The organism is Desulfohalobium retbaense DSM 5692, assembly GCF_000024325.1.
Classification (GTDB): domain Bacteria; phylum Desulfobacterota; class Desulfovibrionia; order Desulfovibrionales; family Desulfohalobiaceae; genus Desulfohalobium; species Desulfohalobium retbaense.
Genome location: NC_013223.1, coordinates 921,643 through 978,963, shown reverse-complemented (window position 1 = coordinate 978,963; position 57,321 = coordinate 921,643). Strand labels below are relative to the sequence as shown.

The 57,321-nt window shown below is 56.2% G+C and carries 53 protein-coding genes, 1 tRNA gene and 1 other RNA gene (1 of these 55 only partly in view); 28 read left to right on the top strand and 27 right to left on the bottom strand.

Annotation, left to right across the window (positions count from 1 at the left end):
- Together cutA and DRET_RS04175 are read right to left on the bottom strand one after the other, a co-directional pair.
- Window positions 1–107, bottom strand: the 5' end (the start) of a protein-coding gene (gene cutA / locus DRET_RS04180) for a divalent-cation tolerance protein CutA (protein ID WP_015751277.1). 244 nt of this gene lie to the left of the window's left edge; only the first 107 of its 351 coding nucleotides appear in the window; it begins with the start codon at window positions 105–107; the stop codon falls past the left edge of the window.
- An 80-nt stretch (window positions 108–187) separates the two neighbouring features.
- Window positions 188–457 carry a hypothetical protein gene (locus DRET_RS04175; protein ID WP_015751276.1) on the bottom strand — a complete coding sequence of 90 codons (270 nt, stop codon included), beginning with the start codon at window positions 455–457 and terminating at the stop codon, window positions 188–190.
- Between the two features lie 126 nt (window positions 458–583).
- Between DRET_RS04175 and nth the strand changes: the two genes are divergently transcribed.
- Window positions 584–1,222, top strand: a complete 639-nt coding sequence (gene nth / locus DRET_RS04170) for an endonuclease III (protein ID WP_015751275.1) — start codon at window positions 584–586, stop codon at window positions 1,220–1,222.
- 30 nt (window positions 1,223–1,252) lie between these two features.
- On the opposite strand, the gene DRET_RS04165 is transcribed toward nth, so the two are convergent.
- The 4 genes from DRET_RS04165 to DRET_RS04150 form a co-directional block, all read right to left on the bottom strand.
- On the bottom strand, window positions 1,253–2,833 hold the full coding sequence (locus tag DRET_RS04165) for a fused response regulator/phosphatase (protein WP_015751274.1): 1,581 nt from the start codon (window positions 2,831–2,833) through the stop codon (window positions 1,253–1,255).
- Window positions 2,834–3,014: 181 nt separating this feature from the next.
- Window positions 3,015–3,881, bottom strand: a complete 867-nt coding sequence (locus DRET_RS12900) for a universal stress protein (RefSeq protein WP_015751273.1) — start codon at window positions 3,879–3,881, stop codon at window positions 3,015–3,017.
- Entirely contained in the window at window positions 3,871–6,312 is a 2,442-nt protein-coding gene (locus DRET_RS04155) for a Lon protease family protein (protein ID WP_015751272.1), read from the bottom strand. Before DRET_RS04155 ends, DRET_RS12900 begins: the two co-directional genes overlap by 11 nt.
- A 240-nt stretch (window positions 6,313–6,552) precedes the next feature.
- Window positions 6,553–7,224 carry a response regulator gene (locus DRET_RS04150; protein WP_015751271.1) on the bottom strand — a complete coding sequence of 224 codons (672 nt, stop codon included), beginning with the start codon at window positions 7,222–7,224 and terminating at the stop codon, window positions 6,553–6,555.
- An 852-nt stretch (window positions 7,225–8,076) separates the two neighbouring features.
- Between DRET_RS04150 and DRET_RS04145 the strand changes: the two genes are divergently transcribed.
- Both DRET_RS04145 and DRET_RS04140 read left to right on the top strand, forming a co-directional pair.
- A complete protein-coding gene (locus DRET_RS04145) occupies window positions 8,077–8,949 on the top strand; it encodes a DUF3553 domain-containing protein (RefSeq protein ID WP_015751270.1) in 873 nt (290 codons plus the stop codon).
- Between the two features lie 373 nt (window positions 8,950–9,322).
- Window positions 9,323–9,739 carry a hypothetical protein gene (locus DRET_RS04140; RefSeq protein WP_015751269.1) on the top strand — a complete coding sequence of 139 codons (417 nt, stop codon included), beginning with the start codon at window positions 9,323–9,325 and terminating at the stop codon, window positions 9,737–9,739.
- A gap of 93 nt (window positions 9,740–9,832) precedes the next feature.
- On the opposite strand, the gene DRET_RS04135 is transcribed toward DRET_RS04140, so the two are convergent.
- From DRET_RS04135 to DRET_RS04100, 8 genes are all read right to left on the bottom strand, one after another.
- Window positions 9,833–10,594, bottom strand: a complete 762-nt coding sequence (locus tag DRET_RS04135; protein ID WP_015751268.1) for an alpha/beta hydrolase — start codon at window positions 10,592–10,594, stop codon at window positions 9,833–9,835.
- A gap of 605 nt (window positions 10,595–11,199) precedes the next feature.
- Window positions 11,200–12,849 carry an AMP-binding protein gene (locus DRET_RS04130; RefSeq protein WP_015751267.1) on the bottom strand — a complete coding sequence of 550 codons (1,650 nt, stop codon included), beginning with the start codon at window positions 12,847–12,849 and terminating at the stop codon, window positions 11,200–11,202.
- Between the two features lie 111 nt (window positions 12,850–12,960).
- Window positions 12,961–13,515, bottom strand: coding sequence for a helix-turn-helix domain-containing protein (locus DRET_RS04125; protein ID WP_015751266.1), 555 nt, complete (start codon window positions 13,513–13,515; stop codon window positions 12,961–12,963).
- A gap of 113 nt (window positions 13,516–13,628) precedes the next feature.
- Window positions 13,629–14,645: a 4-hydroxythreonine-4-phosphate dehydrogenase PdxA gene (pdxA, locus tag DRET_RS04120; protein WP_015751265.1), complete on the bottom strand. Its 1,017-nt coding sequence runs from the start codon at window positions 14,643–14,645 to the stop codon at window positions 13,629–13,631.
- Complete coding sequence (locus DRET_RS04115; protein ID WP_015751264.1) at window positions 14,645–14,950, bottom strand: isoamylase early set domain-containing protein; 306 nt, start codon at window positions 14,948–14,950, stop codon at window positions 14,645–14,647. Before DRET_RS04115 ends, pdxA begins: the two co-directional genes overlap by 1 nt.
- Before the next feature lie 501 nt (window positions 14,951–15,451).
- Window positions 15,452–16,918, bottom strand: coding sequence for a glycogen synthase GlgA (glgA, locus tag DRET_RS04110; RefSeq protein ID WP_015751263.1), 1,467 nt, complete (start codon window positions 16,916–16,918; stop codon window positions 15,452–15,454).
- A gap of 90 nt (window positions 16,919–17,008) precedes the next feature.
- Complete coding sequence (locus DRET_RS12895) at window positions 17,009–17,908, bottom strand: ROK family protein (protein WP_015751262.1); 900 nt, start codon at window positions 17,906–17,908, stop codon at window positions 17,009–17,011.
- A complete protein-coding gene (locus tag DRET_RS04100; RefSeq protein WP_015751261.1) occupies window positions 17,896–18,396 on the bottom strand; it encodes an NUDIX domain-containing protein in 501 nt (166 codons plus the stop codon). Before DRET_RS04100 ends, DRET_RS12895 begins: the two co-directional genes overlap by 13 nt.
- A gap of 207 nt (window positions 18,397–18,603) precedes the next feature.
- Here DRET_RS04100 and DRET_RS04095 point away from each other — a divergent pair, with 207 nt between their 5' ends.
- Window positions 18,604–19,515 carry a glycosyltransferase family 9 protein gene (locus DRET_RS04095; RefSeq protein ID WP_148214013.1) on the top strand — a complete coding sequence of 304 codons (912 nt, stop codon included), beginning with the start codon at window positions 18,604–18,606 and terminating at the stop codon, window positions 19,513–19,515.
- Window positions 19,516–20,027: 512 nt separating this feature from the next.
- On the opposite strand, the gene DRET_RS04085 is transcribed toward DRET_RS04095, so the two are convergent.
- From DRET_RS04085 to DRET_RS04075, 3 genes are read right to left on the bottom strand one after another with little or no spacing between them, the layout of a single operon-like run.
- The gene (locus DRET_RS04085; protein WP_015751259.1) at window positions 20,028–20,687 is read right to left on the bottom strand and encodes an L-threonylcarbamoyladenylate synthase; all 660 of its coding nucleotides are present in this window, start codon (window positions 20,685–20,687) and stop codon (window positions 20,028–20,030) included.
- Window positions 20,684–21,568, bottom strand: coding sequence for a lysophospholipid acyltransferase family protein (locus tag DRET_RS04080; RefSeq protein ID WP_015751258.1), 885 nt, complete (start codon window positions 21,566–21,568; stop codon window positions 20,684–20,686). Before DRET_RS04080 ends, DRET_RS04085 begins: the two co-directional genes overlap by 4 nt.
- The gene (locus DRET_RS04075; RefSeq protein WP_015751257.1) at window positions 21,561–22,211 is read right to left on the bottom strand and encodes a lysophospholipid acyltransferase family protein; all 651 of its coding nucleotides are present in this window, start codon (window positions 22,209–22,211) and stop codon (window positions 21,561–21,563) included. Before DRET_RS04075 ends, DRET_RS04080 begins: the two co-directional genes overlap by 8 nt.
- Before the next feature lie 174 nt (window positions 22,212–22,385).
- Here DRET_RS04075 and yedF point away from each other — a divergent pair, with 174 nt between their 5' ends.
- Both yedF and DRET_RS04065 read left to right on the top strand, forming a co-directional pair.
- Window positions 22,386–23,021 carry a sulfurtransferase-like selenium metabolism protein YedF gene (gene yedF / locus DRET_RS04070; RefSeq protein ID WP_015751256.1) on the top strand — a complete coding sequence of 212 codons (636 nt, stop codon included), beginning with the start codon at window positions 22,386–22,388 and terminating at the stop codon, window positions 23,019–23,021.
- 373 nt (window positions 23,022–23,394) lie between these two features.
- A complete protein-coding gene (locus tag DRET_RS04065) occupies window positions 23,395–24,168 on the top strand; it encodes a pseudouridine synthase (protein ID WP_052293325.1) in 774 nt (257 codons plus the stop codon).
- 146 nt (window positions 24,169–24,314) lie between these two features.
- Here the strand turns inward: DRET_RS04065 and lolA are convergent, their stop codons facing one another.
- The 3 genes from lolA to dapB all read right to left on the bottom strand — a co-directional run bounded on the left by lolA (window position 24,315) and on the right by dapB (window position 26,795).
- Complete coding sequence (gene lolA / locus DRET_RS04060) at window positions 24,315–25,019, bottom strand: outer membrane lipoprotein periplasmic chaperone LolA (protein ID WP_015751254.1); 705 nt, start codon at window positions 25,017–25,019, stop codon at window positions 24,315–24,317.
- 9 nt (window positions 25,020–25,028) lie between these two features.
- On the bottom strand, window positions 25,029–25,937 hold the full coding sequence (locus DRET_RS04055) for a phosphodiester glycosidase family protein (RefSeq protein WP_015751253.1): 909 nt from the start codon (window positions 25,935–25,937) through the stop codon (window positions 25,029–25,031).
- 66 nt (window positions 25,938–26,003) lie between these two features.
- Window positions 26,004–26,795, bottom strand: a complete 792-nt coding sequence (gene dapB, locus DRET_RS04050) for a 4-hydroxy-tetrahydrodipicolinate reductase (RefSeq protein ID WP_015751252.1) — start codon at window positions 26,793–26,795, stop codon at window positions 26,004–26,006.
- A 129-nt stretch (window positions 26,796–26,924) separates the two neighbouring features.
- Between dapB and DRET_RS04045 the strand changes: the two genes are divergently transcribed.
- Window positions 26,925–27,707 carry a DUF362 domain-containing protein gene (locus tag DRET_RS04045; RefSeq protein WP_015751251.1) on the top strand — a complete coding sequence of 261 codons (783 nt, stop codon included), beginning with the start codon at window positions 26,925–26,927 and terminating at the stop codon, window positions 27,705–27,707.
- A 120-nt stretch (window positions 27,708–27,827) separates the two neighbouring features.
- On the opposite strand, the gene ligA is transcribed toward DRET_RS04045, so the two are convergent.
- The 3 genes from ligA to uvrB form a co-directional block, all read right to left on the bottom strand.
- A complete protein-coding gene (gene ligA / locus DRET_RS04040) occupies window positions 27,828–29,864 on the bottom strand; it encodes an NAD-dependent DNA ligase LigA (protein ID WP_015751250.1) in 2,037 nt (678 codons plus the stop codon).
- 209 nt (window positions 29,865–30,073) lie between these two features.
- Complete coding sequence (locus tag DRET_RS04035; protein WP_167317787.1) at window positions 30,074–31,174, bottom strand: potassium channel family protein; 1,101 nt, start codon at window positions 31,172–31,174, stop codon at window positions 30,074–30,076.
- Window positions 31,175–31,177: 3 nt separating this feature from the next.
- Window positions 31,178–33,175: an excinuclease ABC subunit UvrB gene (uvrB, locus tag DRET_RS04030; RefSeq protein ID WP_015751248.1), complete on the bottom strand. Its 1,998-nt coding sequence runs from the start codon at window positions 33,173–33,175 to the stop codon at window positions 31,178–31,180.
- A gap of 284 nt (window positions 33,176–33,459) precedes the next feature.
- Here uvrB and trpB point away from each other — a divergent pair, with 284 nt between their 5' ends.
- From trpB to DRET_RS03945, 17 genes are all read left to right on the top strand, one after another.
- Window positions 33,460–34,662, top strand: a complete 1,203-nt coding sequence (gene trpB / locus DRET_RS04025; RefSeq protein WP_015751247.1) for a tryptophan synthase subunit beta — start codon at window positions 33,460–33,462, stop codon at window positions 34,660–34,662.
- A 248-nt stretch (window positions 34,663–34,910) separates the two neighbouring features.
- A complete protein-coding gene (locus DRET_RS04020) occupies window positions 34,911–35,384 on the top strand; it encodes a hypothetical protein (RefSeq protein ID WP_015751246.1) in 474 nt (157 codons plus the stop codon).
- A gap of 291 nt (window positions 35,385–35,675) precedes the next feature.
- Window positions 35,676–36,263, top strand: coding sequence for a Na+/H+ antiporter subunit E (locus DRET_RS04015; protein ID WP_015751245.1), 588 nt, complete (start codon window positions 35,676–35,678; stop codon window positions 36,261–36,263).
- A 1-nt stretch (window position 36,264) separates the two neighbouring features.
- Window positions 36,265–36,558, top strand: a complete 294-nt coding sequence (locus DRET_RS04010; protein WP_015751244.1) for an MrpF/PhaF family protein — start codon at window positions 36,265–36,267, stop codon at window positions 36,556–36,558.
- Window positions 36,559–36,615: 57 nt separating this feature from the next.
- Entirely contained in the window at window positions 36,616–36,957 is a 342-nt protein-coding gene (gene mnhG / locus DRET_RS04005; RefSeq protein WP_015751243.1) for a monovalent cation/H(+) antiporter subunit G, read from the top strand.
- Window positions 36,954–37,199: a Na(+)/H(+) antiporter subunit B gene (locus DRET_RS04000; protein WP_041281892.1), complete on the top strand. Its 246-nt coding sequence runs from the start codon at window positions 36,954–36,956 to the stop codon at window positions 37,197–37,199. Before mnhG ends, DRET_RS04000 begins: the two co-directional genes overlap by 4 nt.
- Window positions 37,196–38,023, top strand: coding sequence for a Na(+)/H(+) antiporter subunit B (locus DRET_RS03995; protein ID WP_041281890.1), 828 nt, complete (start codon window positions 37,196–37,198; stop codon window positions 38,021–38,023). Before DRET_RS04000 ends, DRET_RS03995 begins: the two co-directional genes overlap by 4 nt.
- Window position 38,024: 1 nt before the next feature.
- The gene (locus DRET_RS03990) at window positions 38,025–38,426 is read left to right on the top strand and encodes a cation:proton antiporter subunit C (protein ID WP_015751242.1); all 402 of its coding nucleotides are present in this window, start codon (window positions 38,025–38,027) and stop codon (window positions 38,424–38,426) included.
- Entirely contained in the window at window positions 38,423–39,913 is a 1,491-nt protein-coding gene (locus tag DRET_RS03985) for a complex I subunit 5 family protein (protein ID WP_015751241.1), read from the top strand. Before DRET_RS03990 ends, DRET_RS03985 begins: the two co-directional genes overlap by 4 nt.
- Window positions 39,914–40,037: 124 nt before the next feature.
- On the top strand, window positions 40,038–41,540 hold the full coding sequence (locus tag DRET_RS03980; protein ID WP_015751240.1) for a monovalent cation/H+ antiporter subunit D family protein: 1,503 nt from the start codon (window positions 40,038–40,040) through the stop codon (window positions 41,538–41,540).
- 6 nt (window positions 41,541–41,546) lie between these two features.
- Complete coding sequence (locus DRET_RS12890) at window positions 41,547–42,035, top strand: lipoyl domain-containing protein (protein ID WP_015751239.1); 489 nt, start codon at window positions 41,547–41,549, stop codon at window positions 42,033–42,035.
- A complete protein-coding gene (locus DRET_RS03970) occupies window positions 42,028–43,794 on the top strand; it encodes a Na(+)/H(+) antiporter subunit D (protein WP_015751238.1) in 1,767 nt (588 codons plus the stop codon). Before DRET_RS12890 ends, DRET_RS03970 begins: the two co-directional genes overlap by 8 nt.
- A gap of 15 nt (window positions 43,795–43,809) precedes the next feature.
- The gene (locus tag DRET_RS03965; RefSeq protein ID WP_015751237.1) at window positions 43,810–44,322 is read left to right on the top strand and encodes a Crp/Fnr family transcriptional regulator; all 513 of its coding nucleotides are present in this window, start codon (window positions 43,810–43,812) and stop codon (window positions 44,320–44,322) included.
- A gap of 88 nt (window positions 44,323–44,410) precedes the next feature.
- Window positions 44,411–44,602: a hypothetical protein gene (locus DRET_RS03960; protein WP_015751236.1), complete on the top strand. Its 192-nt coding sequence runs from the start codon at window positions 44,411–44,413 to the stop codon at window positions 44,600–44,602.
- 332 nt (window positions 44,603–44,934) lie between these two features.
- Complete coding sequence (gene dnaA, locus DRET_RS03955; RefSeq protein WP_015751235.1) at window positions 44,935–46,317, top strand: chromosomal replication initiator protein DnaA; 1,383 nt, start codon at window positions 44,935–44,937, stop codon at window positions 46,315–46,317.
- A gap of 133 nt (window positions 46,318–46,450) precedes the next feature.
- A complete protein-coding gene (locus tag DRET_RS03950; RefSeq protein ID WP_015751234.1) occupies window positions 46,451–46,711 on the top strand; it encodes a hypothetical protein in 261 nt (86 codons plus the stop codon).
- Window positions 46,712–46,854: 143 nt separating this feature from the next.
- Window positions 46,855–47,727 carry a zinc dependent phospholipase C family protein gene (locus DRET_RS03945; RefSeq protein WP_015751233.1) on the top strand — a complete coding sequence of 291 codons (873 nt, stop codon included), beginning with the start codon at window positions 46,855–46,857 and terminating at the stop codon, window positions 47,725–47,727.
- Between the two features lie 162 nt (window positions 47,728–47,889).
- On the opposite strand, the gene nadD is transcribed toward DRET_RS03945, so the two are convergent.
- On the bottom strand, window positions 47,890–48,519 hold the full coding sequence (gene nadD / locus DRET_RS03940; RefSeq protein ID WP_015751232.1) for a nicotinate (nicotinamide) nucleotide adenylyltransferase: 630 nt from the start codon (window positions 48,517–48,519) through the stop codon (window positions 47,890–47,892).
- 2 nt (window positions 48,520–48,521) lie between these two features.
- Window positions 48,522–49,778 (bottom strand): glutamate-5-semialdehyde dehydrogenase, encoded by a 1,257-nt coding sequence (locus DRET_RS03935; protein WP_041281888.1) that lies wholly within the window; start codon window positions 49,776–49,778, stop codon window positions 48,522–48,524.
- A gap of 598 nt (window positions 49,779–50,376) precedes the next feature.
- Between DRET_RS03935 and ssrA the strand changes: the two genes are divergently transcribed.
- Window positions 50,377–50,732: a transfer-messenger RNA gene (gene ssrA, locus DRET_RS13300) on the top strand.
- A gap of 75 nt (window positions 50,733–50,807) precedes the next feature.
- Here ssrA and DRET_RS03930 read toward each other — a convergent pair.
- The gene (locus DRET_RS03930) at window positions 50,808–51,542 is read right to left on the bottom strand and encodes a SagB/ThcOx family dehydrogenase (protein WP_015751230.1); all 735 of its coding nucleotides are present in this window, start codon (window positions 51,540–51,542) and stop codon (window positions 50,808–50,810) included.
- A 193-nt stretch (window positions 51,543–51,735) separates the two neighbouring features.
- Window positions 51,736–51,812: transfer RNA gene (locus tag DRET_RS03925), tRNA-Arg, on the bottom strand.
- Between the two features lie 132 nt (window positions 51,813–51,944).
- Here DRET_RS03925 and DRET_RS03920 point away from each other — a divergent pair.
- The 3 genes from DRET_RS03920 to DRET_RS03910 all read left to right on the top strand — a co-directional run bounded on the left by DRET_RS03920 (window position 51,945) and on the right by DRET_RS03910 (window position 57,240).
- Window positions 51,945–52,517, top strand: coding sequence for a UbiX family flavin prenyltransferase (locus tag DRET_RS03920; protein WP_015751229.1), 573 nt, complete (start codon window positions 51,945–51,947; stop codon window positions 52,515–52,517).
- A gap of 231 nt (window positions 52,518–52,748) precedes the next feature.
- Window positions 52,749–54,068 carry a malic enzyme-like NAD(P)-binding protein gene (locus DRET_RS03915; RefSeq protein WP_015751228.1) on the top strand — a complete coding sequence of 440 codons (1,320 nt, stop codon included), beginning with the start codon at window positions 52,749–52,751 and terminating at the stop codon, window positions 54,066–54,068.
- A 112-nt stretch (window positions 54,069–54,180) separates the two neighbouring features.
- Complete coding sequence (locus DRET_RS03910) at window positions 54,181–57,240, top strand: ABC transporter substrate binding protein (RefSeq protein ID WP_015751227.1); 3,060 nt, start codon at window positions 54,181–54,183, stop codon at window positions 57,238–57,240.
- The last annotated feature ends 81 nt before the right edge of the window (window positions 57,241–57,321 follow it).

The window sequence follows — 57,321 nt, the reverse complement described above, 5'->3', positions numbered from 1 at the left end:
CCGAGGACGTTGACGCAGGCTACAAGACGTTCCTGCAGCAAAACTCGGGCAATGCGAGCCGCCTCTTCCCTGTCCCGGGTTGTGATATAAACGAAAGCCATGCTCATAGGGAAATCTCCTCACGCCGCAGGTCCCACAATCAGCAGGTCTCCACCACCGGCAAGAAGCAAGTGCAGGCCCTGTGTGACTAAAACGAATCGGAATTGGCCAAAAAGTCTAAAACGGCCTGTTTTTCAGGGGTGCTCAGTTCCGCTCCGTGGCTGATCATCCTGTTGACTGTCTGGCGCCATTGTTCAGGGGATTTGCTGCGCAGGCCACGCTCAATCCGCGCTTGGCTGTGGCACACCGTGCAGCGTGACTGGATCAGCTGCTTGCCGTCCGGCTCGGTGGCCCATCCATAGGCGCCCAAGACCGCCAACGAAACAAGAAAAGTGATTCCTATTGCCAGTTTCTGCATGCAACCTGCCTCATTCGCGCTTAAAGATGAAGATACAACCGGAGCCTGCGCAATGGTTGATTCCCAGCCCGGGGCGGGCTATAGCCATGACCCGCTGTCCCATCACGATCAACCGGAGTTGTCGCAATGCAACGAATGCACCGTGCCGGAATTGTTCTCGAACGTCTCGCGCAACGGTATCCCCGACCGGCCTCGGCCCTCCAATGGCAATCGCCGTGGGAATTGCTGGTGGCCACCGTCCTCTCGGCCCAGTGCACTGACCAGCGAGTCAATGCCGTCACCCCGGGCTTTTTCCACCGCTGGCCAGATCCTGAAAGCCTGGCGCAGGCCGAACAAGAGGAGGTGGAACAGGCGATTCGCAGTACCGGTTTTTTCCGCAATAAATCGAAAAACCTTCTTGCAACAGCGCAGAGGATTGTCAAGGAGCACGAGGGGCAGGTTCCGGACACGATGTCCCAATTGTTGGCCCTGCCGGGAGTCGCGAGGAAAACCGCCAATATCGTTCTCTCCAATGCCTTTGGGCACAATGAGGGCATTGCTGTCGACACCCATGTCAAACGGTTGGCCAACCGTCTCGGCTTGACGGACGCGAAAGACCCCAACCACATCGAACAGGATTTGATGCCGCTTTTCCCCCAAAACCAATGGGGAGCGCTCAATCACTATCTCGTTCTTTTCGGCCGGGAGGTGTGCAAAGCACGTTCCCCCTTGTGCAGCCAGTGCCCCCTGTACGACATCTGCCCCCGTTACGGCGTGCCATCCTGAAGCTCTGAGGCCCGCTTTCCAGGCACCGCGCTACCGCAAAGAACCGCTTGCCTTTGAAGAGGCCCCCAGGACCGCCCGGCCAACACAAAGCAGCGATATATCATCGCGTGGAACGCGCCGCCGTCCGAATTCGTCAAGAGAGCGCCGTACTGTTTCAATACACTCATCTACGGAGTCCCTGCCGTGGGTTTCCAGCATTTGCTTCAAACGTTGCAAGCCGTATTCTTCCCCGTTTTCATTAACCATTTCTGTCACGCCGTCGGAATAGAAAACCACCTTGTCCCCGGGCTGGAGGCATACAGTGCGCGACTCAAAGGGAATCGCCCCGCCCAGGCCGACAAAAGATCCCCCGGTATCCAAGACCTCGGTATATCCGTCCCGATGGACGAGAAAAGGAGGAGGATGTCCGGCCACACTGTACTGAAGACATCCGCTATTTGTATTGAGCACCCCATAAACAATAGTCAAAAATTTATCGAAACGCTCCAGGGGGAATTCTCTATCCAACAACTCCATGACTTGTTGTGGAGTATGAAGTATGGAATTACAGCTTCCTGATGAACTTTCTGGAGATGTGGCATGCAATTGCAGCGTCTGTACTGCAGATACGGCCAGCAAAGCCGCAGGGACACCATGGCCGCTGACGTCGAGCACATACAATCCGAGGTGCTCCGCATCGATTTTGAATACCCCTAATGCGTCCCCAGCTAATTGCTCACAAGGTTGGAAATACCAATTAGTTTTTATTCCAGGTATCTCCGGAAGACTATAGGGCAATAAACGTTGTTGAACTTCAGCAGCAGCCTCGAGATCTCGCTGCATACGTTGATTCATTTTCTGGATCGTCCGCAAAAGTTGCTCTTTTTTGGCGATGACCTCCAAGGTATCAAGATTTTGGAGCAATCGTGCGTAAAGTTCTTCACGCTGAAAAGGTTTGGTCAAAAAATCATTGGCGCCCTTTTTCAAAAAACGCGCCGAAAGGGACCCTTCCTGGGCCGCGGAGACCCCTATGATCGCAAGCTCGTTGCGTGCCTTACGCTTCCGCAATCTGGAGCACAGGGCCATTCCATCCATATCCGGCAAATCAGCCTCGACAATCACTACCTTGACGTCTGTGCGGGCATCGAAAAGTTGTAACGCCTGCGTCCCGGTCGTGGCCCCCTGAACTGCGAACAAGTACCGCTGCAGACAAAGGGTAATGCTGGCCAGGGATTCCGGGTTGGCGTCCACAACCAGAATGGCGGTCTCCCTGTTTTTATCAGTGCGCTCAATGGCCTGAATGACGTCGCTGATGACCTGAGGTTCGTCTTTGAAAATGTAGTCGACAATCCCTTTGTCCAGCAATTCCTGACGGCCCTCGCTGGAAAGATCAGAGGTCAGCACGATGATCGGAACGCCTGTCTGTAAAAGAGCATCGATGCACTCACCATGGGGCGCGTCTGGAAGTCGGAGATCGGTCAAGACCAGAGAATACGAACACCACTGCAAGGCGGTCCTGGCTGTTTGCAATGACTCTGCCACATGGACCTCGCCCCCGAAATGGTCCTGCAGCGCCTCTTGCAAAGTCGTCGCCAGGCCGTTCTCTGCGATAACAAGCAAAATATGTTTCATGGGCTCTTTCCTCTTTGTCTCCTTCGAGACACTTCGCTACCGACCAAAGTCCTCTCCTGCTTTTGGCCACCGCCCTTGTGATACGGGCGTATATCCTCACCACCATACCTCGCGGCCCGCTCAGAAAACACAGAAAGCGTCATAAAAAAATACCTTCCTGCGCCGCCCTTTTTTCGAAAGATCACCTGATCTCAGGAGCTGGATCCGCTTGTCGGACCAAAAGAATCGGGTTGGGCAGACGGGAAACCAGGCCCTCCAATTGAGGGCCAAGCCAGTATTCATCACACGGCAACACCAAGGGCCCTCGTCCTTCTTCCTGCAAAAGATGGACAAAGGCTTCGATACTGCGCACGGGAAACGATTGCAGCTGGATCCGGTCCGTTACATCCGCCATAAGGCCGTGGATTTCCTGGCGGCGAGGCTCCATTGTCGCATTTTGCTCTGCAGGAACGAGCACTTTCAGGCGCCGTTTTTGATCATGCATCAGCCAGCGCGCCATATGCAGAGCCTGTTTGGACAGCGGAGATCCCGTATAGATCACCAGAACCGGATCCAATGGTTTGCCGACATACTCGAGTATCAGCGTGGCGCAGGTCCCCTGAGCTATGACCTTTCGCACAGTTGAGCCAAGACGCCCCTGTGGGGACATTACAGTGCGCCCTTTGCCCAGGACCGTCAAATCGGCACGCAAACTGGCTCCGAGCACCTCCTGCGCCACACTCCCCCGGACCACCTCAAAATGCCAGGGAACGTTCGCCTCCTGCGCCATTTGGCCCATGATCCGGCGCAAATATCCCGCCTGGGCCCGCAACTGTCGCTCCAATGACGTTCGCTCAACGGTACGCACAGAAAGAGAATAGGCGTCAACCTCTGCGGCACAGGGCAATTCGGCCCAAAGCAGCAAATCCATATCTTCCACAAAGAGACCGAACACCTCCGCACCCGTTTGCTGGGCCAGGAGTATGGCTGTTTTGAGAGCATGGCGGCTAAGAGGGGATGTATCCAGGGGCACGAGAATGCGTCGAATTGAGGCCGTCTTATTCGCCATGGCCATCCCCCCTGTCGTCCGGTGCTGAAGCAACGAACGCCTGTCGGCGGGCGGCGAGCGTTTTCAAACGATCCATGACCAGGGCGTTGAAACTGCCCGAAGGGCTGTTTCCCTGGGAATCCAGACTTCCGGCCTCCATGCCGGTCAAAAGTTCTATGCCCTCATCAACGGTCCGGATCGGGTAGATGGAAAAGCCTCCCTGGCGTACCGCCTCAACGACATCGCCGCGTAAAACCAAGTGCTTGCGGTTGGAGGCGGGAATCAAAACTCCTTGCTGGCCTGTTAATCCGCGTTGTTGGCAAATATCATAAAATCCTTCGATTTTCTCGTTGACTCCGCCGATCGCCTGAATCTGGCCGTGCTGATCGACCGCCCCGGTCACAGCGAGGTCCTGTCGCAAGGGGACACCGGCAATTGCCGACAGCAGGGCATAGAGTTCAGCCGACGAGGCGGAATCGCCATCCACACCGCCGTAGGATTGTTCAAAGACGAGACTCGCGCTCAAGGAGAGAGGCTGATGAACACCGAAGCGGCCGCTCAAAAAACCGGTCAGGATGAGGACTCCTTTGGAATGCAGGGGCCCACTGAGTTTCGATTCGCGCTCGATATCGACCACCTCCCCGCGCCCCAACCGGATACGGGCCGTAATGCGGCTAGGACGGCCAAAGGACAATCCCCCGACCTGGTAGACAGACAACCCGTTAATCTGACCGGCCTGGGATCCTTGTGTGGCAATGAGCAAAGTCTCGCGAAAGATTTCCTCTTGCAGGCGCTCCCGGATACGGTCGGAGCGGAATTGGCGTTCATCAATGGCCCGCTGGACTTCCTCGGACCGGACCAATGCCTCTCCCTTTTGGCCAGCAAAATAATCGGCCTCCACGGCCATATCCTCGAGTTGCCGGACATTGGCAGACAGTTTTTCACGGTCCCCGGCAAGCCGCAGACTGTATTCAAACAGGCGGGCCACGCCGCTGGCCGTGAAATGGTGGAGACTGTGTTTATGCACAAAGCCAGACACCAGGCGGGCAAATCCTTCTTGATTCGCGGTGCGGTCCATATCCGGGGCAAAATCAGCAGCGACCTTGAAAAGCGTATCAAATTCAGGATCATAGTACTGCAAGAGCGCGTGAACAAACGGACTGCCGACCAGCACAACTTTGACATCCAGTGGAACAGGCTGTGGCTCGAGTGAAACCGTGCTGATGAGGCTGTACATCTGGGCCAGGCTTTCCAATTTGATTTCTGAGGATTGCAAGGCCCGTTTCAACGCTTCCCAGGCACCCGGATGGGTCAGAAGCTTCTCAGCGTCCAGAATGAGGTACCCCCCGTTGGCCCGGTGCAGGGCGCCGGCCCTGATAAGATTGAAATCCGTCACCAGGGTGCCCATCTGCGATTGGTGCTCCACGCGCCCTAAAAGGTTACTCAAGGAGGGATTGTCCTCATAGACGACCGGGGCGTTGGCATGGTCGCTACGATCGACCAGAACATTAATGCGGTAGCGCCGGACTGCCGGTGAGGTCATGGACTCCTGGCGCTCGCTCCAAAACTGGTCGCCCTGCTGGTCATCGCCCTCGGGATTGAGGATGCGCGGGACACTATCGACAATATCCTTTTGCACCGCATTGATATGCTCAAGTACATCGTCGAGATGACCATACTTCTCGCGCATTTCCTCCAACAATGTCCCGATGGCGTAATCTGCCATTTCACGGCTTAACGATCGCATTTTTTCCCGGACTCGACGCTCATATCCCGGCAATTTCTGGAATTGCCGATGGGATTCTTGCTGCAATTCCTGGATATCCTGCTCGATCTTTTTCCGTTCTTCTTCTGAAAGCTTCTGGAACTCCTCCCGGGGCAGGACTTCCCCATCGCGGACAGCAGCAAAAGCCAAACCCGAGGGAGTTCGGATGAGACGCAACCCTTTTTCCTGGGCCTTTTCCTGCAATTCCTGGATAATGGTGTTCTGCTTGTCTTTGAGCTCCTGCTCCAGGGACTGCATCCGATTTTGGTATTCTTCACTTTCAAAAGCGGACTTGAGGGCATTGCGTACTTCGTCAATGAGACGATCCATATCCTCCGCCAGAGAACGGCCAAGGCCCGGTGGCAGACACAGGGCTGCCGGGCTGGTCTGGTCGTCGAAATTATTGACGTAACACCAGTCGTGCCCCACTTCCTCGGTGGCCGCCTGCTGTCTGAGCATCTGCCGGACCAGACTATGCCGGCCGCTTCCAGGGGCGCCATGGGCAAAAATATTGTACCCGTGGCGCCGGATGTGAGTCCCGAACTCCAAAGCAGCCTGGGCCCTCGGCTGTCCCAGGGCATGCCCCTTTTCATTCAGGGGCAGAACCTCTTCGGTGCTGGCGAACGCAAAATGGGCTTTTGTACATGGACAGGACACTTCATCTGCCTGCAGGGGTTTGATTTGCATACCTCCAACCTCCAATGGTGCTGCATCGTGGAATTCTCCACAGACTCTGAAACCACTGTGCCAAACGAACGCGTTGCAAGGCAAGACGAACCTGAAGAGGAACGGAGGCAAAGGTGTCCAGCCCCAAAAACTGGGGCCATGTGTGAATGGGGGCACGATACGGCAGGTTGGGGCGTTTGGATTTTCAGAAGGGGCGGATAGAAAGAAAGGCAAAAGGCGTGGTCAAGACATGCGACAGGATCAGACGGGCAGTCCCCAGAATCCACGAGCCGTGGCCAGGGAAAAGAGTTCTTCGCGGCTCGTACATCCCAGTTTTCGCAGACAATTCCGCCAGTGCTTTTCCACGGTCCGCGAACTCAATCCCATGTTGGCCCCGATTTGACGGGAACTGTACCGGCGTAAAATATACACTAAAACCTCCCGTTCACGCTTGGTCAATTCCATAAGTTCCTGGCTGACCTGCTTGAGCGGGGCGTATTTCTCCTTATAGACCTGGATGAAACATTCCAGAATCCCGGGGGAAAAGACAGGGAAACCCCGCGCAGCGAGCTTGATCTGCCAGCGCAGGGCATGGTGGTCAATTTCTTTGGACAAAAACCCGCAGGCACCGAAATCCAGCGCCACCCAGACCTGTCCCAAGTCCTCATCGCCAGTGAGGATGATAATCCGCGACTGGGCATCAAGGGATTTGATCTGTTTAATGGCCTCCAGACCATCAATCTCCGGCATGGCCAGATCAAGCAGAGCGATATCCGGCCGAAAGGCTTCATACAAGGCAACGGCCTCTTCACCGTTATTGGCCTCGCAAACAATACGCAGTTGCGGATCCTGTTCCAAGAGAACCCGAAATCCCTCCCGTGAGACCACATGATCTTCTGCGAGGAGAATACGGATCGGTTCTTGCGTACTCATATGCAAATCCTCTTTGCTAGCATGCAGCGAGTGTGCCCATTGAGACCGGCTACAATTGAGGCGCCAGGTATTGTCCTTCACGGCTCAGAGGAGTATAGCGGATCCAAGATTTTGGATCCAGTCTCGGCTAGCGTGCTGTAAAGCTCAAAATGCCTGTATCCAGGCCCACTTTGCAGTGAAGATGAAGGACACTTTGCATCCTAGCTCTGATCTTCCCTTTCAATTCTCCCCGTGCGTACGCGCTTTATAGCCGGTTGCCAAGCCGTTTTCTTGTCTTCTTTGCTTCCATCCAGAACCATTTTCTACAGCCCCCCGCTACGGACACCCCGCCTTGGCCTCAGCGTAGCAACAGCAAAGTGCTGACCTGCATCGCTCGCACGCTAATTCGCCTTTGAGTTTGCATTCAAAGGTCCGCTGGTCACCGGCATCATCGTCTGGTCCGAGATTTCCCTTCGTCCTGCCGCCGCACACTAGCGCCAAAAACCACGGAAAATCGGTACACCATCCGATTTCACGTCGTGGTCCCTGAAGGGCACACCGGGATCCACAACAGGGCGCCTGGCCTTGAACTCCGCCGGACGCCTGCTCACACGCTTTTTCCTGGCTGAAAACCCACTGAGTCCAGCGTCTGCAGACGATGATATGCGCCTGTTTTTCCTTTTTATATGTCAATCAGGCATATAAAAATCGTATTTTGGCACAAAACAAATACCCAGTTCCATACCCACTGGGTACGAAACTAGGTATCTAACTCATTTTCCTGAAAATATTGCCACAACCCTGTAAGGGTGGTAGGGGGAAGTTCAACGTTTTGCAGCATTCCATCGCTTTATCCAGGCAAGGAGTCATGTCATGCAGCTTCAGAAAAACGACCATGTCCGCCACACCAAGGTTCCAGGTTGGGGGCTGGGGAAAGTTTTACAGACTTCGCCCAACGGGTATGTCGACATCCAGTTCTCCCAAGCTGGCCATAAACGGCTGAAAATGGAATCCGCTCCGTTGCAAAAAGTCAGCACCGAGCAGGCTGAAGAGCATATTACCAGCTTTCTGCTTGAATCCAACCAGAAGCCGCCGACGATTCCTCCCCGATTGCAAATGTGCCTGCAAACGTTTCGGCGAATTTTTCCCAAAGGGTTTCGCGACCAGCGCTATCAGGAAACGCAGCGCAATCCCCGTCTTCAGGACCAGCACCGCTTTTTGGGTGTCCTGTCCAAACCCCAACTCATGCGCCTGCTCCATGATGAAGCCGTAGGCGAACTGCGCACCCGGTTCGATACCTTTCTCGCCCAAACTCCGCTGTTGTTTCCTAAGGAAAAAGCCAGTGCCAGACAGGCCATCCAATCCCAGGAAGGATGTTTGCGATTCGCCTGCGGTGTGTTCGACGTCGCCTTCAGTGACCGAGATGAGAACACGGCTTTCAGCGATTTCTGCACCACACTCGAAAGCCTTGAGGCCGACAAATGGGCGGTGGCAACGATTTTTCCTTTTCTTGCCGACCCCAGGACGAATATTCTGATTCGGCCCGCTGCCTGCCAGAAAACAGCAATCTGCAGCCAGACCCGATTGCGCTACCATGTTGAACTCAACAACCAGACCTACACGGATGCCCAGGCGATGGCCCGGACCCTGTTCCGCCAACTGATCGATCTCCAGCCCAGAGATCTTTTGGATATCCAGGCATTTATCAGTATGGTCCCCCATCTTTTGCGCAGGGCCACGACATGACGCAGATCCGCTGCGGGAGATATCCCTGAGCACTTTACTTTTCAATGTGGCCCCAGGTGTGGGCAGAATCCGCCCATTCCAGCCGACACCATTGGTCTCAAAACTGCACGCCGCCTTGGAATAGCAGCACTATCCTGAAAAGCCCGACACGCCAGTTTCTGGCTTGCTTCGGGCTTTTTTTATCCTGCCTGACCGCTTTCGCTTCAAAGCGGTAAATTGAATTTTCCTAAAAAGCCTTATATACAAGCCGGTACGGCGAGGCCCTGATCAACTCCTGCGCCCCTTTTGCCCGCAGGGACTCCGCCAGAACCCCATAAACGGTCAGGGACAGGAAACCGTTTTCTTTTCCCGGCCCCCAGTAACAGGACCCGATATGCTGGCTTTTGTCATTATTCGCGATATCCTTATCGCTGTGATCGGCATTTGGTATTTCGAGTTTCATCTCGATTTCACTTTGCCCAAAGAGAACAATCTCCTGCTTTTTTTTGTCGCCATCCCGGTGGTCTGGGCAACTTTGACCCAGATCTGGCTCAGTGTCAGCTACAAAGAACAACGCAACACGGTCATGCTCTTTTTCTCTCACGTCCTGGGAGTCCTCATCCTCGCCAGCACCGTCTTTCTCATCTCAGCCATCCTCAATACTATCGCCCAAACCATGTCCCCAACGGGCTCGATCCTTTTCCACGGCGTAGGCTGGACGACGCTGTTCGGCATCATCTTCTACGACGTCGTCGACCTCTTGCGCAGTTCCCCCGCAAAAAAAGGGGGCACGGACACCGAGGACCACTAGCCGCAAGGCTGGGGAAGACGACCAGCCCCTGGTCGTGCCCATAGAAAGCCGGCCCTTCTCTATGCCCCCTCGGGTCTCAACAACGTGAGGCAGTCAGCCCCCACTCCTCTCCAAAGCGTCGAACCAGGACCTGGTTTGTGCCCAGACCTGTTGCTGCTGCGCGTGCAATTGGTGATCGCCGTGATCCACCCAATACGCCGCCTTGGGTGAGCCGGCGGCAGCATAGAGAAGTCGCCCGTCCGCAACCGGGACAGTCGTATCCGCCTTGCCATGGACGCACCAGTAGGGACGCGGAGCCAAACGAGCCACCTCCTGCAAGGGGTCTATCCGCTCAAAATCCGAAAAGAATTGGTGCGCAACTTCGATGGCCCCCGCCTCGCTCTGTAAACGGATGCGATCCCCGTGCACCGAGACCCGGAACCGGTCGAACAGCAGGTGCAGCCGGGCAGGGGCCGCCCAGGTGCAGACAGCTTGAACGCGCTGGTCGCGCGCCGCCTGACAGATTGCGGTTGTCCCGCCAAAGCTGCGCCCCAAACATACCAGGCGACGCGGCGAGAACAGCTGCACCCAATCCACGACCGCTGTCAGATCGCTTATCTGGGTCGATAGAGAACTGAAGGCAAAATCCCCTTCACTTTGCCCGTTGCCTGCGAAATCGAACAGGACTGTTTGCCAGCCGTTTTGGGCCAAAAACTCGGCAAATCGAAGATGGCGGCCATCCCCTTCTTTGCTTCCAGTGAAACCATGACAGACAATGACCACCGGGGCCGAACTCTCGCCGAGATGGTAATGCAAAACCGCTAGGGCGTTGCCGGACTCCTGGTTGTCCACAAATAACGAACGCCATTTTCCCATACCGGTTCTTCCTTGGTGCCGCAGTTCTCCAGACCTTCCGGGGCCTATCCCCGAATTCCTCCTGGAAACCACTGGATTTTCCAGCCTGTTCAAGAAACACCCATACCTGCGCCCAAAAAACACAAGATCGCAACACAGCGGCAGAGAGAACGGCTTGCATTTTCGAGCCGGGCCCTGTCATCGGGAAAGTACCGACGGATTCTTCAGCAGCTGCGTTTTTCCCCGGAATACAAAGTAAAAAGGGCTCTTCGTCACAGAGCATGGAATTTCAGACGCAAAAGTTTGCCGTCTCTTCTGTGTGCTTCGAGCGGAAGGCCCGCACATTTTCTTGGTCCCGCCAAAAGGGGGAAACCGGACCGCGAACTGAATGCTCCCAGGCGGATTCCGATGCAACAAGGGCCATCTTCGACACCTGGAGTTCTGTTCCACTTGAGAGTCCGGAGGGGGCAAGGATCCCCCTTTGGCGGGATTGAGAAAATACCGGGCCGAAAGTGGGCACACAGAAGAGGCGGCAAACTCCAAAAATCCACAGGATCCGCCAAAGAACCGTAAAAAGGCCGCTATTGTCAGACAACAGCGGCCAGAAATAGCTACCCATCCCTGGTTCAAACCTGGTGATGCTCGTCTTGCGCTCGGATCTCAGCCCGCTTGATCTTGCCGCTTATGGTTTTGGGCAAGTCATCGACGTAGGAAATGATACGGGGATATTTATAGGGCGCGGTGACCTGTTTGACATGGTCCTGCAACTCCTTGGTCAACGCCTCTGATGGCGTATACCCCTTGGCCAGGACCACCGTGGCCTTGACCGCCTGGCCGCGAATCTCATCCGGCACTGCGGTTACGGCGGCCTCCACGACACCAGGGTGGGTGATCAGGGCGCTTTCGACCTCAAAAGGGCCGATGCGGTATCCTGAACTTTTGATCAGATCATCCACACGGCCAAGAAACCAGAAATACCCGTCTTCATCCATCCAGGCCTTGTCTCCGGTATGGTAGTAGCCATTCGTTTTCACGGCCCGGGTTTTTTCCGGTTCATCCAGATAGCCGGTGAACAATCCCTCCGGTTCTGCATCAGCGATACGAATACAGATCTCGCCTTCAACGCCCGGGGGGCACGGTTGACCGCTTTCATCAAGCAGGACGACATCCCATTGCGGGGTGGCCTTGCCGATGGAGCCCGGCTTGGGGTCCATAAAGGGAAAAGTGGCGATTTGCAGCGACGTCTCAGTTTGACCGTAGCCTTCGTAGATCGGAAGTCCGGTCTTCTCCCGCCATTTCAGAAAAACCCCTTCATTCAGCAATTCCCCAGCCGTTGTGCAATGGCGCAATGCCGACAGGTCATAGGGCCCGAGGTCTTGCCGGACGAGAAATCGGTAAACAGTCGGGGGAGCGCAAAAGGACGTCACTTTGTGCTCCGCCAACACGGACAACAAATTGTGGGGATCAAATTTTCCCCGGAAATCGTAGACGAAAATCGCTGCGCCAGCCATCCACTGGCCGTAAAATTTCCCCCAGACTGCTTTCCCCCACCCTGTATCGGCCAGGGTCAGATGGAGATCTCCGGGCTCAAGATCATGCCAATACATCCCGGTCACAATATGCCCCAGGGGATAACGGTGGGTGTGTTCGACCATTTTCGGCGGCCCCGTCGTTCCCGAAGAAAAAAAGATCAGCAGGGGATCGTTGTCAGCGGCCGCATCCTTTGGACGTTCGAACTTGGTCGCTTCCTCGGCCACAAGGGTCTCATAGGCAAGCCAGCCCTGAGCCTGGACCTCGGTCCCGGTGTGGATACAGACTTTCAGCCCCGGGCATTTCGGGCGCACCGTTTCAAAATTGTCGATCAGAGCGTCTTCAGCAAAAACGCCTTTGATACCGGCAAAATTGACCCTGAACTCGATATCCTTACTTGTCAGCATGGACGGCGACGGCACAGCCACAGCTCCAATGCGGTGCAAAGCAAGCATACCGAGCCAGAACTCAATGCGGCGGTTGAGCATGAGCATAACCCGGTCCCCTTGACCGAGTCCCTGTTTGACCAGAGCGTGAGCCAGCCGGCTGGATGCTTCGGCAAAAAATTCAAACGTATAGTCTCGTCTGACGTGGGCATCATCGACATGGACCATCGCGATCTTCTCCGGGGAAGTTTGGGCCATATGGTCCACCACGTCGTAAGCGAAATTAAATCCTGTCCATTGGGGCACACGCCAATTATCGGTAAAGTCGTCCAAACTCGAAAAACAGTCTTTATGCAACATAGTCAGTCCTTGTCGTTTCACACGTCAAAAAGCGGTCGAGCCACAGCGGAGCTCTCAAAACTGAGCAGGCCGAGCGCACTCTGGCCTCCTATCGAGACAGGGCATTCAGCGCTAAATAATGACATCCAGAAATTGGGCCGGTTGCTCGGACAATGACCGGAGGGCGTGCGGTGTGCGCGACGAAAAATACAGGGAATCTCCGGGGTCCAGGATTTCCGTATTCGTGCCTAGACGGATTTCGAGGCGCCCCTCGAGCATGTAGATGAATTCCTGCCCCGCGTGCTCATGAAAGGTCAATGCATCGTCGCTCTTGGGTGGCACACTGACCAGAAAGGGTTCCATACGACGCCCAGTGAAACGATAAGCCAGACTTTTGTAGTCGTAGTCCTTGCGGCGCTCGACGCTCATTCCACGCCCTTTGCGCACCACCGAATAATTATGGAGATGGGCCTCATCTCCAGAAATAAGCACTGTCAGATCAATGTCATATTGCTGGGCCACTTGAAAAAGATAGCTGACCGGAATTTCGCCCGCACCAGACTCGTAATTCCGAACGGTGTCGGCGTCGACACCGAGATCAGCGGCCATTTCCTCGGTTTCCAATTCCAGAGCTTCACGAAGCCCCCTGAGGCGGGGCGCTATTTCCTGATAGGCTTGACTCGACATACCTCACTCCTTTTTTCATGGACTCAGACGACAATGCCCCTTCAACGCGAAACCTGGAGCCGTTCCGCCTTCAGGGCGCAAAGAACACAATTGGGAATTGTGTATTCCCGGCATCAAGCAGGGAGATGGCGGTGGGTTGGAACAAGACGAGCCGCCATGTCCACCGCCAGGGCGAGACTTTCTGCCGAAGCCGTGCCTGTCCCAACTTTATCGTATCCCGTGCCGTGATCCACCGAAGTACGGACCACGGGGAGACCGAGGGTCACATTGACGGCTTGGCCAAAATGGACGGTTTTCAAAGGACCGAGCCCCTGGTCATGGTACATGGCCAAAACGGCACTGAACTCCCCCTGCAGGGCGCGATGAAAGACGGTATCCGCCGGGATCGGTCCGATGACCCCGACACCATCGGCAGCAGCAGCTTGGATTCCCGGTACAATCGCCGTTTCCTCCTCGGTGCCAATGGCCCCCCCCTCGCCGGCGTGAGGATTCAGCCCACACACGGCCAATGGCGCCGGGGTATCATCCAGGGCGCAAACAAGGGCCCAGGTCTGACGCAAACACCGCTCCACCCGCACTGCGGTCACCAACTCGGGAACTTGGCGCAGGGGCGGGTGGGTGGTTACCAGAGAAACCCGTAACCGAGGGCCGGCCAGGTGCATACAGACATCATCAGACTGAAGGCCCAAAAAACGGGCCAGAAATTCAGTGTGGCCCGGAAAATCGTACCCCGCCGCCTGCAGCATCGCCTTATTCAAGGGACATGTCACCAAAGCCGCGGCCTGGCCGTCTCGCACCGCTTCACACGCAACCGCCAACGACTGGCCCGCAGCAGCGCCTCCTTCCGGCGTCGCCACTCCGGGACGGCTTCGAAAACGGGTCAGTGCCCTCGGAGTCAGACAGTACGTGCCCGGCGCCAAAGGTTTTTCCGGCCACTGATCCAGATGGTGCCAAAATCTTTTTATTCCGAGCATTTGCGCCCGCTCAGCCAGGGCTGACTCCGGACCAATGCAGACCATAGGGCGTGTCGGAGGAGTAGATCCCCACAGGGTGCATACCAGATCAGGACCAAGGCCATTGGGATCCCCGAGGCTCACGGCAAACGCCGCTGTTGCAACCGCTCCAGCCATCAGAGATCGAGCACCGAATTTTCGGATCCGAAAGGAGTCGCCACCAACTCATCCGCTTCAGCCTCATTGATCCAGATATGGCCGTCGAGTACATATCTGAATTCGTAGCGCTGGCCTGGAACGAGGTCGATACAGGCCGAAAAACCGCCTTTTTTCAAGGCATACATCGGATGTTGTTTTGGATCCCAATTGTTAAAATCGCCGACCACCGAAACCTCGCTGGCTCCCTGGCTGAGGGATTTCGGCACCGCGAAACGGACGCGGCATACCGGTTTGCTCTTTAAATACTGCTTTGTCACTGCCATAATCCCCCTCCTATCTCCAAGGAAAGATGGTACAATCCCCGTATTGCCAGCGAGAAGAACATTCCAACCCCGGACGCAACCACCGCTTCCCGCCTCCACAACCGGTTCTGCAATTGGGAACGTGGTCTGGACACTGCCTTGAGCGCCCGAGGAGCCGGCACACAAAGTTTTCCCCACATCAGCCGTCTACACTGCTTGGCACTGCAAATCCGCCACCGCTATTTGTCCAGACCGCGGGCATAATTGCAGAATCGGGACCAGACACCGCTTCCCGCCTCCACAACCGGTTCTGCAATTGGGAACGTGGTCTGGACACTGCCTTGAGCGCCCGAGGAGCCGGCACACAAAGTTTTCCCCACGTCAGCCGTCTACACTGCTTGGCATTGCAAATCCGCCCCCGCTATTTGTCCAGACCGCGGGCATAATTGCAGAACCGGGCCAGATACCGCTTCCTGCCTCCACAACCGGTATACGGTTTCACATCTGGATCACAGAAATGGCTCAGGTACAGCGCAATTGGGCTCCAAGGCTCTCGTACACGGCCAAGTAATCCTGTGCCGAACGGTGCCAGGAAAAATCCTTACGCATGCCCCTGATCTGCATTGCCCGCCACGCCTCGCGATCTTCCCACAAATCGACGGCCTGGGCGACAGCCTGATACAAGGCTTCGGCAGTCGCCTCCTCAAACACGAACCCCGTGGCGTCGACCTGAGGGTAGCTGACAATCGTGTCTCGCAACCCCCCAACGGCAGTGGCGACCGGCGGCGTCCCGTACCGCAGACTGTACATCTGGGTCAGCCCGCAGGGCTCGTATCGCGAAGGCATGACAAAAATATCGGTGCCAGCCTGAATCTGATGGGAAAGGGGTTCGGTGTATCCGATGCAAGCGGCGATAAAGCCGCCATAGCTCTCGACAAGTTCATTGAGTTGGGCTTCGAAATTGAGCCCTCCCTCACCAAGCACCACCAGCCCCACGTTGAGTTCCATGAGTTGCGGAACGATCTCCAAAAGCAGGTCAATCCCCTTTTGCTCCCGCAACCGCCCCACAAACCCCAGAACAGGTCGCTCGGCCAAAAAGGGGGCCAACCCCATCTTTTCCAGCAGGGCCCGTTTGCACGCCTGCTTTCCCTCCAGATCGTGGACATCGTACTGGGCGGCCAAGAACGGATCCCGGCCCGGATTCCAGACCCCATAATCCGCTCCGTTGAGGATGCCTTCAAGGTCATGGTTCCGCTTGGCCAATAGCCCTTCCAGGCCGCAACCAAAATCAGGGGTGACGATTTCCCGGGCATAAGTCGGGCTGACCGTGGTGATCTTGTCCGCATAAGCCACGCCCGCCTTGAGCATATTGAAACTGCCGAAATATTCGGCTCCGTCCATATGCCAGGCTTCCGCCGGGAGCCCTGAATTCCAGAACAACCGGGAGGAATACTGGCCCTGAAAGGCCAGATTGTGGATCGTCATCACTGAAGCCGTTTCGGCCCAATGGGGATCGGCTCGGCGCCAGAAATGATGAAAGGCCGGCACCAGCGCTGCATGCCAATCGTTGGCGTGGATGATTTGCGGCGGGGTCTCCAGTTTGCGGGCGAATTGCAAGGCGGCGCGGGCAAAGAAAATAAACCGTTCGCAATTATCAAAAAACTCGCCCTTATACGTACAATAATACTGCTTGCGGTCGAAATACTCTCCGCGGTCGATGAAAAAGACTTGCACCCCGTGGTAGTCCGCAAGATAAATGTCGGCGCTGACCCCTGGCCAGGGATAATCCACAGGGCAATTGTCCAATATCAAACGGATCTGGTAGTCACCCGAAGCCATGCGCCCATACAGGGGGGTAACAACCCCCACTTGGTACCCCATGCGTTGCAGGGTCAACGGCAAAATTCCCAAAACATCAGCCAACCCGCCAGTTTTGGAAAAAGGATATACTTCAGAGGTAACAAAAAGGATTTGCGGTGCGAGGGACATGTCCACCCCTTCCACGGATTTGTTTGAAAATGCCTTCCGGCACAACGCAGATAAACGCCATTATCAGGAGACTGACGCGCTCCACAGCGGTCAGCCGTTGTCCAACCAAGCCTTGGCCATACCCCACAACCCGCTCATGTCCGGATCAGGGCTGGCAGCGATGGTCGCAGGAAGCCACCATTGCCGGTTGGTGAACCGGTGGCGCAATGTACGCCAGACATACGGTTCACAGGCCTGAAAAAAAGTACTCAAGCCTCCACTGAGACCAATGGCTTCGGCCCCGAAAACCACCTGCAGGGTGCTGATGGCCAGGCCGATCCGGTGCCCGTAGCGCCGGACACAAGCCGTGGCAGCAGGGTTTCCCTGCTCCCAAAGCTGGGCCACGTGGCGCGGCTGCGTCTGGCTCAGACCGCACCGGGAAGCCAAGCGCTCGAAGGCCCATTTGTTGAGCCAGGTTTCTATGCACCCGACCTGTCCACAACCACAGGCCCGGGATCTGCCTGGACCAAGGAAGACATGACCGAGTTCGGGCCCGGTAAAATGACCGCCGCGCCATAAGCGGCCCTCAAGTATGACCCCGGACCCGACACCCGTCCCCAGGGTCAAAACCACCGCATTTGTCGCCCCGGCTATGCCACCCTTCCAGACCTCTCCCAAGGCGGCCGCCTGAGCATCATTTTCCATCAAGAAAGGCAGCCCGATTTCCCGGCGCACAAAATCCCCAATAGCGAACCCATTGAGTTCCGGCATATTCGAGGTCTGCAAATACTTCTGGGCCCTGTGGTCCAGGGGACCGGCCGTGGCCAGTCCGACACCGCGAACCGGGCGCGGAGCCGTCTCTCGCAAGCGGTCGACAAGATCCTTGAAATGCGCCTTGGTTCCCTCAAGCGTCCGGGGACGGGAAGCGTGCTGGATCGTGCCGTGGGCTCCATCATGGTCCATCCAGGTCCCGCGGATATTGGTTCCACCCAGATCGATTACAAGATACATACGGATCGTCCCTTGCTGACTCCACGTTGGGTCAAGTCACCGCACTGCAGAACCCAGCGGTGATAATCGGCCACAATACCGGCGTGGTCAAAGGCCAATTCGGGGAGGGCGTCGAGGGCGAACCGGCTTACAGAGGAGGCATCGTCCCCGGCCTGCAATGTTTCCGGGCTCAAAGGACGCGCCGCAAAGGTGACACTCAAGGTATGCTGCCTCAGATCCCGTTTTGGAGAGGAATACACTCCCACCAGACCGAGCAATTGCACCTGGAGGCCGGTTTCTTCTGCTGCCTCACGCGTCGCGGCCTGCTCGAGGCTTTCCCCATAATCCACAAATCCACCAGGCAGGGCCCACCCATACGGGGGGTTCTTGCGCTTGATCAAAACAATTGTGCGGTCCGGAAATTGGACCACCACGTCTACAGTCGGCACGGGATTGCGGTACACCTGGATCGCAGCCCCGCATTGAGGGCAATGCTGAGCACTTGACACAACGCCTCCAATCTCTCAGATCACTACCTGCTTCCAGTCGGCAACACATCAGCTACCGGGCCCCATAGGTATACCTGACCACCCCGACACAGGGCAACACGATCCTGGACGGGAATCCACACCGTGGGCCTTTTTTCCTCCTCTGCAACCGGGCACGCAGAGGTGCCCGGCGGCTCCAAAAAAACGCGAACCCATCCGGTGCGGAGCATGCCCTCTTTCGATAGAATCCTGGTTGTCCACAACGGCGCCCTCGGGGATTTCATCCAGGTCTGGCCCTCTCTCCTGGCGTTGAGCCGCTTCTGGGCCCCGACCCCAATTTTCTGGGCCGGCCGACCGGCTTACCAGCATTGGGCCGAAAAGCTCATGCCCCAGGCCTCTGCTGAAGACCAAGCCGCCGTGCGCACTTTATACAGCGCCACCCAATGGCCCGACCAATTGCAGAACACCCTGGTCGTCTGGTTCGGCTTGCTGCATATCCCGGTTTCTTGTGTCCATCCACAACTCTGGCCCATCACCGGTTTGTCCGAAAATGACCTGACACCACCGCGCCAAAGATACGCTCAGGCTCTGGAACAGCGCGGCATTCCCCAAGCGCAGGACTGGCAGTCCGTTTGGTGCTCTCAGCCCCCCTCTCCCTGCCCCCAAACAGATCGTCGGGTCCTTATCGCGCCTGGGGCCGGCAATGACCGCAAATGCTGGCCGCTGCCGCGATTCATGGCTGTGGCCCGCTGGCTGGCCAGAAATGGGAAAAAGCCGGTCTTTCTCCTCGGCCCTGCCGAACTTGAGCGGGGGGTTGATGTACAAAACTTTGAACTCACCGCTCCCAGCCACCTGTCCGAACTGCAGCAGCACCTCGCGCACGCTGAATTGGTGCTGAGCAATGACGCCGGACCTATGCACCTTGCAGCTGCCTGGCAGACACCAACGCTGAGCATTTTCGGTCCGAGTTCGGCCCGCCAATGGGCGCCGCCAGAGACGGTCACCATCGCCTCCGCCCGGCCTTGCCGTCCGTGTACCCGAGACGGACGTATCGCTTGCTCTGACCTGTCCTGTCTTTACGACATTCCCGTCAGCCGGGTGGTCAACCGCCTCAAAACCATGCTGACTCCATCCCTTTGACACGACGTCGGAACCTTCGGTCTCGGTTTTCTCGCCTTGAGGCCCTGACTCCGTAACATTCGCTTGCAAAAGCCGCTTCAGAGAATGTGTCCATGAGCTGCGCCCCCTCTCAGGGACCGAAGCCAGCACCGCCTTGAGACCGGTACAAACTTGAGCGGTCAGTGCTGCGCCGAAAAGGCAGGCCCGCATGTTTCCAGGCGATAGACACATCCCCGAAAGTCGCATCCCAAGCCCGATAGAGGCTCAGGGCACAAAAAAAGCCGGCTTTTTCGGGACCACCCCGAAAAAGCCGGCTTCTGCAAAAGGAGGAAAGGTATACTCTATGTAGCAAAAAGCGGGCCATAATAGAAAACTTCTCCACTCCGCCCGCCAAGCCCTGTCCTTGAAAGATGCGGTGTCGTTTTTCTGCATCCGTGGCTCAGGCAACAGGTTCAAGAATTTGCACGATCCGGTGTCGACAGCCCATGTCCCGCATTCGGGATATACAATATTTTTAACCAGCCCGGCTCGGCTCACTCTCTCACGACCCAGCCCGCTCCCTCCAGGGCCCGGGAGTCCACCGCTCCCTGGCGCAGGACCTCTAACACACCTCCTGACAGGATTCGAACCAGCGTCGAGGGCAGTCCTCCGTCAGGCGAGGAATGTCCGAGCCACACCCCGTTCACGCTGCGGATCATCTCCGGGTCCAGCTGCTCTGCAACCGCCGCAGGCGGTGCACCGCTACGATTGGCGCTTGTGGCGATCAAGGGTTGGCCGCACTGTCTGGAAAGCCAAGAAGCGTCCCGATGGGAGGTCCAGCGGACGCAGGTCCACCCGGCGTGGTCCTGGATAGCGGCGGGCAGGCCGGGACGCGCCGGCACCAGAAGAGAAAGCGGTCCGGGCCAGAACGCATTGGTAAGCCGCTGCAGGTCCCGACTCTGCCACGCGGTCACCATGGCCAGCATCTCCGGTGCTCCCAGCAAAACCGGCAACGGCTTGCCCTCGGGTCTGGCTTTGATGGCCTGAACCTGCTCCCCCACGGCTGGATTCAAAGCATCTCCGCCCACAGCGAACAAGGTTTCCGTGGGATAGATCAGCACGCCTCCCTGGCGCACAGCAGTCACCGCCGTCTCCCCGCTGATCTGTGCCGAAGCCAAAGAAGGGGTCTGCAACCTCTGCCCGAAAGTCGTCATTCTTTTTGCTCTCCGCGTGGTTGCGTCTTCCATCGATTGTGCATCCAGAACCATTGTTCTGGATGGGTCATAATCCGGCGTTCCATGGCCGCGGTATACAGTTCAGCCACTTGCCGGCAACGGTCCTCACGGTCCCCTTCCAAGGTTGCCGTGTCCAGAGGCGGGTCTGCATCAAAAATATATCCTCTGCCCTGGCGATGGAGATAGACCGGCCAGACCAGCGCCTTGGCGCGCAGCGCCAACAGGGCCGGCCCCATATTGACTGCGGCCATCCTTCCCAAAAAAGGGAGAAAAGCGGCGTCCTTCTGGGTCGTATTATGATCGGTGAGAAAGGCGGTCACCCCGCCGCGATGCAGATGACGCACCACCGCCGGTGCCGCTTTCCGATGACCGAGAACCTCAATGCCGGTGCGGTGTCGCAGACGTTGCAAAAGCCGGAACATGGCCTCGTCACGTCCATGGCGGATAACGACCTGTTTCGAGCGCTCCGGAAAGAGCATCCCCATTACTGGTGCCAGCAATTCCCAGGCCCCGAAATGCCCTGTGGTGGCCACCACAGGGCGTCGGCTGGCTTGCATCCGGGCCACCATCTCCGGCTGTGCCACGTGGACGTGTTCCGCAAACCAACGCCAATCGGCCCGGCGACCGGTAAAAATTTCCGCAAAAGACCGCCCGTTGTGGCTGAAACTCTGGCGCCCCAGCATGGTGGCTGTCTGAAACGAAGTCCCAAGAACACGGATCATATTGGCCCGGGCCAGACTCCGACGGCCCGGGAGACCATACCACATGGCCGTGCCAAGGACCCGACCCGCCACGTCCAACCACGGCAGTGGGGCCGCTTTCCCAGCCCAGGCCATGAACTCATAGACGAATTTATACATGTTCGCTGCCTGCGAGTGTTTCCAGTGCGTTTTGTAACGTTTCCCGGGCCTTTTCCATCCCGGTCGAAGAGTGCAGCACCCCTGGGTCTACGCCATAAGGTGTTCCATACCGCACCAGACACTTACTCCCTGGCAATGGGAGTTGGAATTTGTCCCAGGCCTTCTCGAATCGCTTGACCCGGGACATGGCCACCCGGGTCGGGACAAGCAGGGCCCCGGTTCGAGCCGCCAGATAAATCGCTCCCGGCTTGGCGACATGGCGGGGCCCCCGGGGACCGTCAACGGTCAAAACCGCATCCCGGCCTTTTTTCTGGATTTCGCGACACGCCCCAACCAGGGCCCTGAGACCGCCGCGACTGGTCGATCCCCTCGCCAGCCCATACCCGAAGGCTTGCAGCACCTTGGCCAAAATTTCGCCGTCACGGCTCTGACTGACGACCGCCACGACCCCTTCTCCGCGATGCAAGGTGCACAACGGAAACAATTCATCGTGCCAAATCGCGAAAACCACCGGCTGGGATGTTGCCCGCACCGCAGCGACCGGCTCATAATTGGAGCGGGAATAGCGCAAAGCTTTGCACCACAGGGGCACTACCCCGCGCAACACCCAGATAGAGCCCTGAAGGGCCCAGGTTTTTGCCATATGCGCACCCTATCTCAAATACTAAAACGTATAGATTGAGCCTATTTGACCACTGCAGCCAAAAAGGTGTTCTCTCTTGTGACCCCCCGAATGGGAAAAGATAGCCTCCCAGGCGCAACCGGAATCGCGGGTGCGCCCCGCCACGAAAATCAGAACCCCGAAAAGGAGTCGCTCATGGCCGAAATCGAGTTGGACTGTCAGGGACTTCCCTGCCCTCAGCCGGTCCTTCAATCAAAAAAGACGATCGAATCCCAGCAGCCTGAGACGCTGCTGGTCACCGTGGACAATGAACCAGCACAGCATAATGTGACCCGCTTTTTGGAAAGCCAAGGCTATCAGATCGAAGCCGTGGAGCAGAACGGAGCGGCGCGGTGCATCAAAGCTCTTCGACAGGGATTTCAACAGACACCGCAGGAAACGTGTCCCGTCTGCGCCCCCATGACCGAGGCGGAAATCAAGCACGTGGCGGAAAACGAACAACAGCTCGTTTTGATCACTTCGTCATGTATCGGCCAGGGCGATGACGAATTGGGCGGCGGGTTGATGAAAAACTTTCTGGCGACCTTGCCGGAAATGGGCAGGGATCTCTGGCGGCTCATTCTGCTCAATGCCGGCGTCAAACTCGCCGTGCAAGACAGTCCAGTCCTGGAAGAACTTCTGGCCTTACAATCCCAGGGGATCTCCATCCTCGTCTGCGGAACCTGCCTGGAACACTTCGGTCTGCTGGACCACAAACAGGTCGGGGAGACAACGAACATGCTCGATGTTGTGACCAGTCTCCAAACGGCGTCGAAAGTCATCAAAGTGTAGTTGGCTGGTCCACAACACCCTGCGTGGCAGCCCGTTCATCTCTTCCCAGGCAGCGTCAGAACGTCCAGGGTCACGGCACCATTGCAGTCCCAAAGCCTTCGAACTTCGCGACTGGTCGCAAGACACTCGACCCCAAAGTGGGGCGCGGGCAGTGGGGCTGGAGAGCCCGAAGACAGAGGCAACCAATCTTCTTAAACGCCTTGGCCCAGCAACGAGGACAAGAGCAGAGGCTGATACAGAGAATCGAGATCGTTGTCCTGGACCGGTGAGCAGATACCGAGCTTCTTTCCGGCTGTGCCCTGGCCTGGAGGGGGATGGCGGGGTGTTGGCGGGCCTGCTTTACAGCTTCGCCCGGCCCGGGCACACTAAGGCCATGTCAACACCTACTTCTTCCCACGCCCCCGAAAGTTGCCGACTGAACAAATTTCTCGCCCAGGCCGGTGTCTGCTCAAGGCGCAAGGCGGACACCTATATCGCCGCGGGCCGGGTCCAGGTGAATGGCTCCCTCGTCACCCAACTCGGCGTCCAGGTCCATCCCGGCCAGGATGAGGTCCGCGTCGACGGCCGTGTGGTCGAGCTTCCTGAAGCTCAATCGGCCGGGCACGACTATATCCTGCTGCACAAGCCGGTGCAGGTCGTGACCACGGCCAAGGATCCCCAGGGACGCCGAACCGTTTTGGATCTCTTGCCGTCCCAGACTTTCACCAGACGCATTTTCCCTGTTGGGCGACTGGATTTCATGTCCGAAGGGCTCTTGTTGTTGACCTCGGATGGAGAGTTGGCCAATCGCCTGACCCATCCGCGGTGGCATGTAGAAAAGGTCTACGAAGTCACGCTTCGCGAGGCGGTCACCGAGGAGCACATGAGGCAGATGTCCTCAGGCATGCGCCTGAGCGAAGGAGAACAATTGGCCCCGGTAGATGTCCAAAGGCGGAAAACCGCCGCTGACACCAGCAGCCTTGAATTAACCCTGCACCAGGGGGTGAACCGCCAAATCCGCCGCATGTGCCGCGACTTGGGGCTGACCATCCTGCGGCTCAAAAGGATCCGCCAAGGACCGGTACGATTGGGCAAGCTGCCCCAAGGGCATTGGCGCCATCTCACGGCCACTGAAATCACTACCCTCAAAAAGCGGCTCGGACTCTAAACGCCGCCAAGCGGCAAGGAATTCGTATTGCCAGAACGGCTGGCAGCACCCACCTCGACTTGAAGACCCCCAGGCTATCTCTTTGCAATGCCAGTGCTGGCACCGGAAAACCCGGCGCTCTGGCCCGCTGGGGCCGCACCAAGGGGCTATGAGCCGATATCCACGCCTCCCTGTCCCGGTGTGGTATTCCTCAGGACCTCGACCCCGTCAGGGGGCTCAAACTCGAACCACCCCGGCGCAAACTCCGGATCAAGCTTGATGTCCTTAAATGTCAACTTGTTGCCGTTGCCGAAAAAATCGACCAGGAGCACTTGGCGCAGCAAGGCGCTTTCGGGCTCGACCCAGATATAGGCCAGGACCAGATTGGGTTCCGGCTGTTTCGGGATCAGTTTGAGCTTGCTCCAATTGGTGTCGCTCTTTTGGCGTTCGATGCGAAAATCTTCAGTAATATTGGCTTCTCCGGAGATAAAGCGCAACATGGTCTTGGACTGGAAAACCTGCTGAGGCGCATAGGTGTAAGCCACCTCTTCAGCCGGAAAATAGTCCCAGACCGCCTCAGGGCCGACAATCAACAATTCCTGTTCAGGAGAAGTCGTTTCCCAACGGATGGAGCGCGGTTGTTCAAACGCGATCGTCCCGCGCCGGGTCTCCTGCTCACCGCTTGAGGCATTGGTCAGCACTTGGACAAAATCTGTTTCAAACCCCTGCAACTGCTCATATTGTTGCTGAATACGCCCAGGCAGGTCCTCTTCGCCCTGCGCGGCGGCCTGACTTCCCAAGCCCCCGCAGACCAGGCCCAGGACGAGCATTGCGGCCACTATCAGACGCATCAACTGTTTCCTGCACTCCATGTCCTCTCCTTATCTCCCAAAAAATTCCGGTTCCGTTTCAATGTCCGGCACTCCGGGTTCACTCCGGCGCCGCGTGATCCCGATGATATTGGGCACCGGCCGCGAAGCGACCGGGGCAGGTAGCAGGCGGCTGTCATACCGGCCGTTCCAGAAGGCCTCAAGCTCAGGACAGCGCACGGCCAGCGACGCCTCAACCCCTCCCTCGACAAACATAGCCGTGCTCAGGTCGAGGGACAAATTTTCCAAGCGGCTGCCAAGCGCATGCACGGACACCGGTTCATGTTGAAGGATAAAAAGGATATGTCCCTGTGAATCCTCAGCCACTGCGGCCGAACTGTGTTCCTGCCGGCTTGCCTGCCAGACGTTCTCCCCCTTTGCGTCCAGCAGCCGGTAATTCTGTATGATTGTTGCGTATTGCGCGACACGCTTTCGCCACTGCTGCTCCAACGAGCGATCGAGGATATCCACAGGGGGCAGTTGGGCCCGGCGGGGATTGGCCACGAAAAAGGCCCCGAACTCGGGATGGACCCTGCCGTTGTTGACGTGCCCGAAATTGGTCATCAACCCGGTGCTCGTCTCCCTGTCTTCCCAATACATACTGGCGTTGATCGCCGCTACAAGGTTCTTGTCCTCAACCCATTGGCGCACAGTCCGATCCGCACCGCGCTCAGCAGAAGCTGAATACAAGACGAACCGGAAAAATTCTGGATCGATCCGCAGGACAGTCAACTCCGGATGATGCGCCCCGTCAGGCCAGTGGCGCAATGCCAAGCCACTTTCGAGCTGGGTCCATTCGCTCGAAGCCCAGCCAGTGTCGACAAAGCCCCCCGCACTGATAAGGCTCCACAACACGAAAAAGACCGCGCACACATTCAGTCTGAAACGCTCCTGTCTTCTTCGATCCAAGGCAGCGACCAAAAAGAGGCCTCCTGGATTACAGATCAGGCTCACCACAGGCTCCAATCACGGCCCTGAAAAGGCCGTTTATTCCGAAAGGACCATCTCTGCCATGGAGTATATCTTCCCCGGCTCCTGCTGCCCGATCCACTTCGCGGCACGCAGCGCTCCCTGGGCAAAGGTCTCCCTGGAGTGGGCCCGGTGGGTCACCTCAATGCGTTCCCCCGGTCCGAAAAAATACACCGTGTGGTCTCCGACAACATCACCGCCGCGCAGGGTCTGGACCCCAATCTCCTCTTCCGGGCGCTCGCCGATAATGCCCTCCCGGCAATATTGAGCCACTTGCTTGAGGTCCCATCCCTTGGCCTCAGCCAGCACCTGAGCCAGTTTCAATGCCGTCCCGCTCGGAGCATCTTTTTTGAATTTATGATGAATTTCGGAGAGTTCCACGTCATACAGCGAACCGAGCATGCGAACCAATTGCGGCAACATCTCCAGGAGAACGTTGACCCCAACACTCATATTCGGCGCCCAAAAAACCGGCGTCTGTGCCGCTGCCGCAGCAATTTCCTGCTGCTGATCCTCAGAAAGCCCAGTGGTTCCGATCACCAGAGGATTGCCGGTTTCGGCGGCGGTCCTGGCCAAGTTGACTGTCACCGTCGGTGCTGTAAAATCAATCACCGTGGCCCCTTGAGCCTGGGTGAGAATTGTCGAGGCATCCTCACTGACCGGACATCCGAGGTGTTCCAGGCCGCTCTGGTTTGCTGCCTGTTCAACAACGCCCGCCAATTCCAGTTCCGGATCATTTTGGGTCAAGCGAGCCAAGGTGGCGCCCATGCGTCCTTGGGCTCCCATAATGATAATCGGTGTTCGTGCCATACATTCTCCTTTGCGCTACAGCGCTGTTATGCAATTCGGACCGCGCCGGCTCGGGCCTCCCTGAAATCCAGGGGGCCGGGCAGGCCCGGAGTGCTCTCTTCTAACGATCTCTTCAACCAAGGACACCCCATGTGGACGTCTGTTCCATTCACCACATACGAAAAGAGCATCACCGAGGCCCTGGAAAGGTTACACGCCCCTGAGCTTTTGCAGCAGCAGGAAAACATCCTCATCAAGCCCAATCTGGTCAACGCTTCGCCGCCGCCCGTGACCACACCGGTGGAATGTTGCGCAGCCCTCGTCGCCCTCCTGCAAAACTGCACCTCGGCCTCAATCACTATAGCCGAAGGCTCCGGCGCGGCCAACCTTGAAACCGGGGAGATTTTCGAGGCCCTGGGGTATACAAAGCTGGCCCGCGAGACAGGGATCTCCCTGCTCGATCTGAACCACACCGAGGTCGTGGAATGCCAGGATGCTCAGTGCAGTGCTTTTCCGCGCATGTACCTGCCCCAGGTGGCCTTTGAGAGTTTCATCATCTCCGTGCCTGTCCTCAAAGCCCATTCCCTGGCCGAGATGACCGGTAGCCTGAAAAATATGATGGGCTTTGCCCCGCCACACCACTATGGCCACTCCGGGGGGTGGAAAAAGGCTGCCTTCCACGCCCGGATGCACACGGCCATAGCCGAGCTGAACAGATACCGGGCTGCAGATCTCACGATCATGGACGCCAGCCGCGGGCTGGCGCAATTTCACCTTGGCGGACCGGAATGCGACCCGCCCCTCGAGACCATCCTGGCAGGCTGGGATCCGCTAGAGGTGGACCGTCAGGGCGCAGCCCTGTTGGGGCTGGATTGGCGGAATATTCCCCACTTGGAAGCCCCGATCAGTTTGGGGCGGCAAGCCACAGCCTGAAGTCACCCCACGTGGTTGTCCCCTCTGCGGCGGGACGCAGCGCTCTTTGCCCCGGGCTCATGTGCTGCCGCCGTTTGGGAAAGCGGCTCGGGCTGCTGGCAAGGGGGTATCAAGGATCAGCTACCCAGCCAAAAGGTCGTGAAGCCCCGTCTCGTCGAGAACGGCGATATCCAGTTCCCGGGCCTTATCCAGCTTGCTGCCCGGATTCTCCCCAGCGACCACGTAATCCACCTTACTGGAAACAGCGCTGACCACCTTGCCCCCACGGGACTCGATAGCATCCTTGGCCGCACTCCGGCTCATGTCCGACAACGCCCCGGTCAGAACAAAACGCAGTCCTTCCAGAGGGGCAGACTGGTCCGCATCAGATCCGTTGCCAGTCTCGCGCCGTGGCCACACGCCAAGTTGGTGCAGATCCCGAATGAGCGCCTGGTTGGCCGGGGTGGTAAAAAAACGGCGCAGTGAGGCGGCCACTTCCGGTCCGATATCCGGGATGTGCTGCAGAGTTTCAGAATCGGCCTCCGCCAGGGCCTCAAGGTCCTCAAACGAGGTAGCCAGGATTTCGGCGGTCCGCCGCCCTACCAGCCGGATGCCCAGGGCACTGATAAGTTGGTCCAGCCGGGCCGAGGATTTGGCGCTTGCAATGGCCTGGATCATGTTCCGGGCCGATTTATCGCCCATGCGCTCCAGCGGCACCAGGTCTCTTTCCTTCAGCCGAAAGAGGTCAGCCGGGGAGCGGACCAGCCCCTGGTCCACGAAAATCTGAACCCAGCGCTCCCCCAGACCTTCAATATCCAGCCCGGCCTTGGAGACAAAATGGATGAGTTGCTGAACGACCTGGGCCGGACAGGCGGCGTTCACGCACCGCCTGGCCACTTCATCGCCGAGCCGAGAAACCGGGCTGCCGCACGCCGGGCAGGTCTGGGGGAAAACAAATGTTTTCTCCTCTCCGGTACGTTTGTCAGTCAAAGGACGCACCACTTCCGGAATGACGTCTCCGGCGCGCTGGACAAGCACCGGATCGCCCACTCGAAGGCCCTTGGCCCGGATCTCATCTTCATTGTGCAGCGTGGCCCGGGAGACCGTGACGCCCCCAACCTCCACCGGCCGCAGCACGGCCACGGGAGTCAAGACCCCGGTGCGCCCCACTTGGACCTGGATATCTTCCAATACCGTCTCCGCCTGGTGGGCGGGAAATTTCAAGGCCAAAGCCCAGCGGGGCGCCCGGGAAGTGCTGCCCAGACGGTGCTGTTGCTCGAGCCGGTCCACCTTGGCCACCACCCCATCGATTTCAAAGCCCAGCGAGTGGCGGTTGGCGCCAAGGTCCTGGTAATAGGTCTGCACCGCTGCAGCACTCTCGGCCCAGCGGGCTTTGGGGGCAACCGGCAGTCCCAGTTCGCGCAACCCCTGCATGACCTCGGACTGCCGCGACCAGACCGTTTTTGCTCCGGACCAGCGCACCACTCCGACGCCATACGCGAAAAAACGTAACGGGCGTTTGGCCGTCACTTCCGGGTCCAATTGGCGCACCGAACCAGCCGCGGCATTGCGCGGGTTGGCAAATGGGCGGGCTCCGTTCTCGGTTTGCCGTTTGTTGAGCAGGGCAAAATCGTCTTCATGCATGACCACCTCCCCGCGGACCTCGATGTAGTCGGGCACCTCGACCCCTTCTTCGCGCAATTGCAAAGGGACAGTGCGCACCGTACGCATCTGGGCGGTGACGTCCTCGCCCACCCGGCCATCGCCCCGGGTGCAAGCCGCGACATACCGGCCGGCCTCAAAAATCACCTCGACCGCCAGTCCGTCCATCTTGGGATCAACCCAGAAGGTGATCTCTTCACCGGGAAGGAGTCGCTCCAGACGCTGGACATAGGTCTGGAATTCCTCCAGGGAAAAAACATTGTCCAGACTGGCCATGGGGAGACTGTGTTCGCGGTGGGCAAAGGCAGCCAAAGGTTTCTGCCCCACCCGCTTGGTGGGTGAGGCGGGGTCATCCAACTCGGGGTACCGGTGTTCCAGCGCCTGGAGTTCCTTAAACAGGGCGTCATACTCGTTATCGCTTATCTGGGGAGCATCCAGGACATAATAGAGATAATCGTGGTGCCGAATGGTTTCGCGCAAGGAGGCCACCCGGCTTTGAACAGACTGCTCGGCCATTATCGTCCCTCGTGGCTGCATCTCGAGAACGCCTGTTTTTCAGGCAGACTCCGGTTGTGTGATGCTGTCAGATTGTTGAAAAAAACGTCATGAGCACCCCGTGTTTACAATCCCCATGAGGCCGACACAGCCGGAAAACAAAAGCGCAGCCCACATATCGCACCCTCTGAACGTCCAGCGGTCTTGCGGGGAATTCTCACCAGGGGGTGCTACGAGGCGTCCAGGGTATGCGAGGCTGTGGTGATCTCTTCCAAGGCGTCCAGATCATTTCGGTTTCCGACAACGACAAGGGTGTCGCGCACTTCAATGACAGTATCGGATTGGGGGTTGAATATCATGGAGCCGTCCGGTTTCTGGATGGCGATCACGATCAGGTTAAACCGGGGGCGAATCTCGGAATGGAGCATGTCCTTGCCCACCAGCCAGGACCCGGGGCTGATTTCCAGCTCCTCCATCTGCAAATCGATATGCTTTCCCTGCATGGCCAAATCGAGGAAATCGGTCACAGTAGGGCGCAGGACAAGCTGGGCCATGCGCATGCCTCCCAGCACGTGAGGAGTCAAGACCCTGTCTGCTCCGGCATACTCCAACTTCTGAATAGACTGCTCGTTAGCCGCCCGAGCAATAACCAGCAACTTGGGAACCATTTGTTTGGAAGTCAGCGTCACATAGACATTTTCAGCATCCGCATCCAAAGCGGCAATGATCGCCCTGGCCCGTTTGAGCCCCGCGCGAAGCAGAATCTGATCCGAAGTCGCGTCTCCGGCTATAAACAACAGATCGGATTGCTCTAATTCGTCGAGAACCTCAGGGGCGTTATCGATGACCACGACTCCGTACCCTTCACGATGGAGTTCCTTGGCCACCACCGAACCGATGCGGCCGTAACCGCAGACAATGAAATGGTCTTCCAAGGCGTCGATGAATCGTTGCATGCGCCGTTTCTCCCACAAGCTCCGTAATTGTCCTTCAACGAGAATCTGAGTGAACGAACCCACGATATAAGCAAAGCTCCCGACGCCGGCCAAAATGAGCATGGATGTATGAAATTTGGCCTGAGGGGAGAGATCATAGACCTCTTCAAAGCCGACCGTCGAAAGGGTGATCACTGTCTGGTAAAAGCTGTCCAGGGCCCCCCATCCTTCAAGCCCCATATAGATGAACATGCCGTAGGCAAAAACCAGGATAAGAGCTCCCCCGCCCACACAAAACGGCCAAGCGACAGCATTTTGGAACCTCCAGCGCAGAAAACGCCGCCACCACCCGTGTCTGACCCTTGAATAGTCACCCCGCTTTTTTGGCTTGAACACGCCTCACCCCATTTCCACCAGAGTTTGCCGCAACCGTTGGGCCTCGTCGCGCAAGGAAGCCGCCCGCTCAAAGGCGAGATCCTTGGCCGCCTGTCGCATCTCCCGCTCCAGCCGGGCGATGGCCTTTTCCAACTTCTGGGGGTCACTGCCGTAAGAACTCGTGGTCTCGGCGGCCTTGGCCATCTCGCTTTGCTCCTTGCCTGCATGGGCCAGGGCATGGCCGGAGCGCTTGCGGATACTCTCGGGAGTAATCCCGTGCTCAAGATTGAAGGCTTCCTGCAGGGAGCGGCGGCGGTGGCTTTCATCCATAGCTTCGCGCATGGCCGGGGTCTTTTTATCGGCATACAGCAGCACACACCCATTGCGATTGCGAGCGGCCCGTCCAAAGGTCTGGATCAAGGAGCGCGCCGAGCGCAAAAACCCCTCCTTATCCGCGTCGAGAACAGCCACCAGCGACACTTCCGGCAGATCGAGCCCTTCGCGCAAAAGATTGATGCCGACCAAGGCGTGAAAATCTCCACGGCGCAGTGACTGGATGATCTCCACGCGCTCCAGAGTGTCGATATCCGAGTGCATGTAACGTGACGGAACGCCACGGGAATGGAGAAATTCGGTCAAATCCTCAGCCAACCGTTTGGTCAAGGTCGTGATCAAAACCCGTTCGTCCTTGTCCATGCGCTGGCGGCATTCAGCAAGCAGGTCATCCATCTGGCCCCCGGTGGGTCGCACTTCAACCTGGGGATCCAACAGGCCAGTGGGGCGAATAACCTGTTCAATAATCTCGCCACTGGCGCGGTCGCGCTCCCAATTGCCGGGCGTGGCGGAAACATACACCGTCTGATTGAGCCGCTTCAGAAACTCGTCAAACGAGAGTGGTCGGTTGTCCAAAGCCGAGGGCAGACGGAATCCGAAATCAACCAGGGTTTGTTTGCGGGACCGGTCCCCGTTGAACATGCCACCGATCTGGGGCACTGACACATGCGATTCGTCCAGAAAGAGCAAAAAATCGGAGGGGAAATAATCCAGCAGACACGAAGGCGGCGACTCGGGTGCGCGGCCGTCAAGATGGCGCGAGTAATTTTCAATGCCGTTGCAATATCCCAATTCCTCGATCATCTCCAGATCAAGCTGAGTGCGCTGCTCCAGACGCTGAGCCTCGACCAGTCGATTCTCCTCGCGATACCAGGTGAGCCGGGCACGGAGTTCATCGCGGATATCGTCAATGGCCCGCTTGAGATTCTCCTGGTCCGAAACATAGTGGCTGCCGGGAAAAATAAGGGCCTTTTCCTGAGGGCCCAAAACTTCCCCTGTCAAGGGGTCCGTCTCATACAGAGCGTCGATTTCGTCGCCGAAAAACTCGATTCTGAGGGCACGCTCATGCCGATAGGCGGGGATCAACTCCAGGACATCGCCCCGTACCCGAAATGTGCCCCGATGAAAATCATAGTCGTTTCGTTCATATTGGATTTCAACAAGCCGAGACATGAGTTGGTCCATGGCCAGATTTTGCCCCACATGAACAGGCACGACCATTTTTTCGTAATATTCCGGTGAGCCGAGCCCATATATACAGGATACCGAAGCGACAATGAGAACATCCCGTCTGGTCAACAAGGCATGGGTGGCGGCATGGCGCAGCTTGTCGATATCTTCATTAATTGAGGAGTCCTTTTCAATGTAGGTATCGGAATGGGGCAGATAGGCTTCAGGCTGGTAATAATCGTAATAGCTGACGAAGTACTCAACAGCGTTGTTAGGAAAAAGTTCTTTGAATTCACTGTACAATTGGGCGGCAAGCGTTTTGTTGGGAGCCATGACCAGCGTCGGGCGGTTCAAACGGGCCACGACATTGGCGACGGTAAATGTCTTGCCCGAACCGGTGACGCCCAACAGGACCTGATCGCTGACGCCGGCCTCCAGATTGGCGCACAACTTTTCAATAGCTTTGGGCTGGTCCCCCTTAGGCACCATATCGGTCACGAGTTGAAAATTCTCTTTCATATAAACGTCGTTTCTCCTTGGCGACATAGTAGGAAATCTTTAACCAAACAGCAATCAGGCCGGGAGGATATTGACAACCCTGCCGATAGTGGGCATACTCCTTTTATGGTTATAGCACACACGCATCGTTCCTGGTTGGATTGGTGGTGGCTCTGTTAGACAGAGCCGCGGACCCGTGTGCAGAAATACAGATCCCAAAATCACCCGCGGCAGTTTGACGCTGTTCGCGGTTTTCTTTTTTTGGAGGGCCGCGGACACTCCTGCTGCCCCAAAGGAGGACTCCCATGACCGCCACCCTCTCCGCTGACGGCTTCTTCGGCCCCTACGGAGGCCAATTTGTCCCCGAACAACTGCGCTCGGTGCTCAGCGAGCTAGACCAGGCCTTCCAAAGCGCCAAGCAGGATCCGGAATTCCTTCGGGACTATTCGTACTATCTCAACACCTATGTCGGACGCCCTTCTCCAATATACCACTGCGCGAACCTTTCCCGCCGTCTTGGCGGAGCCCAGATCTATCTCAAACGGGAGGATCTGAACCACCTCGGTGCCCACAAGGTCAACAATACTATTGGGCAGATCCTTTTGGCCCGCCGCATGGGCAAGAAAAAGATCATTGCTGAAACCGGTGCCGGGCAACACGGTGTGGCCACTGCGGCTACGGCGGCGCTGATGGATATGGAATGCACCATTTACATGGGCGAAGAAGATATCCGCCGCCAGGAACTCAACGTCTTTCGCATGCAGATGATGGGCGCCACCGTGGTCCCAGCCACTTCTGGACAGCGCACGCTCAAAGAGGCGGTGGACGAAGCCATCAACGCCTGGGTCCTCGATGCGGACAACACCTTCTACCTTCTCGGCTCGGCAGTCGGTCCCCACCCTTACCCCAGCATGGTTCGCCACTTCCAGGAAATCATCGGCAGTGAGGCCAGGGCACAGATCCAGGAAGAGGCCAAACGGCTTCCCGACCACGTTATCGCCTGTGTCGGGGGAGGCTCAAACGCCATCGGCATATTTTCCGCGTTTCTCAACGACAGCGAGGTGGTCCTCGAGGGAGTCGAGCCTTCCGGTCGGGGCCTCGAATGCGGGGAACACGCCGCGACATTGACCCTGGGCCAGCCCGGAACCATGCACGGTTTCCACTCCTATATGCTCCAGGACGATGCCGGGGAACCGGCGCCGGTCTATTCCATCTCCGCCGGGCTGGATTACCCCAGCGTCGGCCCCGAGCACAGCTTCCTCAAGGACGCCGGCCGCGTCTCCTATGTCATGGCTAGCGACAAGCAAGCTTTGGACGCGTTTTTCATGCTCTCCAAAACCGAGGGCATCATCCCGGCCCTGGAATCCTCCCATGCCTTAGCACGCGCCATTGAACTGGCCCCCAGCCAGTCTCCTGAGGCGCTTATCCTGGTCAATCTTTCAGGCCGTGGCGACAAGGATGTGGCTGAAGTCAAACATATTGTCGAGCAGGGCGGTTGCGCCGGATAACCCCATTTGCTACCTCAGGCAAATACAAAATGATTCCGGGAACAGTCGTCCCCGGGCCATCCGGCTGGTTCTTTGCCCGTGCCATTGCCCCGAACAGTCCGGGAGGAGTCCGGGTGTATATGCCACCCCAAAGCCCATTGCCTGTTCCAAGGCTCCAGTGAGAACCGGTTCTCTTTGCTCGAGCCCAATCTACCCGGGGCATTGGCAACAGCCCCTGTAACCACCCCATCGTATCAAAAGGCGACGTCATGGAGATCAACGTTCAGACCACTCCCGAATATCTTCCCGTTGACCGGGCCCATGTCCTGCGAGCGACCATTTCCCTTTTCAAAGGGTGCCGTGATGTTGAAGTCCACCTTTTCCGTGCCAAATGGTCTCCCCAGGAAGTGCAAGCCTACAATTGGGACAGACTTGTCACCCCTCCCGCTGAGGCCGATGACAAACGAGCCGTTCACAACACGCGCACCTTTGTCTTGGAGGCCTTCACCGAAAAAGAGCGCGACCAACTCGTGAGCTATTTCCAGGACCACTACGAAGACCGTATCTCCCGGCTCGAGGGGCACACCCTCGAATTTCCTCTGCCGGCCGGCATCACGCCGCTGTCCTCGGTCGAGGCGACGGGTGAGATGGGACTCATCCTTTTTGAAAAGATCCCTCATTATTCGCTCCCTTTCACCGTCCATGGATTTTATGATCTCAGCCGGCATACGCCCGCGGGATGAACTCATCCCGGGGCCCTGCTCGTGTCCAGCCCAGTTGACTCTCCCAAAGGCCGCCTCTCTGGCGGCCTTTTTGTCTTGGCCGAACGGACACGCTGGGGTCCGGCTGGAAACCGCAAAATGGCGGACGCTCGTAGGGGGCGGAGGTATTGATTGACCGATAAAACAACACCTTTTTCCAAAAAAGGCTGGAAATTTTCACCCGTCTCAGGTAAACGTCCTGCATTTGCGAATTAGCTGAGTACATTCACGCACTTCACGACTGCTTGTCCAACCAACTATGAGGATTGTGGCATGGCTATTGTTCCCGAACAACGCAAACCAGGGGTCGTCCCGGTGGCCGACCGTACAAAAGGAACCTTCACCGGGCGCCCTCGTGGGCGAGCCCCGTTTCTTTTTACGAGCGCCATTTTATTCGTCATCTGGATCATTTTGTCCGGACGATTTGACTGGCTCCATCTGACGTACGGACTCTTGTCCAGCCTCCTGGTGGCCTACTTCTCCAGTGACTTGTTGTTCATCTCCGCCGACCTCAGTCGAATCCCAGGCCAATGGCTCCGGTTTGTGCTTTATCTGCCCTATTTATTTAAAGAAATTTTCATGGCCAATTTGCACATGCTCTATCTGGTCTTTCATCCCCGGATGATGGACCTGATCGATCCGCAAATCATCAAATTTCAGGGCAATCTCCAGTCAGATATGTCCGTGGTTACCCTGGCCAACTCGATCACGCTGACCCCCGGGACAATCACCATGAATGTCTCTCCCGTCGGCGTGTTCACCGTCCACGGCATTGACCGCAAATCCGCCTCGGCCCTGCCCGGTGACATGCGCGACAAAGTCGCCCAAACCTTCGGTGAGTCCGAACCCCTCGAGGAATGACATGCAGACTGTATTTCTCATCAGCGCCGTGATTTTGGTGTTGCTCATGATCCTTTCGCTGTATCGGGCGGTTTTCGGGCCAGTGGCTTTGGACCGCCTGGTAGGGGTGAACGCCATCGGCAGCAAAACCACTGTCCTGCTTCTCTTCATTGGCCTGCTCTATGAACGTATGGACATGTTTGTCGATATCGCCCTGGCCTACGCAATGCTCAACTTTATTGCTGTCTTAGGCGTTTCCCGCTTTTTCCACAAACGCCGGGGGGCCACCGCAGCCGAAGCCAAGCGGTGGTGGTAACCCTGACTGCAGGCATGATCTCCCGCTTCCGGGATATATTTCGCTAAAGGTGGACGTATGGATCTTGTTATCATCATTCTCATCGGCATCGGCTTGCTGTTTTTCACCGGCGGCACCATCGGCATCATCCGGTTGCCCGATTTCTATTGCCGCCTCCACGCTTCAGGGAAAATGGATACCCTGGCCAGCATGCTTATCGTGGCTGGCATTGGCTTGTATCTTTTGGAGCATCCGAGCCTCGGCAGTATCCTCGTGACGCTGAAAATCATCCTCATCGTCGTCTTCGCCTTCCTTGCTCTGCCCACGGCGACACACGCTATCGTCGATTCTGGACACCGAGCCGGTCTTATCCCGTGGCAAAAGCCGCACGCGGACGAACACCCGGAGGACCTCGAATGATTTGGCAAATCGACCTGCTGGTCTTGACCCTGGTACTTATTTGCGGGTTCTTTTCCCTGCGCATCAAGGACCTCTTGAGCGCGGCCATTTTGTACAGCGCCTATAGTTTTATGATGTGTCTGCTCTGGGCCGTCATGGGCGCGGTGGACGTAGCCTTCACCGAAGCCGCGGTTGGAGCCGGAGCGAGTACCGTCTTTTTCCTGGCTGCCATTTACCGCACGACAAGGAGGACAAAAGATTGAGAAAGCTAGCTCTGCTCAGCATCTGCATCAGCGGCCTCCTGCTGATTTATGCCACTGGCGATTTTCCGTCCTTCGGTGATCCCCATTCCCCGGCGGCGGAATATCTCTCTCCCCACTATATCGAACAGACATTGGAAGAGACGTCCGTCCCCAACATCGTTTCCGCCGTGTTGGCTGACTACAGAGGATACGACACCATGTTCGAGACGGTGGTGGTCTTCTCTGCCGCCCTGGCCTGCTTTTTCCTGCTGCGCTTTCGCAAAGCCTCTCCTCGGGACAGATTTTATCGGCACAACTTGACCGGAGTGGTCCTGCATCTGACCGGGGACAAAAAGATTCCTGAAGGGTCTGTCCATTTTGAGCGTATCGACTCCAAATGGACCCCACAGACGCCCATCGTGCGCATCGTCTCGCGGTTGTTAACTCCTTTTCTCCAGCTTTTTGGCCTCTATGTTATTTTCCATGGGCACCACAGCCCTGGGGGAGGCTTCCAGGGCGGTGTCATACTGGGGGCGTCGTTTCTCCTCCTGGCGCTTTCCCATGACCTGCGGTTTGTCATTTCCCGCGTCGGGGAAAAATTCCTCTCCATCTTCAATGCCCTCGGGGTCATGCTTTACAGCGGTGTCGGCCTTATCTGTCTTGGCCTTGGTGCCAATTTCCTTGACTACTCAAGTTTGTCGGCCATCATGCCGGTCAACGAAGTCGCGGCCCGTTCATGGGGCATTCTTTTTGTTGAAATCGGCGTTGGTATCACGGTCATGGCTTCCATGATACTTATCTACAACAATGTGGCCTCTGAAGGCCGTTGGGACGAGGGGCTCTAATATGGATGCCATTTTATCCACTCTTTTGGGCAAATATAACTATTGGATTTATATTGCCCTCATGATGCTTGGGCTTTGGGCAATTATCGCCAAGAATAATCTGATCAAGAAAATTATAGGGCTGAACATTTTTCAAACCGGCATTATCCTGTTTTACATCTCTATTAGTGCCAAAAAAGACGCAACGATTCCAATTTTGATGCATCATGGAGGTCACGGAGGGCATGAAGCCATTCATGCAGTCAATTATGTCAATCCGTTGCCACAAGTTTTGATGCTCACCGCCATTGTTGTTTCAGTGGCAACACTCGGTGTGGCATTGGCGTTGAGTATTCGTCTGTATCAACGCTACAAGTCGCTAGAAGAGGATGAAATTCTGACCCAGTTGAGAGAAGAACAATGAATGAACAATTACCAGCGCTTGTTGTCATAACGCCATTGTTCGTGGCTTTCGTGGTCTTTGCTGCCAGCTGGGTGCGGCAAAAATGGTGCTTTCCCCTTGCCATTTTCGGTCTTGCGGCCTCCTTTGCGGCCTCCCTTGGCGTACTCGTCCGTGTCATGCAACACGGCGATATCGTCTACAAAATGGCCGGCTGGACCCCGCCAGTGGGGATTTCCTTTCATATCGACACCCTCAACGGCCTCATTCTCCCTCTTATCGCCGGTATCGCCCTGGTGAATCTGGTCGCTTCTCGCCTCAATATTGAAAACGAACAGGGGGAGAACACCGGGGCTTTCTATGCCCTGTATCTGCTGACCAGCACCGGACTGTTGGGCATCGTCGCCACTGGCGACGCTTTTAACTTGTTCGTTTTGCTTGAAATCGCCTCTCTGAGTAGTTACGCCCTGCTGGCCATGGGCCACCCACGGGCGATCCTGGCCAGCTTGAACTATCTGCTGATCGGGACCGTGGGGTCGTCTTTCTACCTTTTGGGGGTCGGCTATCTGTATATCGTAACCGGTTCCCTGAACATGGTCGATATTGCCACCCTATTGCCCCCTCTTTTTGAATCCTCCGCCGTGTCCATGGCCTTCACCATCTGCCTGCTTGGCATTTTTCTGAAGATGGCCTTTTTCCCCCTGCACGGCTGGCTGTCCAACTCGTACACCTATGCCTCCTCAGCGGCTTCAAGTCTCATTGCGCCGCTCACGACCAAAGTCATGGTCTACGTCATGATCCGCTTCATGTTCACCGTCTTCACTCCGGAGTATATCTTCGAAGCCATTCAGATAAGTGATATCGTTGTCTGGTTCTCCATAGCGGCCATTGTTGGCGGCGCGGTCCTGGCCATCACCGCCACAGACTTCAAGCGCATGCTGACCTACATCATTCTGGCCGAAATCGGGTATATGGTTGGGGGCGCCTGGCTCGGGACCCGGGCCGGCTTCACCGGAGCCATCCTGCACATCTTCAATGATGCCCTGATGACCTTCTGTGCCTTTCTTGTGGTGGCCAATCTTAAACACATGCTTGGAGAACTGCGCCTTTCGAATCTGCAAAATCTTTTCGCCAAAATGCCATGGACCATGGGCGCCTTGGCCATCACAGCCATGTCCATGATTGGCGTTCCGCCAACCTGCGGCTTTTTCAGCAAATGGTATCTTATCAAAGGTGCCTTGGCGGCCGGGCAGCCACTGTTCATAGCCGCTCTGATTCTGTCGAGTCTTGTTAATATTGTCCTCTTTTTCCGGATCTTTGAGGTGGGCTTTTTTGAACCGGCTCCCAGCCACGGGCACGGCGGACACACGGCACCGAAAATGACCGAAGCGCCATTGAGCATGGTCCTGCCGCTGTTGCTTATGGCCCTGAGCCTGATTGTTGCCGGCCTGTACACCGGCACGCTGGTGGAGACAATCATTGATCCTGCAATTCCCAAAGGCATCACTTGAGACGAGTCGCTCCGAAAGATCTCCCAGCTTTACCATGAGCGGGAGACGGTGCGAATGGCCCTGCGAGCACTGGGGGGAAACCCCACTACAATTCCTTAATACCGCGAACCTGGATTAATCGCTGATGGAAACTCTTGTCTCTCTCAAACCGCTGTTGGCTGTCCTGGTCTCGTTGGCGGCTACTCCGCTTATCGTCGCCTCGGGCAAACGTCCCAATGTCCGGGAAACGTGGACATTTGTAGCCGCCTTTCTCAAATGCGGCATTGTGGTCTCCATGATCCCGGCCGTTTTGGATGGGAAACGTCTGGTCCTGTCCCTGGTGGAAATTTTTCCCGGCGTGCCCTTGGCATTCCACGTCGACGCCCTGGGGCTGTTGTTTGCGGTCGTGGCCTCCTGTCTCTGGATCATTACCGCCATGTACACCATGGGGTATATGCGGGCCGAAAACGAACACAGCCAGACCCGATTTTTTACCTTTTTCGCCATCGCCCTGTCCTCGACAATGGGAGTGGCCTTTTCCGCAAACCTCTTTACTTTATACCTTTTTTACGAGGTGCTTTCGTTTTCGACCTACCCGCTGGTCACGCACCACCAAGACCAGGAATCCCGGGTTTCCGGCCGGAAATACCTCGGATATCTTGCCGGCGCTTCCATCGGTCTGGCCCTACCGGCCATGATCATCGTCTACAACATAACCGGCACTTTGGATTTTACCGCCCAGGGGATCCTCAGCGGTGCCCAGACCTCCCCCGGTTTGCTGGTGGCTTTGGTACTTATGCTTGTCTTCGGATTTGCCAAGGTCGCCTTGATGCCCTTGCATTCCTGGCTCCCTGCGGCCATGGTCGCCCCGACTCCAGTATCCGCCCTGCTCCACGCCGTGGCAGTGGTCAAAGTCGGCGCCTTTTCCGTTTTTCGCGTCATAACCGGTATTTTTGGAGTAGACTTTCTCGCCGCCAACAATTTGAACACCGGCATCATGTATGTAGCCGGATTCACGCTCCTGGCCGCCTCGGTGATTGCCCTGAGCCAAGACAATCTGAAACGGCGACTGGCTTTTTCCACCATCAGCCAGTTGTCCTATATCGCGCTTGGCGCGGCCATGCTCGCTCCGAGCGCTCTTCTGGGCGGTTCGCTGCATATTGCCAACCACGCCTTTATGAAAATCACGCTCTTCTTTTGCGCCGGAGCGATATTTGTCCGTCATCATAAGAAAAATGTGAGCGAATTGGACGGAATCGGATACAAGATGCCGTTTACCATGGGCGCCTTTGCCGTCGGCTCGCTCGGCATGGCCGGCCTGCCTCCGATAGCCGGTTTTATCAGTAAGTGGTACCTGTGCCTGGGCGCCCTGGAAGCCGACCAGATCCTTTTCCTCATTGTCCTTTTGCTCAGTTCCCTTCTCAATGCGGCCTACTTTTTCCCCATCGTCTACCGCGCTTTTTTCCGAAAACCGAGCGAATGGGTTCCCGGACAGCGGATCAAACTCGCAGAGGCCCCTGCTCTGCTTGTTGTTCCACTGTGTTTGACAGCCCTGTACTCTATCGTCCTGGGTATTGTTCCGGATTTCCCGTTGAGTCTCATGGAACTGGCCCAGACCGCTGTTACGCAGATCACCCAGGGAGGGTAAGCGAACATGAGCAAACGGACTTACACCATCACGCTTGTGGCTATCGGCATATTCTGTGTTCTGGACCTTTTCTTTCCGCCAAAACACCACGCCGAATACTTCTGGCATGTCATGCCAGCCTTTGAAGCCTTTTACGGTTTTCTTGGCTGTACGCTTATCGTTGTCGTTTCCAAGGCCATCGGCAAACATTGGCTGTGGCAGGAAGCCACCACTGTCCCGCTTCCCAAGCGGGCCTTTGCTCAAGATCAGGACCAGGGCACGATCCGCCGCTGGTTTGTAAGCGAGGGAGATCAGGTCGACGCCGGACAGGATATGGTTGAGGTCGAAATCGGTGACGCACGGCTGATCATTGGCTCTCCCCAGGCCGGGACAATCATGCGCCGCTTTGTGGACCGCAACGACTTCATTCATCCCGGCGAAACCCTCGTTGATCTCAAAGTCTCCAAATACGACGTTCAAGAACAAGTTGACGACAAGGTGATCATCCATGGCTAGCCTGTTTCCTCCAGCCCTCTTGTTCCTTGGTGCTGCTCTTTTGATCCCCTTTTTCCGGGGAACCGCGAGAAAGGCCTTCATTTTGGCTGTTCCGGTGGTCACATTCTGGCAATTAACGACCTTGCCGCTGGGCGCCCACTGGACGGTTCCGTTTTTGAATGCCTATGACTTGACCCTGCTCAAGGTCGAGCCCATTCGCCTCTGCTTTGCCTATGTCTTTGTCATTATGGCTTTTCTGGCCAGCACGTTCGCCCTGCACGAGCGCAAACCGTTTCAGCACATGGCCGCATTCGCGTATGTCGGCAGTTCCCTGGGAGTCGCCTTTGCCGGTGATTTCTTCACGCTTTTTATCTTTTGGGAACTCATGGCCGTGACCTCAGCGGCGATCATTTTTTTACGCAACACCAAAGCCGCCCGAGAGGCAGGCCAGCGCTACCTGCTCGTGCACATCGCCGGCGGTGCCTGTCTCATGGCCGGGGTGGTTTTCCAACTCCTGGCCACCGGCTCCCTGGCCATTGTCCGCCCCGAGCCCGGCTTGGCCTTCAGCTTCATCCTTGTCGGCTTTTGTCTGAATGCGGCAGTACCTCCCCTTTCGGCCTGGCTCTCCGACGCGTATCCTGAAGGGTCGGTCACCGGTTCGATCTACCTGACCGCGTACACGACGAAAACGGCTGTGCTGACTCTGGCGCTTGTCTTCCCCGGAACCGAAATCTTGGTCTGGGGCGGGGCGATCATGGCCCTGTACGGTGTTGTCTTTGCGGTTTTGGAAAACGATATACGGCGACTGCTCGCTTACCACATCATCAGTCAGGTGGGGTACATGGTCTGTGGAGTGGGACTGGGCTCGGCGCTTGCCCTCAACGGGGTCACCTCCCACGCTTTTTGCCATATTTTATACAAAGGGCTTCTCTTTATGGGGGCCGGGGCAGTCATCTATGCCACCGGCAAACGCCAGCTCAGTGAACTTGGCGGCATCTGGCGACTGATGCCCGTCACCGTCGTCTTGTACATGATCGGGGCCTTTTCCATATCCGGTGTGCCTGGCTTCAACGGTTTTGTGAGTAAGACCATGATCATCAGCGCAGCCGGGGGCATCCATCGTCCGGTCATCGAACTTATGCTCCTTCTGGCCTCTATCGGAACGTTTCTGCACACCGGACTCAAGCTCCCCTATTTCACATTCGTGGCTCCCAAGAACCGTGGACTGACTGTGCGCTCATTGCCGATCAATATGCACTTCGCCATGGGCGGCGCAGCGTTTTTGTGCACCTTTATTGGGGTCTATCCCGAAGTCTTGTACAATATCCTGCCCTTTGGCGCCGAATACCACCCCTACACCCCGAGCCACGTGATTGGTGAATTCCAGTTGCTTATTGCGACAGGGATCGCCTTTATGGTCTATATTGATCAGCTTGGAGGACACCCGGCCATCACCCTGGACACGGACTGGTTCTACCGTCGAGGGGCAACGTGGTTTTTCCGGGCCAGTGATGTGGTTACCAACTCCATCAATGCCACGGCGGACAACGTGTTCATGCGGACGGCAGCGCCCCGCTTGGCCCGGTACATGCGCGACGGGGCCTCGAACATCGTTCTCAACGTGTTGACACCGCTTTGGTCTCTTGACGGGGTCGAACCCAAAGAAATCGCTCACCGCAAAATCCAGATCCGAAAAATGCTCTCGACGGGTAGCGTACCCATTGGCGTCTCCGCCTTTGCGGCTACAATCGTTTTCATTGTCTTCTTCACTCTCATGTAAGGAGCGCGTTGCGTTATGGTCACTATTTCCGAACTCAAAAAGATGAAGGCACTGGACGCTCTGAATGACGACCAGCTCCAAATTCTGTTGCCCTATATTTCCCAATTTGAGTGCCAAGCCAGGGAAATAATTTATCAACGCGGCCACCAGGCCCACAATTTCTACATGCTGAAAAGCGGCAAAGCCTATCTGGAAATGCAGGTCACCAAAGACATTGAGATTTCACTGACCTCAATCAAGCCCGGCTACTCTTTCGGCTGGCACGCCCTGATTTCAGAAGGGACCCACTCCTACACGGCTGTAAGCGATGAACCATCGACCATCTTGACCATCGCCAGAAACGATCTGCAGGCCATCATTGAGGCCCATCAGGATATCGGATTTCGTCTGATGCAGCGGATGTGCGAAATCCTCTACCACCGGCTCGACCATCGCACGGCCCAATTTCTGTCTATTCTGACGAAACATCCCGATATGAAGGAACTCTTGGAAGACGCGGTCATGCAATGTGTCTTGCCGCAATTTTAACCCCCAGAGACAACCTCCTGGACCTCATTGGTGAAAATCCACGCCCAGCGCGTCCTTTTGAAGACGCATGGGCACGAAAGGAGTCCGTGTGCCAAAGAAATATATCAATACCGCCACTAACCATCCCGTTATGCGCGGCCTGCTTATTGGGGGCGCCATAGGCCTTATAGCCAGTTGGTTCGGATACCCCCCCGGTCGCTCCCTGTTTCTGGGATTCCTCGCTGGATTGCTGGCTGGATTGACTCGCATCGCCATAGATCGACAGCGTCGCAAAAAATAAATGTCGTTTTTTTGACACGCCTATAATACAAGCGGCCCCCGGGCCGCTTTTTTTGTCTTCGTAAATCAAATTGTAAAATTTTGACTGCTTTCATGACTCCACCCTGTGGAAAATTTTTTCCACAAGCGATCAAACAATCTTCTTGACAAGACAAGAAGCTGTATTCTTCGCGGGCTTTCATTGAATCCGCCGGTGGGTAGCCATCAGGAGTGCGAAATATTTTATAAACATTTCAGTAGTATAGTCTGTAGATTATTTTCTTCCCTTGGCCCTGTCTATTTTGAATGTTTGAATTTTTCATCACCGCGCTTGGCAGGTAAAGAACACAACCTATGAGCACACGGTGGGGTCAAATCCAAAATATTCTCGAAAATCGGATCAAACCAGGAATCTTTAAAATCTGGATCAAACCGCTCGAGGGGCAGGTCCAGGAAGGATCCCTGGAACTCGTCGCTCCCAATGCCTTTGTCGCATCCTGGGTTCGTGACCGCTATCTTCAGGATATTCGTTCTGCCGCAACCGAGATCCTCGGCTTCTCCCCTGAGGTCACCCTTAAGGCTTCTTCGGACGCCTCCGTTACCGCGCCGCCCCCGTCTCCGTCTGAGCCGAACACGACGCATCACACTGCCACACCTGCTGCTTCTCAACAGCGTTCTGAGCACTTGGCTTTGCCCATTGACTACAGCCATGTCCCGCAGCCGCAACAATGGCGGCACAGTTTCGACGACTTTATCATCGGCCAATGCAATCAACTGGCCCATGCCGCTTGCACCAATCTCTGCCGCAAGACCCTCCCGGCGGAAAGCGTGTTTTTGTCCTCAGGGCCGGGCTTGGGCAAAACCCATCTCCTGCATGCCGTGGGACATTACTATGCTCAAAACCAAAAAAATTCCCAGGTGCGGGTCGGATATGTTACGGCCGAAGAGTTCGCCAATCAGATGATCATGGCTCTGAAAAACAGGACCATCGGCACCTTCAAGGACCGCTACCGCAAAAATCTCGATGTCTTGCTTCTTGAAGATGTTCACTTTTTCCAGGGCAAAGAAAAAATTCAGGAAGAACTTCTCTCGACCATCAAATTTCTTGAACAGCACGGCCGCAAGGTTGTCTTCAGCAGTTCCTTCCTGCCCAAGGAACTCAATAAAGTGGACAACCAATTGACCTCGCTCTTTTGTTCCGGATTCATCGCCCCCATTGATGCACCGGATGCGGACATGCGTCTGAAGATCATCCAGGCTAAAGCGCAGCGCTTCCAGATCCATATCCCGACAGAAGTTCAGGAAATGGTCGCTGAGAACATCCATTCTGATATCCGGCAACTGGAAAGTTGCATCAAAAACATGGCCCTAAAAGCCCGCTTGCTCAATCAAGGCATCAACCAAGCGCTGGCCGAGGAAGTTCTGGGCCATTTCACCGAACGGTGTCTCTCCGTTCCGGACATCGATTCCATCATTTCCCTTATCTGCCAGAACTTCAATCTTTCCGGAGAAAAACTCCGCTCCAAAAGCCGAAAGCGGCAAATTGTGGTCGCTCGTAACACCGCTTTTTACCTGGCCAGAAAACACACCGACCTCTCCCTTAAGGACATTGGAACCCGTTTCAACCGCCGCCACTCGACTGTCCTCAAAGGAATCACCAACCTCGAGCGCGAAATCCAGCGAGACAGCCAAGTGGGTCGGCAAGCGGTTCGTATCGAAGAACGCCTCAACGCCTGATCCCCGCCTGCAAAATCACAAACGCTCTCGAACACTTGGTCCTTTTCCCTCCCCTGCCTTGACACGGCTCACAAAGGCTTTTATCTAATTCCTTGGAGCTTCTTTTTCAGAGTCGCTGAACACAAAGGACACAATGAATCGGCGCACCCTCCTGAATTCGTTTCGCCACTTGGCGAAACACCACGGCAAACAGATCGCCCGCAAAGTGGGAAATTCCACCCTGGATCGCGTGAGCAAACGACTCCGGGACAAGGGGTACCCCACCCATTCCATTACTGACATTGACACCGTGATAGCCGAACTCAAACGGATGCACAGTGAAGGACGCTTGACCGCCGAAGAATTCAAGCGTGTGCGGCGTGAACTGGTCGGATTGTGGAAAGACCGGTCCTAAACGACCTCTTTGCTCGGGTATGAGCGAGTAAAGAGGCTACCGCTCCACTTTGAGGAAGCCCCTTTGGAATCCGCCATTGAAGGTTGCCGCCCCCCTGAATGAATGCACAAAAAACCGAACCGTGACGTATCGTCATTGAGAGTATGAAAAAACTGCTTTTTTTCCTTATAGCTATGGCAGGCATGGTCCTGGGGTGGCATGATGTCGCCCTTGCCTGGGGGCCGGGAATCCATGTCGCGACGGGAAATTTCATCCTGGAAAACCTCCGACTCATCCTTCCCAGCATTGCCAATACGGTCAGCGCCTTTCCCCAACATTTTCTCTATGGGTGTCTGAGCGCGGACATGTATGTTGGCAAGGGCAAAACCCTGACCGATACCCATTGCCATAATTGGCGGACTGGGTTCCGTTTGCTGGAAGGCAACCGGGATCAAGCCCTCCAATCCTACGCTTACGGCTACCTCGCCCACTTGGCCGCCGATACCGTGGCCCACAACTACTACGTCCCGAATATGCTCCAGTGCACCCCGGGATCTGGTCGTTTCAGCCACGTCTACATCGAGATGCAGGCCGACCAGAAGGAAGGACGCGACCTGCCCCTGGAATTGGTCTCACAGGGTGCCCACCATCGCGCCGACGCCCGCTTGGTGAGTGTCCTGGAAAAGCCCCAACTCAGCTTCCAACTCAAGAAGAAGCTTTTCCAAAGCGGTGTGGCCGTATCCCGGCTCAAATCCTGGCGGGTTTCGCTGGAGATGATAGACAAAGCGATGCCCATGGCCAACGAAGAAGACTACCTCCAGGATATGCTCCAACTGACCCTTTCGGTAATTATTGACTTGTTCAACGATCCCGATCAGGCCACAGCACTGGATTACGATCCAATGGGGTACACCTCCTTGGACCAGGCCAAACGGTACCGGCGGGTAATGGGGCGTTTGGCTCCACAAAATGCCACCGCCGACCGCTTTTTTCTTCCCGACCGCAAACTGACAACGCTTCAGAGCCTGCGCAACTAAAGAGAATGCTTGCCCCGGAGGCAAACCAATCGCTCAGGCCCTGGTTTTCTTTTCCCACAAAAAAGCCGTTGGATATCCAGCGGCTTTTTTATGGGCCTGCTTGCGCCAGCCCCTCCAACGCCTTGTCAGACGAAACCGGTGCTCCACACGCGGCGACAGACGTCATTGCATGCCTTGTTCCAAGACCTCAACAACACAATCAGGAACCAGAAAGCGGATGGAACGGTCATGACGCAAATATCGGCGAATCAGGGAGGAGCTGACGTCCAGACGGGGAATAGGAAGAAACCGAACGCGTCGCGAAGCCCCCGGCAGCTGCCAGAGATCCTCAGCGAGAGGCTTGGCCTGACAGTGGTCCTCAACGAAGGAACGCAAAGCTTCCCGCCCCTCCCCGTTGCGCCCGACAACACAAAAATTGGTGAGTTGCAGCAGATCCTCCCAGGCGTACCAGTGGGGCAGGGTTAAAAAATCCCCGCAACCAAGGAGAAAAAAGAGCTCTTCCGGGGCCACGGAGGCGTGGAAGACTCGCAAGGTATCCACTGTATAGGAAGGCCCCTGACGCTGCCCTTCCAGAGGGTTGACCACGAGTTCGGGTATCGAGTGTGTAGCCGCCTCAAGCAGTTCGCACCGCTTCGAAAAGGGCATCAAAATCTCGTTTTGCTTGTGCGGCGGCACAGCGGCCGGCACCAGCTCCACCCGATCAAGGTTCTCAACAGCCAACGCTTCAAGGGCAAGCCGCAGATGTCCGATATGCACGGGGTTAAAGCTCCCGCCCAGCACGCCCACACGCATGGCTAGGACCGAACCTGCCCCTGTCCCAAAAGGACAAACTTCCGACTGGTCAACTCATGAACCCCCATCGGCCCGTAAGCGTGCAGTTTGGAAGTGCTGATCCCGATTTCGGCACCAAGCCCCAATTCTCCCCCGTCATTAAAACGTGTGGAGGCATTGACCAGCACGGCCGAGGCGTCCACCTCACGCAAAAAGCGCATGGCCCGGTTGTGGTCCGTTGCCAAAATCGCCTCGGAGTGATTCGAGCCGTATTGGCGGATATGTGCCTGCGCGGCGTCCTGGTCCTCGACAACCTTCACGGCCAGGATGAGATCCAGGAACTCACGTCCCCAATCTTGATCGTTCGCAGCTTGCGCCAGTTCCCCCAACAGAGGAAGTGATGCCGCGCAGGCCCTGAACTTGACTCCGGCCGCGCCAAGGCGCTGAGCGACAGCAGGGAGGAAGCGCTCGGCGACATCCTTGTGAACCAGCAAGCATTCCAGGGCATTACACACGCCCGGGCGCTGGACTTTGGCATTTTCGACAATATCCAGAGCGGCATCCAACTCGGCTGTGTCGTCCACATAGATGTGACAGACCCCCTTAAAGTGCTTCAGGACCGGCATGGTTGCCTGCTCTGTCACGGCCTTGATCAATCCCTCGCCGCCACGCGGGATGACCACATCGACCACATCCCCCATTTGCAACAGCGTCTGGACCGCTGCCCGGTCCGTGGTCGGCAGCAGAGAGATGGCCGCCGGAGGCAAACCTGCTGCTTGGAGAGCCTCCTGAAAGACAGAAGCCAGGGCCTGATTGGAAAAAAACGCCTCTGAACCGCCCCGCAAAACCACTCCATTGCCGGCTTTCAAGCACAGGATTCCAGCATCAATGGTCACGTTGGGCCGTGATTCATAAATCATGGCCACCAGCCCGAGGGGAATACGCATCTGGCCCACGAGCAGTCCGTTGGGTCGTTTCTGCATCGATTCTATACTCCCCACTGGATCGTCCATGTCGGCTACATGCCCGCAGGCCTGAGCCATGGCTTCGATACCTGCTTCGGTCAGACGCAGGCGGTCAATCCGGGCGGCATCCAGACCATTTTCCTCGGCTTTGGCGATATCTCTGGCATTCGCCTCAAGGATGTGCGCCGCCTCACGCCGCAATCCTTGAGCCAAACCGGTCAGGACCTGATGCTTTTGTTCGCCGCTGGCATTGGCCACTTCCAAAGAAGCTGTTTTAGCCTGCCGGATAAATTCTGCTATCTGTCCTGCATCCATATCTTCTCCCCTGTCATTATACTGTATCCGTTCCACGTGGGCTTTGAGCTCCACGACCAACTCGCATCGCGTCTCAGGCAAGAAAGCTGAGCTCGGGGCCGCAACAAAATACAAATCAAACCAGTCCTATCGAGGTGATTAAGGTACTGTGTCCGCCTCCGGCTGACAAGCCACCCGCTATGGTTTCCTTGCCCTGTTCCAAGGTGAATGCGAGCGCATCCCTCCAATCTCCCCTACCGGTTGCCCATGACTTTACCTTCAGCACCCTGAGCCAGCACCTCTCCTGCCATCACCATAGTTCAATACGGGAATTCCCCGCCAACCATACCCTCGCACTATGTTCAGACAAAGGGTCCAATACCCAGGCCGATTTCGCAACCTCGGGCGAGAATAGGCAGGCAAATGCCCATGTCCAGCACGGGGCCAAATATCTTTGCTTCTTTGACCGATCCTGTGGATTTTTGGAGTTTGCCGTCTGAAATTCCATGGCCTGTGACGAAGAGCCATATCTTTTCACCCCATGGACCAGGGACTGCCCTTGCCAAAAGGACCAACAATGCCTAGTATTGGACTTGAACAGCGAGATGTTCTTTGACATGGGGGCGAAATGGCTTCGACGGGGAAGAGAAAGTCGAGGTTGCAGGTCGAGGTGCCGCCAGGCCTCGTAAAACAGGCGGCAAGCAAGTAGTTGCCAACGACTACGATTACGCTCTGGCAGCTTAAATAGCCAGTGTCTCCGCGGCTGATGCCTGATAGACCGCAGGAGGCAACGACACCATCAGGCTAGTCCTTGTGTCCGCCTGTCGGCACAGGGGCGAAACTTCAGACAGGCTTGCCCGGCTCCGCCCGGTCAGGGGCTAAGAGTACGGGCGAGAACGCAAAACCTGACCTAAACCTGTAGACACCTCGATGGACCTTTCCCGGACCCGGGTTCAACTCCCGGCGCCTCCACCACAATGCCAAAAGGCCGTTTTGCCAAACCTGATCCTCAACCTGCTGGATCAGGTTTTTTTTTGTCCTCCTTGAAACCTAGACCCTACCGATACTCGCTGCATACAAAACGCTTTCTTCCTCGCCATCAAGACCAAACAGGGCGTTGAGTTCGTCATCGTACAAGGCGGCAACAGGGCACGTCCCCAACCCCAGCGCCTCTGCGGCCAGAACAACATTTTGGCAGATGTGGCCAAGATCCATGCATATGTAGCGAAACCCCCGGTGTCCGTATTTGGCCATATTGCGCCGCGCCACAGCTGACCAGACAAATACCAGCGGCGCCTCGGCCACAAAAGCCTGATCCAGGCACCCTCGGGCGAGTTCCGGGCCGAACGTCCCCCTGGCCAAACATTCGAGATGAAAATCCCGCACCCGGAGGTGATAGAGTCCGCTCGGAATGTCTGTCACATCAGTCACCGCAAGGTATGTTTCCACAGGGTACAACGCGCCAGCAGAGGGAGCGGTTCGCAATCGATACGGGCCGGCCTGTCCGGTCACTCCCTGCGCCGCCCAGACAAGATCGGCCGCGTTTTCCAGTGAGAGTCCGCTATCATGATACCGTCGACGGGACCGTCGCCGGGACAAGATGGTCTGCAGGGGCCGTTCCAATGCACCACCAGGCCGTGGCAAAGGAATGGTTTCCGCACCAGGATAGATTTTTTCCCGCTCTGTACCAGCGATGGCAGGACGCTGCATCTGGCGGATTTGGCGCCGGTCGAACTTGGTCTTCTGCCAATAGATATAACCCAGAGTGTTTTTCAAATCCGGCATGGGCAATCCTCCAGAGATGTGGGGCATACAAACGCGACTTTGGCACGGAGAACATCAGCCATCTCCTGTTCCCACAAACCATGTCCCAGCCCACATGGCAATCCCCAAATGTTGGAAGATCTTGAACCCGGTCCTCTTTTTCAAGACCATAAAAAAAGGCCCCACCCGAAGGTGGAGCCTGAGATGAGCATGATGGTGGGCAATGCAGGATTCGAACCTGCGGCCTTTGGCTCCGGAGGCCAACGCTCTATCCAACTGAGCTAATTGCCCGGCAAAGAAAAATTGTTTACGCTCGAGCTATCACATTGTCAAGCCCCTGGCCCCGACGTTGCCTCGGCGCCTCTGGGTCTGCCTTTTGAAAAGCAACCATCCGCAGTTCCTTTGCTGCACCACGGTACTCCCATGCAACGTTTTGTCATTGCCCTCACCGGGGCCAGCGGCATGCCCTATGGTGTCCGCCTGCTCCAGGCTCTTCATAGTCTTACTGACACTGAAATCCACCTCATCCTCTCAGACGCGGCCAGCACAGTCCTCGACGTGGAGATGCCGGCTGGGACCCAAAAGACGCTCCGATCGCTCGCCCACGCCGTGTACTCGCAGCACGACTTGGCCGCAGGCCCAGCCAGTGGCTCCTGGCCCCATGACGGCATGGTCATCTGCCCATGCTCCATGGCCAGTCTGGCGGCTGTCAGCCAGGGGTTGGGCACGAATCTGATCCACCGGGCCGCCGATGTCACTCTGAAAGAAAAGCGGCGATTGGTCCTGGTTCCACGCGAAACCCCCTTGAACCAGATCCACTTACGCAACATGTTGTCTCTAGCACAGGCCGGGGCGACCATATTCCCTGCAGCGCCGGGTTTTTACCACTCCCCCTCGAGTATCGACGACCTCATCGACCACCTTGTCGGACGTATTCTCGACCAGTTAGGATTGCAGGTTTCCTGGGCGCCGCGATGGGGCTCGGCCGCGACCTGACTAGGCCTGACGGTCCGCTCCTTCCTTGCAATCTGCCGTCCCTTCTTCTATCTGACGGATGAAAACAGCAAGGCGAAAGGAGCCATGCCGGCAGCGGCAACGAATCAATCCCTGCCCTGCATTGCGGGCCGCACAAACGGCCGCGCGTTCGGGGAATTTTGCGCCTTGCGTGACGAAAATCCACCCCCGGACACGGCCAACTCAACCCCCTGGTACGATGAAGGAGAGATCATGACCCTATTCACTCCAGAAGAAGCCCTCGCCTATCACCGCAATGGTAAACGCGGCAAACTTGAAGTTTTCCCGGTCAAGCCCTGCGCCACCCAAAAGGATCTCTCCATGGCCTACTCCCCCGGTGTCGCTGAAGCCTGCCGGGCGATTGCGGCTGATCCGGACACGGTTTTCGACTATACCGGCCGTGGCAATCTCGTCGCAGTCGTCTCCAACGGCAGTGCGGTGCTGGGTCTGGGCAACATCGGGCCTTTGGCTGGTAAGCCGGTTATGGAAGGCAAAGGGGTATTGTTTAAAATTTTTGCCGACATCGATGTCTATGACATCAATCTGAACTGCACCTCCCCACAAGCCATCATCGAAACAGTCAAGGCCATGGAACCAACCTTCGGCGGCATCAACCTTGAAGACATCAAAGCTCCAGAATGTTTTGAAATAGAGAAGACCCTCAAGCAAGAACTCGATATCCCAGTATTCCATGACGATCAGCACGGCACGGCGATCATTTCTGGAGCCGGGCTGTTGAACACCTTGGAACTGACCGGCAAACGGATTGAAAACCTCCGGGTGGTCATCAGCGGGGCGGGAGCGGCGGGCATTGCCTGTGCCCAATTCTACGTCACCCTCGGCGTGGATCCGGCCAATATCCTCATGTTCGATTCGCGCGGCCTGATCCACCCTCAGCGCACCTCCGGGATGAACCCTTACAAAGAACAGTTCGCCAACGGCACTCCGGACATGGACCTTACCGCGGCCATGCAGGGGGCCGATCTCTTTCTCGGCCTGTCCCAAAAAGACCTTCTCAGCCAGGATATGGTCGCGGCCATGGCTGACAAACCGGTCATTTTCGCAATGGCCAACCCGGACCCGGAAATCCCCTACCCAAGCGCCAAGGCGGTCCGCCCGGATTGCATCATGGGCACTGGCCGATCCGATTTCCCCAATCAGGTCAACAATGTCTCAGGGTTTCCCTCCATTTTCCGGGGCGCTTTGGATGTCCGGGCCACATCGATCAATGAAGAGATGAAGGTCGCAGCGGCCAGAGCCCTTGCCGAATTGGCCAAGGAACCGGTTCCTGAAGCCATGCTTGAGGCCTACGGCGTGGATAAGCTGGAATTCGGACCTGACTACATTATACCCAAGCCGCTCGACCCTCGGGTCCTTCTCTGGGAGGCTCCGGCGGTGGCCCGGGCGGCGATGGACTCTGGCGTCGCCAGACAACCGGTTGACCTCGAGCCCTATACGCAAAACCTCCAGCGCCGGCTGGATCAATCCCGGGCCCGTATCACCGATATTGTGGAAAGCTACGCCGCAAAGTAATCGCCGACAGACGCCGTTTTATGGCCTGTCGCGGCGAGCGCGGCAGGCCCCTGTCGTTTTGCGAAATCAACGTACGTGCCGTGCCGCTTACAGCGGCTTCTCAGGAAATTTCATGACGCTTCACACTTTCCTTTCCGAGAGACTCTTTTCCCTTATCCTGGTGCTTATACTTGGCATCAGCGCTGGGAGTGCTGTGGCTCCGACACCTGCAGCCGCAAAGGAAAAAAAGAATATCCTGTATATCAATTCCTACCACAACGGATATTCATGGTCAGACCGTATTCAGGAAGGGATAAAGGAAACCATTCGTGAAAGTCCGTATAAAATAGATCTGCAAATAGAATATATGGACTCAAAAAAATATAATTATGCATACATCAAATTAATGCTGTATGACATATACTCTTATAAATTCGATCAAAAACACTTTGACGCCATCATCGTCTCGGACAACAATGCCTTCACTTTTATACGCCAATTCCATGACGACCTTTTTCCTGGCGTACCAGTCATTTTTTGTGGTATAAACAACCTTGAAAAAGAACAAATCCAAAGAAGAAATCTCTATACTGGCCTTTTAGAAAATTTTGACTTTCAGCATAATATTGAACTTGCCTTACGTCTACACCCACAAAAAGACCGAGTGATTGTTATTGGCGACCAGTCGGTCACCGGAAAAGCCATCCGCAGCCAAATTCAAAAAGCAGCTTCCAACCTTTCTGAACGCGTTGAATTTGAATATTGGTCAAACTACACTCTTGAAAAAATAATTTCTAATGTCCAGGATTTACCGAAAGATACATTCATCTACTTTATTCCCATATATAAAAACATCAGTGACCAATTCTACTCCGCTGAGGAGTTGTTGAGCGTCATCAATCAAAACACGAATGTACCCTGCTACAGCGGTTGGGAATTCTTGCTGGGCAATGGAATCATCGGTGGCAAACTCCTCAGTGGGTATCGCCACGGAGAAATCGCAGCCAACATGGCCCTCCAGGTGTTGTCCGGCACCTCGCCCAACAAAATCAGTATTATCGAGAAACCGCAAGATAAGCTCTTATTTGACTACAACGCACTAAAAAAATTCTACATCCAAAAATCACAACTCCCTGCGGACAGTACAGTAATCAACGAACCCGATCTGTTTTATGAACTCAACCAGCAGGTCTTTTGGACAATTATCATCAGTCTGATTTTACTGAGCATCACGCTCGTCTTACTGGTGATCAATATTATCCAGCGCAAATCTGTAGAACAAAAGATCAAGGACCAGCTCTCATTTTTGCAGTTACTCATGGATACCATTCCCATCCCCATCTACTTCAAAAACAAGGACGGGACTTATGAGAACTGCAACACGTCCTTTGAGAAATGGTTTTCTATCTCCCGCTCCCAGATTACCGGTAAAAGTGACGACGACCTTCAAGGGAAAGGGTTGGTGCAGCTGTACCAGGAAGTCGATGATTCGATCCTGGAAAGTGCCGGAGTACGGACGTATGAAGACAGTATCCTCAGCAGTAACGGTGAAATCCACGATGTTATCTTGCACAAAGCCACCTATAAAAATGCCAAAGGAGAAATAGCTGGTTTTGTTGGCGTCCTCTTTGATATCACCGATCGCAAAAAAGCAGAGGACAATCTGCGCAAAGCTGAAGAAAAATACCGCTCGATTTTCGAAAATTCTCCTTTGGGCATCTTCCGGATCACTCCTCGGGGCAAACTCTTGGACTGCAATCCAGCCTTGGCCCGAATGATGGGCTATGAGACCCCGTCCGCCCTGATGTTCGAAACCGACGAATTCCCTCGGGCCTTGTTCGCTGACGAACGCCAGGAACGAGAAGTCCGGAAAATGCTCCAACGCGGTTCAGGCATCGTCCAATTTGAGCGGCAGTTCCGGCGGCGTGATGGACAGAATCTGACCTTGAACATCAACGTCCGCATTATTCGCCACAGTCTCGGAACCATCAAGCATTTTGAGGGGTTTGCCGAGGACGTAACCCAGAAGGTCAACCTGGAACGGCAGCTGCTGCAGTCCCAGAAAATGGAAGCCATTGGGACCCTGGCCGGCGGAATCGCCCACGACTTCAACAACATCCTCACCTCGATCATCAACTCTATCGAACTGGCGAGCATGGATGTCGACCCGGATTCCATGGCCGGCAATGACCTGGAACGGGCCCTGAAAGCGGCGCAACGCGGCAGCCATCTGGTCAAACAGATCCTGACCTTCAGCCGCCCTTCCCAGGACGGATTCATTTCCACCAATCTGGCCCACGTCCTCCAGGAAGACCTCAGTCTGATCAAGGCCTCGTTGCCACGGAACATCGAGATCCGGGAAAATATCCAGGCCAGGCATGAAACCACCACAGCCGACCCCACGCAGATCCATCAGATCGTGATGAACCTGTGCACAAATGCCTTCCAGGCCCTGCGCGAACACGGGGGCGTCCTTGAAGTCAGTTTAAGCGAGGTGGCCCTGGACCAGAAAGAAGCCAAGGCGCTGCATATTGCGTCCGGCAACTACCTCTGTTTGGCCGTTTCCGACAACGGGCCGGGGATTGATACCGATATTTTGAACAAGATTTTCGACCCCTTTTTCACCACAAAGGGCAAAGGGGAAGGCACCGGACTTGGGTTGGCCGTGGTCCACGGCATCGCCAAAAACCACAATGGGGCTGTCCGCGTCAGCAGCCTGCCCTGGGAAAAGACCAGCTTTGAAATTTTGCTGCCCATGCAGGAACACGATGATGAACTGGATCAACCGCAAACCGTGCCCTCGATCAGGGGCGCGGAACGCATCCTGTTTGTCGAAGACGACGAGGACCAGATCGCGACGATTCCCAGGGTCCTTGAACAACTCGGCTACCAGGTCCAGGCCGAAAGCGACGTAACGAAGGCCCTGGACCGGTTCCGCGAAACCCCGGACCAGTTTGATGTGGTTATCACCGATTTTGACATGCCCGAGGTCAACGGGCTGGAATTGGCCAAGGAAATCAAGACCATCGCCCCTACAACGCCGGTCATCCTCGTTTCCGGCCGCGAAACGGCCATCCAGGCCCTGGGACAGGTGGATAATATCTGCAAATTGGTGCGCAAGCCCTACAACCGCTTGAGCCTTTCCCAGGCTATTCGGGAAGCAATGACCTATTTACAAAGGCCGCACCAATGATGCAAAGCGGGTCTCCGAACACAGGAGGCTGCCCCAGAGGATGACATAGCGCCTCTCCAGCACCCGGCCCGGCCTCAAACG

Coding starts and splice junctions, on each gene's coding strand:
- DRET_RS04175 (WP_015751276.1), bottom strand. CDS start 457: ATGCAGAAACTGGCAATAGGAATCACTTTTCTTGTTTCGTTGGCGGTC.
- nth (WP_015751275.1), top strand. CDS start 584: ATGCAACGAATGCACCGTGCCGGAATTGTTCTCGAACGTCTCGCGCAA.
- DRET_RS04165 (WP_015751274.1), bottom strand. CDS start 2,833: ATGAAACATATTTTGCTTGTTATCGCAGAGAACGGCCTGGCGACGACT.
- DRET_RS12900 (WP_015751273.1), bottom strand. CDS start 3,881: ATGGCGAATAAGACGGCCTCAATTCGACGCATTCTCGTGCCCCTGGAT.
- DRET_RS04155 (WP_015751272.1), bottom strand. CDS start 6,312: ATGCAAATCAAACCCCTGCAGGCAGATGAAGTGTCCTGTCCATGTACA.
- DRET_RS04150 (WP_015751271.1), bottom strand. CDS start 7,224: ATGAGTACGCAAGAACCGATCCGTATTCTCCTCGCAGAAGATCATGTG.
- DRET_RS04145 (WP_015751270.1), top strand. CDS start 8,077: ATGCAGCTTCAGAAAAACGACCATGTCCGCCACACCAAGGTTCCAGGT.
- DRET_RS04140 (WP_015751269.1), top strand. CDS start 9,323: ATGCTGGCTTTTGTCATTATTCGCGATATCCTTATCGCTGTGATCGGC.
- DRET_RS04135 (WP_015751268.1), bottom strand. CDS start 10,594: ATGGGAAAATGGCGTTCGTTATTTGTGGACAACCAGGAGTCCGGCAAC.
- DRET_RS04130 (WP_015751267.1), bottom strand. CDS start 12,849: ATGTTGCATAAAGACTGTTTTTCGAGTTTGGACGACTTTACCGATAAT.
- DRET_RS04125 (WP_015751266.1), bottom strand. CDS start 13,515: ATGTCGAGTCAAGCCTATCAGGAAATAGCGCCCCGCCTCAGGGGGCTT.
- pdxA (WP_015751265.1), bottom strand. CDS start 14,645: ATGGCTGGAGCGGTTGCAACAGCGGCGTTTGCCGTGAGCCTCGGGGAT.
- DRET_RS04115 (WP_015751264.1), bottom strand. CDS start 14,950: ATGGCAGTGACAAAGCAGTATTTAAAGAGCAAACCGGTATGCCGCGTC.
- glgA (WP_015751263.1), bottom strand. CDS start 16,918: ATGTCCCTCGCACCGCAAATCCTTTTTGTTACCTCTGAAGTATATCCT.
- DRET_RS12895 (WP_015751262.1), bottom strand. CDS start 17,908: ATGTATCTTGTAATCGATCTGGGTGGAACCAATATCCGCGGGACCTGG.
- DRET_RS04095 (WP_148214013.1), top strand. CDS start 18,604: ATGCCCTCTTTCGATAGAATCCTGGTTGTCCACAACGGCGCCCTCGGG.
- DRET_RS04085 (WP_015751259.1), bottom strand. CDS start 20,687: ATGACGACTTTCGGGCAGAGGTTGCAGACCCCTTCTTTGGCTTCGGCA.
- DRET_RS04080 (WP_015751258.1), bottom strand. CDS start 21,568: ATGTATAAATTCGTCTATGAGTTCATGGCCTGGGCTGGGAAAGCGGCC.
- DRET_RS04075 (WP_015751257.1), bottom strand. CDS start 22,211: ATGGCAAAAACCTGGGCCCTTCAGGGCTCTATCTGGGTGTTGCGCGGG.
- yedF (WP_015751256.1), top strand. CDS start 22,386: ATGGCCGAAATCGAGTTGGACTGTCAGGGACTTCCCTGCCCTCAGCCG.
- DRET_RS04065 (WP_052293325.1), top strand. CDS start 23,395: ATGTCAACACCTACTTCTTCCCACGCCCCCGAAAGTTGCCGACTGAAC.
- lolA (WP_015751254.1), bottom strand. CDS start 25,019: ATGGAGTGCAGGAAACAGTTGATGCGTCTGATAGTGGCCGCAATGCTC.
- dapB (WP_015751252.1), bottom strand. CDS start 26,795: ATGGCACGAACACCGATTATCATTATGGGAGCCCAAGGACGCATGGGC.
- DRET_RS04045 (WP_015751251.1), top strand. CDS start 26,925: ATGTGGACGTCTGTTCCATTCACCACATACGAAAAGAGCATCACCGAG.
- ligA (WP_015751250.1), bottom strand. CDS start 29,864: ATGGCCGAGCAGTCTGTTCAAAGCCGGGTGGCCTCCTTGCGCGAAACC.
- uvrB (WP_015751248.1), bottom strand. CDS start 33,175: ATGAAAGAGAATTTTCAACTCGTGACCGATATGGTGCCTAAGGGGGAC.
- trpB (WP_015751247.1), top strand. CDS start 33,460: ATGACCGCCACCCTCTCCGCTGACGGCTTCTTCGGCCCCTACGGAGGC.
- DRET_RS04020 (WP_015751246.1), top strand. CDS start 34,911: ATGGAGATCAACGTTCAGACCACTCCCGAATATCTTCCCGTTGACCGG.
- DRET_RS04015 (WP_015751245.1), top strand. CDS start 35,676: ATGGCTATTGTTCCCGAACAACGCAAACCAGGGGTCGTCCCGGTGGCC.
- DRET_RS04010 (WP_015751244.1), top strand. CDS start 36,265: ATGCAGACTGTATTTCTCATCAGCGCCGTGATTTTGGTGTTGCTCATG.
- mnhG (WP_015751243.1), top strand. CDS start 36,616: ATGGATCTTGTTATCATCATTCTCATCGGCATCGGCTTGCTGTTTTTC.
- DRET_RS04000 (WP_041281892.1), top strand. CDS start 36,954: ATGATTTGGCAAATCGACCTGCTGGTCTTGACCCTGGTACTTATTTGC.
- DRET_RS03990 (WP_015751242.1), top strand. CDS start 38,025: ATGGATGCCATTTTATCCACTCTTTTGGGCAAATATAACTATTGGATT.
- DRET_RS03985 (WP_015751241.1), top strand. CDS start 38,423: ATGAATGAACAATTACCAGCGCTTGTTGTCATAACGCCATTGTTCGTG.
- DRET_RS03980 (WP_015751240.1), top strand. CDS start 40,038: ATGGAAACTCTTGTCTCTCTCAAACCGCTGTTGGCTGTCCTGGTCTCG.
- DRET_RS12890 (WP_015751239.1), top strand. CDS start 41,547: ATGAGCAAACGGACTTACACCATCACGCTTGTGGCTATCGGCATATTC.
- DRET_RS03970 (WP_015751238.1), top strand. CDS start 42,028: ATGGCTAGCCTGTTTCCTCCAGCCCTCTTGTTCCTTGGTGCTGCTCTT.
- DRET_RS03965 (WP_015751237.1), top strand. CDS start 43,810: ATGGTCACTATTTCCGAACTCAAAAAGATGAAGGCACTGGACGCTCTG.
- dnaA (WP_015751235.1), top strand. CDS start 44,935: ATGAGCACACGGTGGGGTCAAATCCAAAATATTCTCGAAAATCGGATC.
- DRET_RS03950 (WP_015751234.1), top strand. CDS start 46,451: ATGAATCGGCGCACCCTCCTGAATTCGTTTCGCCACTTGGCGAAACAC.
- DRET_RS03945 (WP_015751233.1), top strand. CDS start 46,855: ATGAAAAAACTGCTTTTTTTCCTTATAGCTATGGCAGGCATGGTCCTG.
- nadD (WP_015751232.1), bottom strand. CDS start 48,519: ATGCGTGTGGGCGTGCTGGGCGGGAGCTTTAACCCCGTGCATATCGGA.
- DRET_RS03935 (WP_041281888.1), bottom strand. CDS start 49,778: ATGGATGCAGGACAGATAGCAGAATTTATCCGGCAGGCTAAAACAGCT.
- DRET_RS03930 (WP_015751230.1), bottom strand. CDS start 51,542: ATGCCGGATTTGAAAAACACTCTGGGTTATATCTATTGGCAGAAGACC.
- DRET_RS03920 (WP_015751229.1), top strand. CDS start 51,945: ATGCAACGTTTTGTCATTGCCCTCACCGGGGCCAGCGGCATGCCCTAT.
- DRET_RS03915 (WP_015751228.1), top strand. CDS start 52,749: ATGACCCTATTCACTCCAGAAGAAGCCCTCGCCTATCACCGCAATGGT.
- DRET_RS03910 (WP_015751227.1), top strand. CDS start 54,181: ATGACGCTTCACACTTTCCTTTCCGAGAGACTCTTTTCCCTTATCCTG.